The 57,671-nt window shown below is 54.9% G+C and carries 45 protein-coding genes, 1 tRNA gene and 2 riboswitches; of the genes, 20 read left to right on the top strand and 26 right to left on the bottom strand.

What is annotated here, in order from left to right; all coding sequences use genetic code 11:
• Positions 1-606: 606 nt before the first annotated feature.
• The 15 genes from ftsZ to Q1Q75_RS04650 form a co-directional block, all read right to left on the bottom strand.
• Positions 607-1,812 (bottom strand): cell division protein FtsZ, encoded by a 1,206-nt coding sequence (gene ftsZ / locus Q1Q75_RS04720; protein ID WP_300667946.1) that lies wholly within the window; start codon positions 1,810-1,812, stop codon positions 607-609.
• A gap of 171 nt (positions 1,813-1,983) precedes the next feature.
• The gene (ftsA, locus tag Q1Q75_RS04715; protein ID WP_300667944.1) at positions 1,984-3,210 is read right to left on the bottom strand and encodes a cell division protein FtsA; all 1,227 of its coding nucleotides are present in this window, start codon (positions 3,208-3,210) and stop codon (positions 1,984-1,986) included.
• 12 nt (positions 3,211-3,222) lie between these two features.
• Positions 3,223-4,065 carry an FtsQ-type POTRA domain-containing protein gene (locus Q1Q75_RS04710; protein WP_300667942.1) on the bottom strand — a complete coding sequence of 281 codons (843 nt, stop codon included), beginning with the start codon at positions 4,063-4,065 and terminating at the stop codon, positions 3,223-3,225.
• A complete protein-coding gene (gene murB, locus Q1Q75_RS04705) occupies positions 4,046-4,993 on the bottom strand; it encodes a UDP-N-acetylmuramate dehydrogenase (RefSeq protein ID WP_300667940.1) in 948 nt (315 codons plus the stop codon). The genes Q1Q75_RS04710 and murB overlap by 20 nt, the downstream gene beginning before the upstream one ends.
• Positions 4,994-4,995: 2 nt before the next feature.
• Positions 4,996-6,369: a UDP-N-acetylmuramate--L-alanine ligase gene (murC, locus tag Q1Q75_RS04700; RefSeq protein ID WP_300667938.1), complete on the bottom strand. Its 1,374-nt coding sequence runs from the start codon at positions 6,367-6,369 to the stop codon at positions 4,996-4,998.
• Between the two features lie 41 nt (positions 6,370-6,410).
• Positions 6,411-7,505 (bottom strand): undecaprenyldiphospho-muramoylpentapeptide beta-N-acetylglucosaminyltransferase, encoded by a 1,095-nt coding sequence (murG, locus tag Q1Q75_RS04695; protein ID WP_300667936.1) that lies wholly within the window; start codon positions 7,503-7,505, stop codon positions 6,411-6,413.
• Positions 7,498-8,604 (bottom strand): putative lipid II flippase FtsW, encoded by a 1,107-nt coding sequence (gene ftsW, locus Q1Q75_RS04690; protein ID WP_300667934.1) that lies wholly within the window; start codon positions 8,602-8,604, stop codon positions 7,498-7,500. The genes murG and ftsW overlap by 8 nt, the downstream gene beginning before the upstream one ends.
• Positions 8,597-9,952: a UDP-N-acetylmuramoyl-L-alanine--D-glutamate ligase gene (murD, locus tag Q1Q75_RS04685; RefSeq protein ID WP_300667932.1), complete on the bottom strand. Its 1,356-nt coding sequence runs from the start codon at positions 9,950-9,952 to the stop codon at positions 8,597-8,599. The genes ftsW and murD overlap by 8 nt, the downstream gene beginning before the upstream one ends.
• An 8-nt stretch (positions 9,953-9,960) precedes the next feature.
• Positions 9,961-11,040 carry a phospho-N-acetylmuramoyl-pentapeptide-transferase gene (gene mraY / locus Q1Q75_RS04680; RefSeq protein WP_300667931.1) on the bottom strand — a complete coding sequence of 360 codons (1,080 nt, stop codon included), beginning with the start codon at positions 11,038-11,040 and terminating at the stop codon, positions 9,961-9,963.
• Between the two features lie 9 nt (positions 11,041-11,049).
• Positions 11,050-12,444, bottom strand: a complete 1,395-nt coding sequence (gene murF, locus Q1Q75_RS04675) for a UDP-N-acetylmuramoyl-tripeptide--D-alanyl-D-alanine ligase (RefSeq protein ID WP_300667929.1) — start codon at positions 12,442-12,444, stop codon at positions 11,050-11,052.
• A 10-nt stretch (positions 12,445-12,454) separates the two neighbouring features.
• Positions 12,455-13,957 carry a UDP-N-acetylmuramoyl-L-alanyl-D-glutamate--2,6-diaminopimelate ligase gene (locus Q1Q75_RS04670; RefSeq protein ID WP_300667927.1) on the bottom strand — a complete coding sequence of 501 codons (1,503 nt, stop codon included), beginning with the start codon at positions 13,955-13,957 and terminating at the stop codon, positions 12,455-12,457.
• On the bottom strand, positions 13,954-15,717 hold the full coding sequence (locus Q1Q75_RS04665; protein ID WP_300667925.1) for a penicillin-binding protein 2: 1,764 nt from the start codon (positions 15,715-15,717) through the stop codon (positions 13,954-13,956). The genes Q1Q75_RS04670 and Q1Q75_RS04665 overlap by 4 nt, the downstream gene beginning before the upstream one ends.
• A 42-nt stretch (positions 15,718-15,759) precedes the next feature.
• The gene (locus tag Q1Q75_RS04660; protein WP_300667924.1) at positions 15,760-16,059 is read right to left on the bottom strand and encodes a hypothetical protein; all 300 of its coding nucleotides are present in this window, start codon (positions 16,057-16,059) and stop codon (positions 15,760-15,762) included.
• A 72-nt stretch (positions 16,060-16,131) separates the two neighbouring features.
• Positions 16,132-17,070: a 16S rRNA (cytosine(1402)-N(4))-methyltransferase RsmH gene (rsmH, locus tag Q1Q75_RS04655; protein WP_300667922.1), complete on the bottom strand. Its 939-nt coding sequence runs from the start codon at positions 17,068-17,070 to the stop codon at positions 16,132-16,134.
• Positions 17,071-17,076: 6 nt separating this feature from the next.
• A complete protein-coding gene (locus tag Q1Q75_RS04650; protein WP_300667921.1) occupies positions 17,077-17,529 on the bottom strand; it encodes a division/cell wall cluster transcriptional repressor MraZ in 453 nt (150 codons plus the stop codon).
• A 391-nt stretch (positions 17,530-17,920) separates the two neighbouring features.
• Here Q1Q75_RS04650 and Q1Q75_RS04645 point away from each other — a divergent pair, with 391 nt between their 5' ends.
• From Q1Q75_RS04645 to Q1Q75_RS04620, 6 genes are all read left to right on the top strand, one after another.
• The gene (locus tag Q1Q75_RS04645; protein ID WP_300667919.1) at positions 17,921-18,844 is read left to right on the top strand and encodes a diacylglycerol kinase family protein; all 924 of its coding nucleotides are present in this window, start codon (positions 17,921-17,923) and stop codon (positions 18,842-18,844) included.
• 153 nt (positions 18,845-18,997) lie between these two features.
• Positions 18,998-20,008: an ABC transporter permease subunit gene (locus tag Q1Q75_RS04640; protein ID WP_300667918.1), complete on the top strand. Its 1,011-nt coding sequence runs from the start codon at positions 18,998-19,000 to the stop codon at positions 20,006-20,008.
• Positions 20,008-21,048: an ABC transporter permease gene (locus Q1Q75_RS04635; protein ID WP_300667916.1), complete on the top strand. Its 1,041-nt coding sequence runs from the start codon at positions 20,008-20,010 to the stop codon at positions 21,046-21,048. Before Q1Q75_RS04640 ends, Q1Q75_RS04635 begins: the two co-directional genes overlap by 1 nt.
• Before the next feature lie 1,000 nt (positions 21,049-22,048).
• Complete coding sequence (locus Q1Q75_RS04630) at positions 22,049-23,848, top strand: extracellular solute-binding protein (RefSeq protein WP_300667914.1); 1,800 nt, start codon at positions 22,049-22,051, stop codon at positions 23,846-23,848.
• 2 nt (positions 23,849-23,850) lie between these two features.
• Positions 23,851-24,873, top strand: coding sequence for an ABC transporter ATP-binding protein (locus Q1Q75_RS04625; RefSeq protein WP_300667912.1), 1,023 nt, complete (start codon positions 23,851-23,853; stop codon positions 24,871-24,873).
• Complete coding sequence (locus tag Q1Q75_RS04620) at positions 24,867-25,856, top strand: oligopeptide/dipeptide ABC transporter ATP-binding protein (RefSeq protein WP_300667910.1); 990 nt, start codon at positions 24,867-24,869, stop codon at positions 25,854-25,856. Before Q1Q75_RS04625 ends, Q1Q75_RS04620 begins: the two co-directional genes overlap by 7 nt.
• 248 nt (positions 25,857-26,104) lie before the next feature.
• On the opposite strand, the gene Q1Q75_RS04615 is transcribed toward Q1Q75_RS04620, so the two are convergent.
• Positions 26,105-27,976: a radical SAM protein gene (locus Q1Q75_RS04615; RefSeq protein ID WP_300667908.1), complete on the bottom strand. Its 1,872-nt coding sequence runs from the start codon at positions 27,974-27,976 to the stop codon at positions 26,105-26,107.
• Positions 27,977-28,135: 159 nt separating this feature from the next.
• Between Q1Q75_RS04615 and Q1Q75_RS04610 the strand changes: the two genes are divergently transcribed.
• The 5 genes from Q1Q75_RS04610 to Q1Q75_RS04590 all read left to right on the top strand — a co-directional run bounded on the left by Q1Q75_RS04610 (position 28,136) and on the right by Q1Q75_RS04590 (position 31,501).
• Positions 28,136-28,462, top strand: a complete 327-nt coding sequence (locus tag Q1Q75_RS04610; protein ID WP_300667906.1) for an MGMT family protein — start codon at positions 28,136-28,138, stop codon at positions 28,460-28,462.
• A gap of 93 nt (positions 28,463-28,555) precedes the next feature.
• The gene (locus tag Q1Q75_RS04605) at positions 28,556-28,762 is read left to right on the top strand and encodes a 4Fe-4S binding protein (protein WP_300667904.1); all 207 of its coding nucleotides are present in this window, start codon (positions 28,556-28,558) and stop codon (positions 28,760-28,762) included.
• Between the two features lie 240 nt (positions 28,763-29,002).
• Positions 29,003-30,151, top strand: coding sequence for a 2-oxoacid:acceptor oxidoreductase subunit alpha (locus Q1Q75_RS04600; protein WP_300667902.1), 1,149 nt, complete (start codon positions 29,003-29,005; stop codon positions 30,149-30,151).
• Positions 30,152-30,949, top strand: coding sequence for a 2-oxoacid:ferredoxin oxidoreductase subunit beta (locus Q1Q75_RS04595; RefSeq protein WP_300667900.1), 798 nt, complete (start codon positions 30,152-30,154; stop codon positions 30,947-30,949).
• Between the two features lie 3 nt (positions 30,950-30,952).
• Complete coding sequence (locus Q1Q75_RS04590; RefSeq protein WP_300667899.1) at positions 30,953-31,501, top strand: 2-oxoacid:acceptor oxidoreductase family protein; 549 nt, start codon at positions 30,953-30,955, stop codon at positions 31,499-31,501.
• A 373-nt stretch (positions 31,502-31,874) separates the two neighbouring features.
• Here the strand turns inward: Q1Q75_RS04590 and Q1Q75_RS04585 are convergent, their stop codons facing one another.
• Complete coding sequence (locus Q1Q75_RS04585) at positions 31,875-32,987, bottom strand: FAD-dependent oxidoreductase (protein WP_300667898.1); 1,113 nt, start codon at positions 32,985-32,987, stop codon at positions 31,875-31,877.
• A 763-nt stretch (positions 32,988-33,750) separates the two neighbouring features.
• Between Q1Q75_RS04585 and Q1Q75_RS04580 the strand changes: the two genes are divergently transcribed.
• Together Q1Q75_RS04580 and Q1Q75_RS04575 are read left to right on the top strand one after the other, a co-directional pair.
• Positions 33,751-34,029 (top strand): type II toxin-antitoxin system Phd/YefM family antitoxin, encoded by a 279-nt coding sequence (locus Q1Q75_RS04580; RefSeq protein ID WP_300667897.1) that lies wholly within the window; start codon positions 33,751-33,753, stop codon positions 34,027-34,029.
• Between the two features lie 274 nt (positions 34,030-34,303).
• Complete coding sequence (locus Q1Q75_RS04575) at positions 34,304-34,798, top strand: NlpC/P60 family protein (protein WP_300667895.1); 495 nt, start codon at positions 34,304-34,306, stop codon at positions 34,796-34,798.
• Between the two features lie 1,149 nt (positions 34,799-35,947).
• Here Q1Q75_RS04575 and Q1Q75_RS04570 read toward each other — a convergent pair.
• Both Q1Q75_RS04570 and Q1Q75_RS04565 read right to left on the bottom strand, forming a co-directional pair.
• Positions 35,948-36,715 carry a hypothetical protein gene (locus Q1Q75_RS04570; RefSeq protein WP_300667893.1) on the bottom strand — a complete coding sequence of 256 codons (768 nt, stop codon included), beginning with the start codon at positions 36,713-36,715 and terminating at the stop codon, positions 35,948-35,950.
• A 410-nt stretch (positions 36,716-37,125) separates the two neighbouring features.
• Positions 37,126-37,722, bottom strand: a complete 597-nt coding sequence (locus Q1Q75_RS04565; protein ID WP_300667892.1) for a hypothetical protein — start codon at positions 37,720-37,722, stop codon at positions 37,126-37,128.
• Between the two features lie 1,011 nt (positions 37,723-38,733).
• On the opposite strand from Q1Q75_RS04565, the gene Q1Q75_RS04560 reads away from it, so the two are divergent.
• Complete coding sequence (locus tag Q1Q75_RS04560) at positions 38,734-39,873, top strand: acyl-CoA dehydrogenase (protein WP_300667890.1); 1,140 nt, start codon at positions 38,734-38,736, stop codon at positions 39,871-39,873.
• Positions 39,874-40,058: 185 nt separating this feature from the next.
• On the opposite strand, the gene Q1Q75_RS04555 is transcribed toward Q1Q75_RS04560, so the two are convergent.
• The 7 genes from Q1Q75_RS04555 to Q1Q75_RS04525 form a co-directional block, all read right to left on the bottom strand.
• Positions 40,059-40,184, bottom strand: a complete 126-nt coding sequence (locus Q1Q75_RS04555) for a hypothetical protein (RefSeq protein WP_300667889.1) — start codon at positions 40,182-40,184, stop codon at positions 40,059-40,061.
• Between the two features lie 12 nt (positions 40,185-40,196).
• The gene (locus tag Q1Q75_RS04550; protein WP_300667888.1) at positions 40,197-43,337 is read right to left on the bottom strand and encodes an efflux RND transporter permease subunit; all 3,141 of its coding nucleotides are present in this window, start codon (positions 43,335-43,337) and stop codon (positions 40,197-40,199) included.
• Positions 43,334-44,497 carry an efflux RND transporter periplasmic adaptor subunit gene (locus Q1Q75_RS04545; RefSeq protein WP_300667887.1) on the bottom strand — a complete coding sequence of 388 codons (1,164 nt, stop codon included), beginning with the start codon at positions 44,495-44,497 and terminating at the stop codon, positions 43,334-43,336. The genes Q1Q75_RS04550 and Q1Q75_RS04545 overlap by 4 nt, the downstream gene beginning before the upstream one ends.
• A 227-nt stretch (positions 44,498-44,724) precedes the next feature.
• Positions 44,725-45,153 (bottom strand): MarR family transcriptional regulator, encoded by a 429-nt coding sequence (locus Q1Q75_RS04540; protein WP_300667886.1) that lies wholly within the window; start codon positions 45,151-45,153, stop codon positions 44,725-44,727.
• A gap of 138 nt (positions 45,154-45,291) precedes the next feature.
• Positions 45,292-45,366: transfer RNA gene (locus Q1Q75_RS04535), tRNA-Gly, on the bottom strand.
• 145 nt (positions 45,367-45,511) lie between these two features.
• Positions 45,512-46,471, bottom strand: coding sequence for a universal stress protein (locus tag Q1Q75_RS04530; RefSeq protein WP_300667884.1), 960 nt, complete (start codon positions 46,469-46,471; stop codon positions 45,512-45,514).
• A 303-nt stretch (positions 46,472-46,774) separates the two neighbouring features.
• Positions 46,775-48,085 (bottom strand): hypothetical protein, encoded by a 1,311-nt coding sequence (locus Q1Q75_RS04525; RefSeq protein ID WP_300667883.1) that lies wholly within the window; start codon positions 48,083-48,085, stop codon positions 46,775-46,777.
• Between the two features lie 127 nt (positions 48,086-48,212).
• On the opposite strand from Q1Q75_RS04525, the gene larE reads away from it, so the two are divergent.
• The 6 genes from larE (at position 48,213) to Q1Q75_RS04495 (ending at position 57,535) form a co-directional block, all read left to right on the top strand.
• Positions 48,213-49,028 carry an ATP-dependent sacrificial sulfur transferase LarE gene (gene larE / locus Q1Q75_RS04520; RefSeq protein ID WP_300667881.1) on the top strand — a complete coding sequence of 272 codons (816 nt, stop codon included), beginning with the start codon at positions 48,213-48,215 and terminating at the stop codon, positions 49,026-49,028.
• A gap of 579 nt (positions 49,029-49,607) precedes the next feature.
• Positions 49,608-50,381 (top strand): LytTR family DNA-binding domain-containing protein, encoded by a 774-nt coding sequence (locus Q1Q75_RS04515; protein WP_300667880.1) that lies wholly within the window; start codon positions 49,608-49,610, stop codon positions 50,379-50,381.
• 539 nt (positions 50,382-50,920) lie between these two features.
• The gene (locus tag Q1Q75_RS04510) at positions 50,921-52,639 is read left to right on the top strand and encodes a LytS/YhcK type 5TM receptor domain-containing protein (RefSeq protein WP_300667878.1); all 1,719 of its coding nucleotides are present in this window, start codon (positions 50,921-50,923) and stop codon (positions 52,637-52,639) included.
• 196 nt (positions 52,640-52,835) lie between these two features.
• On the top strand, positions 52,836-54,266 hold the full coding sequence (locus Q1Q75_RS04505) for a carbon starvation protein A (protein ID WP_300667877.1): 1,431 nt from the start codon (positions 52,836-52,838) through the stop codon (positions 54,264-54,266).
• Positions 54,267-54,399: 133 nt separating this feature from the next.
• Positions 54,400-54,607, top strand: a riboswitch (cobalamin riboswitch).
• Positions 54,608-54,795: 188 nt separating this feature from the next.
• Positions 54,796-55,086, top strand: a riboswitch (cobalamin riboswitch).
• A gap of 232 nt (positions 55,087-55,318) precedes the next feature.
• Complete coding sequence (locus Q1Q75_RS04500; RefSeq protein ID WP_300667876.1) at positions 55,319-56,293, top strand: sirohydrochlorin cobaltochelatase; 975 nt, start codon at positions 55,319-55,321, stop codon at positions 56,291-56,293.
• A 162-nt stretch (positions 56,294-56,455) separates the two neighbouring features.
• Positions 56,456-57,535 (top strand): iron ABC transporter permease, encoded by a 1,080-nt coding sequence (locus Q1Q75_RS04495; RefSeq protein ID WP_300667875.1) that lies wholly within the window; start codon positions 56,456-56,458, stop codon positions 57,533-57,535.
• Positions 57,536-57,671: the final 136 nt, after the last annotated feature.

Here is a 57,671-nt window from a genome sequence, read left to right as displayed (position 1 = left end):
AAAACCAGGGAGAATAGCATTGAATGGCTGGCAGGGGTAAAAATCAAAGTTTTGTACTGGTAACGAACAAAGACCTGCAGAACACGGGCTTCTTATCCGGGTGACCGAGGCCATGGGGCGTTACGGGTGCGGCAGGTGAATAGGGGCTCTGGTGGCGTGCCGCTTTGGCTGAGGCCGTCGGGACAACACGGCGGGTTTTGGGCATTTTTCATGAAACCAGGATGCGGTGACTCAGATAACGGGCAGGCAGTCAGTGTGCACGGTAACAGATGAGATCCAGGATGGGTTTCGGGAATGTACCCCATGCACAAGTGTAAGAAAAATAGCATGGAAATGGGTGTGAAACAACGCCTTTAAAACCTGGGAACCTTCCTGCAGTCTGAGGAGGGTGGGACTCTCCTCTGGCGTTGGGACTGCAGAAAGGGACCATACCGCTAGGCGGCAGGGTGGAAAAAGGAAGTCGACGGCCCCCAAATCTCGGCCAGGTTGCCTGCGTCATCAGCAGAAGGCGGATGGGCAACAGGAGTCCTGTCGTGGGGGGGCGAATTTCCCAGTGGTCCGTCACGGGGTGGGGTGAACCCCGAGGGTGTCATCGGATGGCAAGGGTCAGTCGGCTTTTTTTCTAAGGAACGTCGGGATGTCCAGATCCTCTTCGGCGTTGATGGTGAGGCCGGCGGCAGTTGCCACGGAGGTTCCTCGGGTGCTGCCCACGGGAATATTGTGACGGACGTAGGCCGGTTCATCCAGAGCGTGTGTGTTAAGTTCCAGCTCATTGAAAGTGAGGTCGCGGACCTTGCCCCGTTTCTCGATGGAGTCGAGGGTGCGTTTGGGCAGATTCACGGACGCGGGCTCTGCGGTCTCTCCGATACCGGTGGCGATGACGGTGATCCGCATCTCGTTTCCGATCTCTTCATCGATGGCCTGCCCCCAGATGATCTCGGCTTCTTCGCCCACCTGATCGTGGATGAAATCCGAGGCTTCGGTCATTTCATCCAGGGTGAGGTCCGGTCCACTGGTGATGTTCATGAGCACGCCTTTGGCGCCGCGGATGGAGACATCTTCCAGGAGCGGGTGGGCGATGGCCTTTTGAGCGGCTTCTCTCGCGCGGTTTTCACCGGAGGCGATGCCGATGCCCATCAGGGCGAGGCCAGCACGGCGCATGGTGGTGCGAACATCGGCAAAGTCGAGGTTGACGAGGCCAGGCATCATGATGAGGTCCGTGATGCCCTTCACCGAGTGGTGGAGGATCTCATCGGCTTTTCGGAACATATCGATCATGGTCGCTTTTTTCTCAGCGATGCTGCGCAGGCGGTCGTTGGGAATGGTGATGACCGTATCGGTGTATTTTCGAAGTTCCTCAAGACCGAGATCGGCCTGGCGCGCCCTTTTTTTGCCTTCAAAGGAGAAGGGGCGTGTTACCACCGCAACGGTGAGAATCTCCAGCTCCTTGCAGATCTGGGCCACAACAGGGGCGGCTCCGGTGCCGGTGCCACCGCCCAACCCGGCGGTGATAAAGACCATGTGGCTGTCCTGGATCGCGGTACGGATGGCGTCCACATTCTCAAGGGCGGCCTGTTTGCCCAGTTCGGGGTTGGCACCAGCACCGAGGCCTTCGGTGAGCTTGCCGCCGATCTGAAGTTTCACTTCGGCCCGGGAGTTCTCCAGAGCCTGTGCATCGGTGTTGGCCACAATAAATTTTACGCCATGAAGATTCGCTTCGATCATGTTATTGACCGCGTTGCTTCCGGCTCCCCCGACTCCAATGACTTTGATTTTTGCTGACTTGTCACTGTCTACAAAAGAAAAACTCATATCCCACCTCCACTCAAATTCATAATCGGTTTTTGATCCCTTGGCTGTGTCCTGTCGGAATGGATGCCTCACCAACGCCCGATGAGCCCCTGTTCGACAGGTCGGTTAATCCCCTCGTCTTGTCAGACGGATGTATGGATGACCGCCCGTTTACTGGGCGGAGACGCCTCCCTACACCACGTCAGAAAACCATTTTTTCATGCGGGCGGTGACCCTGTGAAAGATGTTTTCGTCCCGGATTCGGAACTTTTTCTCCACCTGATTTTTTGCTCCGTAGAGTACCAGCCCCACGCCGGTGGCGTACATGGGGTTGCTGACAATGTCCACAAGTCCGCCGATTTGGCGTGGTTTGCCACGGCGGGTGGGCAAGTCAAAAATTGCTTCGGCCACATCGTTCATGCCGTCCAAGAGGGACGACCCACCGGTGAGGACGATTCCGGAGGCGATCTGGTTTTCAAGGCCTGCTCTAAAAATCTCCCGCTTGACCAGGGCACAGATTTCTTCGACCCGAGGTTCCAGGATTTCTCCGAGTACCTGGCGGGGCATGCTGCGCGGATCGCGCCCCCCCATGCCGGGCACCTCGATGGTCTCCGTGGGGTCAACGGCGCTGGAGAGGCAGGTGCCGTATTTGACCTTGATCTTTTCGGCGTCGTTTTTGCTCGCCCGCAGTCCGATAGAGATATCGTTGGTGAGCTGCAGCCCGCCGATGGCCAGAACGAAGGTGTGCTGGATGTTGCCGCCGGAGAAAATGGCCAGATCCGTGGTGCCTCCCCCGATGTCGATCAGGGCTGTGCCTAAATCCCGCTCTTCGTCGGTAAGGACGGCGGCACCGGAGGCCAGGGATTCCAGAACCACGTCGTTGACGTCAAGCCCAGCTTTGTTGGCACATTTGATGATGTTGTGGGCCGATGATGCGGCACCTACGACGATGTGCACTTTGGCTTCCAGCCGGACGCCGGTCATGCCGATGGGGTTGTGGACTCCCTTTTGGTCGTCGACAATATACTCCTGGGGGAGCACATGGATGACCTCACGGTCCATGGGGATGGAGACCGCCTTGGCGGCTTCGATGACACGGTCCACATCGTCCTGGGTCACCTCACGCCCTTTGATGGCGATGACCCCGTGGCTGTTGAGGCTGGTGATGTGGCCCCCGGCGATACCGGCATAGACGGAGGAAATTTCACAACCGGCCATGAGTTCCGCTTCTTCCACCGCTTTTTTGATGGAGTCGACGGTTGCCTCGATGTCGATGACCACCCCTTTGTTGAGTCCGATGGAAGGGTGGGTGCCTGTGCCGATGATGTTGACCTCGCCTCCGGATCGTTCTCCGACGACAGCACAGATCTTTGTTGTGCCTATATCAAGGCCGACAATAATATCTTCATGTGCCTGCATGGGCATCCTCCTTTAACTTTTCGCCGGTTTGATGACAACGCTGTTTATGTCACTTACGTCAATCGACGCGACAGCGATAAGGTTTATTTTTTTTTCAAGCAGGGCAAAGAGTTCGTTTACCCGTTTTATTTTATTGTCGTAGTCGCCGAATCCCAAATCGATGCGGCGGGTTGCCCCTTCCGTGAGCAGGCGAACGCCGGTTTTGGGGTCAGTCACGGCCCCGGTTACAGAAAACCGCCCCTTTTTTTTGGCCAGAGAGCTCAGCAGGGGAATGAGTTCCAAAACGGCCTTATGTACCGGGCTGTTGGCGCGCCCCGGAGTGTGCAAGCCAGAAAGAGGCAGGCTGCCACGGGTTAGCCCCAGGATAACGGGAAGGGTTTTGAACGCATCTTTGCTCTTGTCAAAGATTTCTCCCCGGGTGTTGATCAGGTACGAATGGCCAATTTCTGCCAGGGCGACGGGTGTATGTTCCGTCACCCGGATAATGATGCGGTTGGGAAATTCCCGGGTGATAGCCGCCGTGTCGATCCATGGGTGGGCGGAAAGGCGCGTTCGGGCCACATCCAGATTGATGCCGAAAATGTTGTCTCCATTCTGGATACTGGCGGTATCCAGGATCTCGCTGTGGCTTACGGCACGATTCCCCGAGACGATGACGAACCGTGTCTGAAAAAGAGGGGTCTGGGTCAGCCACGCATAAGTCAGCACGCACAGGGCGCTGCAAACGCCTGCCATGGCGAGAAGACTCGTCCCGAAGAGAAGCGAACCCCGTCTTCGGCGCCGCCTCTCCAGGCTCACCGCTTCGGATTCGACGAAGCGGTTCTTTTTGGCTGGTTTACGTTTCCCTGCCGACAAGGGTCACCTCTTCTTCCAGTTGAATGCCGTGGGTCTGTTGGACCCGTTCTTTGATGCGTGCCGCCAGCATGAGAACCTCAGCCGTGGTGGCCTTGCCCGTGTTTACCAGGTAGTTGGCGTGAAGCTCGGAGACCTGGGCTCCCCCTTCGGCTTCGCCTTTCAGCCCGAGGGAGTCGATTAACTGTCCTGCCGGGGGGCCTGCGGGCGGATTTTTGAAATAGCACCCGGCGCTGGCAAGTCCCACCGGTTGGCTTGATTTGCGTCGGCACAGGAGCGATTCCCGCTGCGTCATCAGGGTTTCTCGGTCCCCTGCCTTCAGGCGGAGCCGCGCCGAGAAGATGATGGGGAATCCCTCATCTTTTCGGGTTTTCCCATCGATGGCCAGGTGACGGTACGCGATGTCAATCTCGTCCCGTGAGACGGTTCGGACTGTGCCGACAGGGTCAATGACCATCAGGCTCTCGATGATGTCTCCAAAGGCTCCGATATCAGTTCCTGCGTTCATGGCCAGTGCCCCGCCCACGGTCCCCGGGATGCCGGTGGCAAAATTAAGTCCCAAGAGGCCTTTGACGGCCGCAAATCGGCAGAGGTGCTGGGTTTTGACTCCAGCCGGGACCGTTAGGAAAACACTGTTTTTTTGCCTGTCTTCTTCGATGGCCGAGTCCATTGTGCCCAGAGAGAGGACCGTTCCCTGGATCCCGCCGTCTCTGACAAGGAGGTTGGTGCCGTCTCCTACCACGGTCAGGGGCACGCCCTGCTGGGTCAGGAAAGCCACGGCAATGCGCAGATCGTCCAGGCTCTCGGGCTCCAGATAGAGATCACAGGGCCCGCCCAGCCTGAAGGAGGTGTGGCGGGCCATGGGTTCCTCTTTCCGGAGTACGCCGTGATACAGCGCGGAGAGAGCGGCGATGGGCTCGGATACGTCCATGCTTACGCCTGTCCTCTTTCAAGAAATAGTTCGCCTACTTTAACGACGTCTCCGGCTCCCAGGGTCAACAGCATGTCCCCCTCTTTGAGGGTGGTCTCCAGATGGCTCACCACCGCGTCAAAGGTGTCGAAGCAGGTCACGTTTTCGTGACCGCGTTCTTCGATCATATTCCCCAGGCTCTGGCTGGTGATGCCTTCCGTGGGTTTTTCCCCCGCAGCATAGATGGGGAGAATCAGCAGGGCGTCGGTGTTATAAAAGGCTCGGGTGAAATCATCGAATAGATCTCGGGTCCGGGTGTGACGATGGGGCTGAAAGACAGCCACAATGCGTTTTTCCGGCCAACTTTCCCGTACGGCCAGCAGGGTGGTTTTAATCTCTGTGGGGTGGTGACCGTAATCGTCGACCACCATCACACCCTCCCGCTCGCCTTTTCTCTCCAGGCGCCTTTTGACCCCTTCAATGGTTTCCAGGGCACACTTGATCAAGGGAAAATCGATGCCAATCTCCCGGGCTGCGGCAATGCCGGCCAGGCAGTTGGAGACATTGTGGACCCCGGGAAGGTTCAGGGTGATCTCCCCCAGCAGCTCGTCGTGGTGGTAGACGGAGAAAAAACTCCGGCTCCCTTCAAAGGAGATGCCTCGGGCCTGGTAATCGGCACGGGTGTTCAGCCCGTAAGTGGTGTAGCGGCCTGTGAGCTCGGGAAGAATCTCCTGGACCGATTCATTGTCCATACAGAGGATGGAGAGCCCGTAAAAAGGGACCCTCTCCGTGAACTGGACAAAGGCTTTTTTTATGGTGGCGAGGTTGCCGTAGTGGTCCAGGTGCTCCCGGTCGATGTTGGTGATGATGGCGATGGAGGGCGAAAATTTTAAGAAGGATCCATCACTCTCGTCAGCCTCGGCCACGATAAAATCACCGAGGCCGTGCATGGCATTGGTGCCTTTGCTTTTTAAAACGCCACCGATAACCACCGTCGGGTCAAGACCGCCTTTTTCAAGGATGGCTGCCGTGATGGAGGTGGTGGAGGTCTTGCCGTGGGCACCGGCTACCGCGATGCTGTACTTCAGGCGCATGAGTTCGGCCAGCATCTCTGCGCGGGGAATGATGGGGATTCCTTTTTTTCTGGCGGCACCTACTTCGGGGTTTTGGCGATCTATCGCAGAGGAGGTGACCACCACATCGGCGTTCACAATATGCTCCGGAGCGTGTCCGATAGAAACGCAGCATCCCAGCTCTTCCAGGCGGCTTGTGTTGGCGGATGCTTTAAGATCCGATCCGGTGACGGTGTAGCCCAGGCGGACAAGAATTTCTGCGATGCCGCTCATGCCGATGCCGCCGATGCCGACGAAGTGAATATGGTATTCCTTTTGATACATGGACTGTCCTGTATGGTTGCCCCTGCTTTAAAACAGAGGGATTAAGTCGTTTTTTGTGTCAGCTTCAGGATACCGTCAGCCACCAGCGTGGAGGCGTCGGGGTGTCCCAGTCTTTTGGCGTTGTTGCCCATGGTCGAAAGGGCCTCGGGGTTATTCAGCAGCGACTCCAGAAGGTGGGCCAGGCTCTCCCCGGAGAGGTTGCTTTCAAGCAGGATCTCTGCCGCACCATTCTCTTCGAGATATCGGGCGTTGATCTCCTGGTGATTGTCCGTCGCGTGGGGGAAGGGGACCAGCACGGCCCCTTTTCCCATGGCCGTCAGCTCCGCCAGGGTGGTGGCACCGGATCGGCAGAGCACCAGATCGGCCCGGGCATAGGCACCGGACATGTTGTCGATAAAGGGAAGAATCTCCCCGTCGACGTCCGCCTCGGCATAGCAGGCTCTGACCCTCTCCACATCCGCTTCACCGCATTGGTGGATGATGTAAAACCCGAGTTCTTTCAGTTGAGGCAGGGCCTCAGTGACGGCCCGGTTCAGGGCCACCGCACCCTGGGAACCTCCCACGACAAGAAGGGTGGGGGAACCAAGGTCTGTTTCCCGGGGTTCAATGCCCAGAATCTCTTCCCGCACCGGGTTGCCGGAGAGGGTGCATTTCTCTTCGGGGAACCACGCCACGCTTCCGGGGAAGGTGAGGAAGATTTTTCCGGCAAAGCGGGCAGAGAGCCGGTTGGCGATGCCGGGAACGGAATTTTGTTCGTGAAGCACCACCGGGCGGCGCAGGAGCCAGGCGGCCAGAATCACAGGTCCGGAGGAGAAGCCGCCGACGCCTACCACCGCATCGGCTCGAAAGCGAATCAGTTTGATCATGCAAGAGGCAATGGCCAGGGGAAGCCTGCCCGCCGCCGCCAGTTTTTTCCTGAAGCCCAGCCCTTTGATGCCGGAAGCTCCGGCCACGGCATGATGGAACCCTTCCTTGGTGACGCATCGTTTTTCAAAGGGCCTCTCTGTGCCGATGAAGAGAACCTGGGTCTCGGGCTGTTTCTTACAGAACGCTTTGGCAATGGCAATGCCGGGGAAAAGATGCCCGCCTGTCCCACCGCCTGCCACCACGAGGCGAAACTCTTTTTTTCTAAACATGCTGTCCCCCTCGGGCCACGTTCAGGACGATACCGATGCCTGCCATGGTGCAGAGCAGTGAACTGCCCCCATAACTCATGAGGGGAAGGGTGAGCCCCGTGGGAGGGAGAATCCCCATGGTCACCGCAAGGTTGACGATAATCTGAATTCCGATGACGGCGCAGATTCCGATGGCCAGAAGGCAACCAAACATGTCGGTGCAGCGGATGGCGGCGATGAACCCCCGGGTGAGAAGCAGCACATAAAGGCCCAGGGCGGAGAGAACTCCGATAAGTCCCAGCTCTTCCCCCAAAATGGGAAAGATAAAATCGGTGTGGCACTCGGGCAGGTGTTTTAATTTGAGTTCGCTGTTGGAAAGCCCTTTGCCGGTGATGCCACCGGAACCGTAGGCCATGAGCGATCGAGTCACCTGATACCCTTCGTTTCTCTCGACGGCCCAGGGGTCCCTGAATGCCTTGATACGGTCCATGCGGTAGCCGTGGCCCAGGACGAAATAGATCATCAGCGGGATGACCACGATCATCAGGGGCGCTAGGAGGTGAATGATCTTGGCCCCTCCCAGAAACATCATGATCCAGGTGACGGCACAGAGAATGACCACGGTGCCGAAGTCCGGCTGGAGGTTGACCAGAAAGGCAATCAGCCCGATCAGAAACAAGTGGGGCAGCACCCCGATTTCAAAGGACCGAATCTTTTCGGCCTTTTTGCTTAACGAGGCGGCCATCAGCATCACCAGAACCACTTTGAGGAACTCGGTGGGCTGTATGGAGAAGCTGCCGATATGAATCCATCGGGAGGCTCCTTTGATTTTGTGGCCCACTCCGGGAATCAGGGTGAGGACGATAACGCCCAGGGTGATCACCATCAGCGGAAGGGCAAGCTTTTTCCAGAAACGATAGGGAAACCGGCTGGTTGCTACCATGAGAACGGTCCCCACAGCCACAAATAGAATCTGTCGCTTCAAATAAACGAGGCCATTGCTGCTCTGGGATGTGGCGCTGAAAATCATCAGCAGTCCCAGCCCCACCAGGGTGAAGGTGGTGTAGAAGAGCCAGCGATCGTACTCGCCTTGATGTCGGGTTGCCTTCGCGTTAACCATGGTGTGCTTTCAGTCGGTAGACCGATTCGCGGAACTTCTCGCCCCGCTCGTTGTAATTGGTGAACATATCAAAACTGGAACAGGCCGGAGAGAGGACCACAGAATCCCCGGCTTTGGCCTTGGAAAAGGCTTTGTTCACGGCATCGTCCAGGTCCTCCGCTTCAAGTGTTTTGATGGAGGGGGCCAGGGCGGAGACGATTTTTTTTTTTGCCTCGCCAATGGCGATGATGGCGCGGGCCTTTTTTTTCAGAGCCTTGGAAAGTGAGGCGAACCGGCCTCCTTTGTAACGCCCTCCCATGATGAGCACGATGGGGGTATCAAAACCGGTGACGGCTTTTTCTACGGCATCGATGTTGGTGGCCTTGGAGTCATTGTAAAAGGTGATGCCGGAAACGGTGTCCACGTACTCAATGCGGTGGGGCAGGCCCTTAAAGTGATCCACGGCGTCTTGAATGCCTTCGGCGGTGGCCCCGGCGGAAAGGGCGGCCAGGGCGGCGGTCGCGATGTTCTGACGGTTGTGAGCCCCCACCAGAAGGGATTTTGTCAGGTCGATGCGTACTTCCGGAAGTCCGGAGGTGCGGATGGTGACCTGGGTGCGCGTGACGGCCGCTGCGTTGGGGCCACTGCCTCCGATGGTGAGTTTGCGGTTTCTCAGGACACGTCCGATATCCGCCACATGGGGATCGGATGTATTTAAGATGGCCACATCATCCTGTCCCTGGTTTTCAAAGATCCGTCCTTTGGATCGTTTGTAGGCATCGAAATCGGGGTAACGGTCCAGGTGGTCGTCGGTGATGTTCAAAAGCACGGCCACGTGGGGCCTGAAGTGCTCGATCGTGTCGAGCTGAAAGCTGCTTACTTCCACCACCACCACATCCGCAGGGTCCTCCGCCCGAAGGCATTCGGTCAGAGGGGTGCCGATATTGCCGCCGGTAAAGACCTTCATGCCGGACGCGGCGAGCATTTCTCCCAGCAGGGCCGTGGTGGTCGTTTTACCGTTGGTGCCGGTGACCGCCAGGATGGGTGCCTCAATGAACCGTGAGGCCAGCTCAATCTCCCCGACCACGGAAACGCCCAATTCGCGGGCACGCTTAACAGGGGCCAGGGTATGAGGGACTCCGGGGCTTAACACCACGAGGTCTGCGTTTTCAAAGAGGTGCTGGGTGTGCCCGGAGAGATCGAGTTCGATCCCTTCCTGTTCCATGGCGGCGGGGAGCTCTCCCAGCGCCTCTCGGGCTTTGGCATCGCTGATCACGACGTGGGCACCACGTTCGGAAAGGAAACGGGCGATGGATGCCCCGGATCGGGCCAGTCCCACCACAATAATTTTTTTGCCGGAAAGCTTCATGGCGTCTCCTATCGAATCTTAAGTGTGCTGATAGCCAGAAGGGCCAGCATGGCAGAGATAATCCAGAACCTGACGATCACTTTGGGTTCCTGCCATCCTTTGAGTTCAAAATGGTGGTGCAGGGGGGCCATGCGGAAGATCCGCTGCCCGCCCGTCAACTTGAAATAGGTGACTTGAAGAATGACCGACAGGGCTTCCATGACAAAAAGCCCTCCGACAATCACCAGCAGGATCTCCTGTTTAGTGATAACGGCGACGGTGCCCAGGGTCGCTCCCAGAGGAAGGGATCCGGTGTCTCCCATGAAAATTTGGGCCGGGTAAGAGTTGAACCAGAGAAACCCGACGCCTGCACCCGCCACCGCCCCGCAGATGACGGCCATCTCTCCCCCGTTTTTAACGAAGGGAATTTGCAGGTACTCGGCAAGGCCTGCGTGGCCGGAGACATAGGCAAAGACCATGTAGGTGAGGCTGGCGATGATCATGGGGCCGGTGGCCAGACCATCGAGTCCATCGGTCAGGTTAACGGCATTGGAGCATCCCACAATGACAAAGGCGGCAAAGAAGATGTAGCCGAAGCCGAGGTCCGGGTGCACGTTTTTCAGGAAAGGAACCGTGACCGTGGTGGAGAATCCCGGGGAACTGTAGACCAGCCAACCGATCAGCAGGGCCAGCGCGGTCTGCATGGCAAACTTTTGGCGGGCTGAGAGACCCTTGCTCCGCTTTTTGATCTGCATCAGGTAGTCATCGGCAAACCCGATGAATCCGAAGCCAGCGGTGGCCAGAAGCACAATCCAGACATAGGGGTTGGAGATGTCAGCCCAGAGGACGGTGGAGACGATGATGGAGAAGAGAATCATCACCCCCCCCATGGTCGGGGTACCGGCTTTTCCCAGGTGGCTTTCAGGGCCGCATTCCCGGATATACTGCCCGATCTGGAGACACCTGAGTTTCTTGATGAGCCAGGGCCCCATAAGAAAGCAGATGAGAAAGGCCGTGATGGTGACATAGATGGTTCGAAAGGTGATGTAACGGAACAGGTTAAAAAACGAAATGTCCGCGTGAAGTCCGTATAGGAGATTATAAATCATATATTCCTGCTACCTGCACAGCAGATCGGTGACGATCTGTTCCATGCCCATGGAGCGGGATCCCTTAACAAGGATCCAGTCTCCGGTGTGTGTGTCGTTTTTGATGCGCTGACTCAGCGCGTCTTTTTCACCTGTATGAATGAGATGGGCTGGAAGCCCGGCTTCCAGCGCCCCTTTTCGGACGTCTTGTGCAAATTCTCCGCTGATGTAGAGAGAGGCCACGCCGGAAGCGGCGGCTTTGCTGCCCAGCTCCCGGTGAAACCGAGGGGAATCTTTACCCAATTCACGCATGTCTCCAAGGACGGCCAGGGCACGACCTTTTTCTTTAAGGCGAGAGAGCGTTGCCAGGGCAGCCTCCATGGAGAGGGGGTTGGCGTTGTATGTGTCATCAATGATGTGCATTCCGGAAGCCGTCTGGTGAATGGTCAGGCGTCCCGCTTCGGTGGTGCTTTTTTGAAGACCTTCGGCGATTTCGGAGAGCGAGAGCCCCGCTTCAAGACCCACGGCGGCGGCCGCCAGGGCATTTTGCACCATAAAGGTCCCTGCCAGGGGGAGGAAGGTTTTTACAGACTCGCCTGCGTGGCAGAGGGTGAAGTGCTGGTGTGAACCATCCCAGGTGATCGCTTCGGCCCGTACATGGGCGTCTTCCGAGAAACCGTACCAGATGGGAGAGAGCCCTCGGGTTGCTGCCAGTGCCCTCAGGTGCGGGTCATCACCATTTAAAATAAGGGTGGCACCTTCGGCCAGTGTGTCCAGAAGCTCAGCCTTGGCCTCGGTGACCTTTTCAATGGTTCCGAGCCCTTCCAGGTGGGCTTCCCCGATGCAGGTGATGACGGCGATGTCGGCTCGGCAGATGTGACCCAGGCGGGTCATTTCTCCCGGTGCGTTCATTCCCAGCTCGACCACGGACCAGTTGTGCTCGGGGGCAAGACGGAACAGGGTGAGGGGCAGGCCTATTTCGTTGTTAAAATTGCCGCAGGTGGCGTGCACCTGATGGCGAACGGAGAGAACCGAGGCCGTGATGGCTCGTGTGGTGGTTTTGCCGTTGGATCCCGTGATGGCAACGAGACGGACCCCCGAGGCATCGCGCCGGAATCGGGCAAGCTGTCCCAGGGCGGTCAGGGTGTCCTTGACCAGAATCAGGGAGACGCCGCGCGCTTCCCAACCGTCTGTTTTAAGTCCTGCCGCTTTGGCCGCAGCGGCCACGATACATCGGGCCCCTTGATCGATGGCAGCGCCAATGTAGCGGTGACCGTCGTGGGAAGGACCTTCAAGGGCAATGAAAAGAGAGTTATTTTCAATGGTTCGGGAGTCGGTGGAGATGGGCGCATGAATAGCGATCGGGTCTCCGAAGGCCAATTTTCCTCCGGTGGCCGCCAGGACATCCCCCGTGCTCCAGGGCATCGGGTATGACCTATTTTGCGCTTTCAACTGCTTTCAGAACCTCCTGTCTGTCGTCAAAATCAATTCGCCGGTTACCGATGATCTGATACGTCTCATGGCCTTTACCCGCCACCAGAACCGTATCTCCGGGAAGGGCGGCAGCCACGGCGAGGGCGATGGCCTCCCGGCGGTCCGTGATGACCACATAGCCCTTCCGGGCAAAATCTTTGGGGAGACGCTCAGGTTCATACCTGAAACTTGTATTCCCGTCTATACCCGGAACAATGTCATCAATAATTTTTTCGGGCGTTTCACTTCTGGGGTTGTCCGAGGTGATCACGGCAAGATCGCTGTACAGCGCGCCGATACCGCCCATCAGGGGGCGTTTTGTTCGGTCTCTGTCCCCTCCACATCCGAAGACGCAGATGAGACGACCCGGCACCAGGGTCTGAAGGGTCGACAGAACGTTTTTAAGGGCATCGGGTGTGTGGGCATAGTCCACAAAGAGGTGAAGCCCTTTGGGGTTCTTCACGCGCTCCAGACGTCCCGGGACATGGAAGTCGGCGACTCCCCGGATGATGGCATCCATGGGAATGCCCAGGGACAGGGCTGCGCCGGTGGCACAGAGAATATTTTCCAGGTTGTGACGTCCTGTGGCCTTGGAGGCAAAGGGGAAGGCCCCGTCCGGGGTGATGAATTCTCCATGGATGCCGTCGATGGCCACACGAATGTTGCGGGAGGTGAGGGGGCTCTCCCCGTTGCCTATCGTAAAGATTTTGCCGGAAAGGCTCTTGGCCAGTTTCAAGCCGTGCTCATTTCCCACATTGATAACCGCCGCGCCGCCTGTTTTTCTGTGGCGCTCAAAAAGTATTTTTTTGGAGTCCCAGTAGACCTCCATGGTGCCATGGTAATCCAGGTGATCCTGGGTGAGGTTGGTGAAGATCGCCGCATCAAACGCGCACCCCTCAACACGATCCAGGGTCAGGGCATGGGAGGAGACCTCCATCACCGCGTGGGTGACCCCGGCCTCCACCATGCGGGAGAGGGTGTCCTGAATGTCCCGGGATTCGGGGGTGGTCATGGTGCTGGTCTCTTCATGGCCTGCAAACCGGGTGCTGACGGTACCCATGACGCCTGCCGAGTACCCAGCCGACGCGAAGATATTCTCCAATATATAAGCCACGGTGGTCTTGCCGTTGGTACCGGTGATCCCGACCAGGGAAAGTTTTTCCGCCGGATGATCGTAGAATGCAGCCGAGATACGGGCCAGGGCCTTGCGTGAGTCGGTGACCTGGATGTAGGGCACGGAGAGGTCGGGCTGGGGGAGCTCGCCGAGGACGGCGACCGCACCGCATTGGATGGTTTCCGGGATAAAACGGTGGCCGTCCACCGCTTCGCCGGGGAGCGCCGCGAAGAGGGCTCCGGATGTTACTTTTCGGGAATCGTAATGGATGGCCGTGATCACCGGGTCCCCTGCGGGCAGCGGGGCCACGATCAGGTCACTCAGGGTTTTTGTGAGGCAGGATAATCTCACTTCTTCTCCTCGCTCTTCAAGGCCAGAAGCAGTTTCTCCGGGATGGATTCGTTTTCCGGAGCCACGTGCAGGTAGTCAAGGGTTTTGTATGCAATTTCACGGAATGCGGGACCGGCGACAGTGGCGCCGTAGTACCCTCCGCTTCTTGGGTCGTCGAGGACGACCACGATACTCAGTTCCGGGTTATTCATGGGGACAAAGCCTGCAAAGGAGGCGATGTACCGGTCTTTAAAATAGCGTTTGTTCGGGCCGATTTTCTGGGCAGTGCCTGTTTTTCCGCAGACGGTGTAGTCGGACAGGGCCGCCCGGACCCCTGTTCCGCCCTCTTCGGTGACCGATGCCATGATTTTTTTGACGAATCTGGCGGTCTCCGGGCTGATCACGCGTTTTTCTCCGGGAGATGAAAAGGTTTTTTCCCGTTCCCCATTGGGCGAGACCACTTCCTTGACGATCCACGGTTTGACAAGCATCCCGTCGTTGGCCAGGGCAGAGTAGGCGGTGGCGAGCTGAAGGGCTGTGACCGATACGCCCTGACCGAAGGCAATCGCTCCGGTCTCCACCATGTTCCAGTTGGATGGGCTGGTGAGGATTCCCTTTGACTCTCCGTTCAGGTTGATGCCGCTGCGCTGACCGAAGCCGAAGTCTTTCAGGGCGTTGTGCAGGGCCTTTTTCCCGATGATCTCGGAGATCTTGACCACGGCGATGTTGCTGGAGAATTTGATCACCTGCTCCAGGGTTAGCCACTCGTATTCATGGGTGTCGTGGAAGGTGAATCCGCCGATGTCGTACGCGCCGTTTTCACAGTAAAAAATACTGGATTGCTTCACCTTGCCCGAGTCCAGGGCAGACGCCACCACAAAGACCTTCATGGTGGAACCGGGCTCAAAGCCGGCGGCCACGGCACGGTTGCTGCGGGTCTCGCCACTGAAGGCGCCGAAGTTGTTGGGGTTGAACCCCGGGTAATTGGCCATGGCCAGAATTTCACCGGTTTTCGGCCGCATCACCACGGCCATTCCGGATGAGGCCTTGTGGGTAACCGCCGCCTCTTTGAGCGCCGATTCGGCAATGTCCTGGATGTTGGCGTCGATGGTCAGGACCAGGTTGCTTCCGCTGATCTCATCCAGAGGCGCGGATGACACGTCCACCGGATTGCCGTTGCCGTCCCACTTCACCGTTCGGTTGGCGGTGGTGGGGCTCAAGATATCGTTGTACCGGTACTCGAGGCCATTGCGTCCGCCGATGTCGTCAATCTTGGATGCACCGATAAGCTGTCCCGCCAGCTCCATGCTGGGGTAGACCCGTTTATGGAAGGGGTGAACCTCCACGCCGGGAATCTTAAGAGCGGCAACGGCTGCTCCCATTTCGGGAGGCACAGGGCGCTTGATCCAGTTGTACTTCGGGTGCTGCAGGGCTCTCTCCACCTTTCTTGCATCGATTTTCAGCAAGGAGGCGATCTGCCGTGCCGCTTTAGGGACATTCTTAATCGTGGCCGCTTTTCTGGGGTAGACCCCGATGGCCTTGGCCGCAATGCTGACGGCCAGGGGCCTTCCGTGGCGGTCGCTTATGGTTCCCCGTTTGCCCGTGACCGTGTCCGACCGGCCGAACCTGACTTCGGCCTTGCGGGAGAGCCCTCCCTGCTTGAACACTTGAAGGGAGACCGCTTGTAGTGCGATGACCAGAAACCCCATGGCAAACACAAGGGCAATCAAGGATCCCCTGGCTTTGACTCGTTTCATGGTGTTGTCGGTATGTGACGGCATGGTTCCCCTTGGTTCCGGTTGATCAACGCTGTATGGGTTGTGTTACTGTTTGGATTTTACCCGGAGAATCTGGTCCGGGCTTGGGCGACTGAGGTTCAGCTCCTTTCGAGCTCTGTCTGCAAGTTGCCGAGGCGACTTTAAGTGCGCCATCTCGACTTTGAGCCGCTTTTGGCTTTTAACCAGCCTCAGGTTCAGGAGTGTCTCTGACGCGATGGCGCGGGTGGTCAGGTGGCACCGGCTTCGAACCCAGGTATAAGTGAACCCCTCAGTCAGAAGCCCGATCAGGAAGATCAAAATAGCGGCTTGCAGAGCTGGGCGCTGCCTTTTGTTTTGTCGGCTCATGGCGCGGTTCCGTCAGGGGGTGAGGCCGGAAGTCGGCAAGGGTTGAGGTGGCTTTAAGCAAGCCGTCTCGAATCATAATTTTTCACAAGCTCTCAAACGTGTGCTGCGTGCCATGGGGTTTGCTGCCACCTCATCTTCGGCCGGTCGAATGGTTTTTCGGGTGAGCAGCTTCACCTTGGGTTCGTTTTTGCAGACGCAGATGGGAATGCTTTTCGGGCAGGTGCACCCACTGGCGAGGAGCCGCATCTTCTGCTTGACGATGCGATCTTCCAGGGAGTGGAAGGAGAGAACGCACAGCCTGCCACCCGGGTTGAGGAGCCCGCAGAAATCGTCCATGAACCGCTCCAGCCGATCCAACTCGCGGTTGACGGCAATGCGGAGTGCCTGGAAGCTGCGGGTGGCCGGATGAATTTTCTGTTTTGCCACCGCCTTGGCAGGCATGGCAAAGCGGATGATGTCCGCCAGCTCCAGCGTGGTGGTGATGGGAGCTGTTTCCCGCCGCTTGACAATGGCCTTGGCGATGCCCCGAGAGAAGCGCTCTTCTCCGTATTTATAAATGGTATCGGCCAGCTCTTTTTCGGGGAGCGTGTTGACCAGGTCTTCTGCGGTGGTGTCGCCTCGGGCGTCCATACGCATGTCCAGGGGCTCATTTTTCATGAAGCTGAAGCCGCGCCCGCTGCCTTCAAGCTGGTGCTGGGAGAGGCCGATGTCCACAAAGATGCCGTCCACGCCGCTGATGTTGAGCTCCGCGAGGATGGCCGGAAGGTTGGCAAAGTTGTCGTGAACCAGGGTGACGTCGTCCCCGTGGGCGCTGAAGCGCTCCCTGGCGTTTAAAATGGCGTCCATGTCCTGATCCACGCCGATGAATCGTCCCCCCGGCATGATGCGGTCGATGATCAGCGCAGAGTGGCCGCCTCCGCCCAAGGTACCGTCGACGTAAGTGCCGCCGGGTTTGGGGTCAAGGTAGGCCATGACCTCACGAGGCATGGCGGATATATGTTTAAAATCCATGTGGATCTACAGTCCTAATTCCATGAGCTCAGTTCGAGCTTCATCGGTTTGGAGCAGTTCTTCAATGGCTTCCTGCTCTTCTTTAAGTTTGCCTGATTGCCAGATTTCAAATCGCTCCACAAGGCCGATGAGGGTGACCTCGCTTTCGGGCTTGATGTCGGCGTAATCCCGAAGATCTTTGGGGATCTGGATGCGTCCCTGTTTGTCCAGGGGGCAAGCCTGGGCGCTGCCGATGATGAAGCGGCGGATCTTGTTCATGTGTTTTCCCATGGCTTTGCGGAGCTTTGTCTCAAAGATGTCCCACTCTTCCATGGTGTAGGCGTACAGGGCTCCGTCAAGTTTTGTCATCATCACACACTCCTCCCGTCCCGCTTTGATGACGGATCGGAATCGCGAGGGGATGATCAGTCTCCCCTTGGGATCCATTGTGTGATTTGACGTGCCTCTGAATGCGCTCATGCCAAGCCTTTATGTGATTGATACACATTACATCCACTTTACTTTTGTTAGACTACAATTTTTGATCGAATAGTCAAGAGAAAAAACAAAATTAATCCCAAATTATTTAATGATTATATGCTATTAAGGTCGTTGATGAAAAAATGATAATCGGAGGTGCAAAGTGGGTGCATTTCCAGGGGTTCAAAAAAAGAACCGGGCATTTTTCTGAAAGTTCTGATAAGAATCAGGTGACTTGCGAGTGTCATTTGATTGTTACTGAAAACTCATTCCCACCGGCCTATGCGGTTTGGATCCTGATGAGCTGTCCCTTTATTTCAAGGGGCTGCGTGCTGAAAGTACCGAGGGGACGTTTTTTTTGGATACCTTTTAGAATAGGAAAAAGAGACCCGTGATATCCGTCATTCATAATCCCCATGCGAAACAGAATCGAAAGAAACCGGAGCGCGCTCAGGCGCTGGCCGCGATCCTGGACGGTGTCGGAACCCTTCATGAAACCCAATCGATTGATGCGGTTTATGATGTGGCGCGCCACTGCCTGAAGACGGGGTGCAAAGTGGTTGGAGTCAATGGCGGGGACGGATCCCTGCAGATGGCCATGACCTTTTTTGCTGAAATATATAAGGAGAGCCCCTTGCCCTCCTTTGTGGTGATGCGTGGCGGGACCATGAACACCGTGGCAGGCGGTCTGGGCATTAAAGGGACGCCGGAGACGATTTTGACCCGCGTTGTGAAGGGGCTGAAAGAACAGGGGCCGTTGACCCGTATGAAAAATCAGGTCCTTTGTGCCAATGGGCACCTGGGGTTCATGTCCGGAGCCGCTGTGGTGGTGAAGTTTCTTGACGCCTATTATGACGCCCCGACACAAGGCCCGGTCCAGGCCGTGAAGCTGGGGACCCGCATCGCCGGAAGCGCCCTCGCAGGCACGGATTACGCCAGAAAGATGTTCCAACCCGAGCGCTTTCTCGTTGAAGTGGACGGACAGCAGTTGCCTGAGACCGAGTTCAGCATCCTTCTCGGGTGCACGGTGGAGGACATCAGCATGGGGTGCCGTGCGACCCCGAGGGCTTACGAACGCAAAGGGGCCTTTCATTTCCTGGCCTGCTCACTGGCCCCGATGCAAATTGTGGGGCAAATTCCCAGGCTCTGGACCGGACGTGAGATCATCCATCCTGCCATGCATTACTCCGCACCGGCAGAGCGCGTGACCGTTCGCTGTGAAAACGGCCCCGTCCGCTGGATGCTGGACGGGGAATGTCGCACCGACGATCAGCTTGACATTAGCGTCTGGGATGACGTTGAGCTCCTCTGGTAGCTGGGGTGAGGGGTGTCGGGGCTTCGTGAGTGCGGCGTTTCCACCCCTCAAAGGCTGGGATGACGTCAGCCATGCCACCCCCCCCTGGAAACCTGGGGTCCAGGGGATCATCCCCTGGCCGCCGGAGGCAAAAATCTCTTTTATAAGGACTCTATGAAGGCGTACTTTATCAGGCGATTGTTATTGGTGATCCCCACCTTTATCGGGATTACGGTGATGGTGTTTGCCGTGACGCGGTTTGTGCCGGGCGGGCCGGTGGAGCGGATGATCGCTGAGGCGCGGAGTCAGCAGACGGGGATGGTGGCTGCGGATCAGGGACAGCCACTGTCGGAAGATCAGATCGATGAACTTCGGCGATATTACGGGTTTGACAAGCCCCTGCTCCAGAGCTATGTCTCCTGGCTCGCCAAGGTGGTAAAGGGGGATCTTGGGACCTCCACCCGGTATTACGACCCGGTGCTTCAGATGATCCTGGATCGGCTTCCCATCTCTCTTTATTTTGGGCTTATCTCCCTGGTTCTTGTCTATGGGGTCTGCATCCCCCTGGGGATGGCCAAGGCGGTACGGCACAACAGCCGATTCGACAATGTCTCGTCCCTTCTGGTTTTTACGGGGTACGCCATACCCGGTTGGGTGATCGGGGTGCTTTTGCTGCTTCTTTTTTCGGCACGTTGGGAGGTGTTTCCCTTAGGGGGCTTTGTGGGGGATTTTTATGACGAGATGGACGCCTGGGGCAAGGTGAAAGACGTGGTGTGGCACACGGTCTTGCCGGTGATCTCCTATGTGGCGGGCTCGTTTGCCGTCATGACCATGTTAATGAAGAACACCCTGATGGACACTCTGTCCGCCGATTATATGCGCACGGCCGTGGCCAAGGGGCTTCCGTTTCGAAAAGCGGTGTTTCGTCATGCCCTTCGAAACAGCCTGATTCCTCTGGCCACCAGTTTCGGTAACAATATTTCTCTGATTTTAACCGGCTCTTTTCTTATTGAAAAAGTGTTTAATATCGACGGGATGGGGCTTCTTGGCTACGAATCTGTGGTGGAGCGTGATTACCCCGTTGTCTTGGGCGTGCTGGTGATCTCTTCCCTTCTTTTTCTTGTCGGCAATATCCTCTCGGATATCTGCGTGGCGTTGACCGATCCCAGGGTGACCTTCGAATAATGACGCTTAATCCTCTTACCATACGCAAGCTGAAACGATTCCGTTCTATCCGGCGCGGGTACTGGTCTTTTGTCATCCTGCTTCTTCTTCTGCTGCTGGCGGTGGGGGCAGAGCTCTGCGTCAACAGCCGGGCGCTGGTGGTCAATGACGGGGGCACCTGGTATTTCCCCACCTATGGTGCCATGATCCCCGGGGCCACCTTCGGGCTGGATTACGCGTATGAGACCAACTATCGCGCCTTGAAAAAGACCCTTGAAACGGAGAAGAGGGGCTGGGTGCTTTTGCCGCCGATTCCCTGGAACCCGCTCGAAACCGATTTAAAGGACGACGACTACCCGCCCTTTGCTCCCTCCCTGCATGAGCGGCATCTTTTGGGGACAGACACCGTGGGAAGGGATGTCCTGGCCCGTTTGATTTACGGCTTCCGCACGGCCATCTTTTTTGCGCTGGGGCTGCTGCTGGTGACCTATGCCGTGGGGATCAGTCTTGGGTGCCTGATGGGGTATCTGGGGGGGAGGTTTGACCTTTTTTTTCAGAGGCTCATCGAAATCTGGTCCAATGTGCCCTTCCTTTATATTGTGATCATTATCTCCTCGATCATGACCCCGGGGTTCTGGACTCTCATTATTCTGATGGCCTTGTTCAGCTGGATGGGTATGACCTGGGTGATGCGTACCATGACCTACCGGGAGCGCGAACGCGAGTATGTGCTCGCTGCCCGGGCTCTGGGGGCTTCCCGGTGGCGCATTATTGTCCGGCATATTTTGCCCAACACCCTGGCCGTGGTGGTGACCTACGCCCCGTTTTCCATTTCCGGCGGCATTGTCTCCCTGACTTCCCTGGATTACCTGGGTTTTGGATTGCCCGCGCCCACGCCGAGCTGGGGGGAGCTGCTGAATCAGGGGTGGGCCAATATGGACGCCTGGTGGATCGCTGGTTCGGTCATCGGTGCCATGATGCTGGTGCTCACCACCGTTACCTTTATGGGGGAGGCGGTGCGGGAGGCTTTTGATGCGAAGATGTATACGTATTATGAGTAGGGAGAAGGGAAAAAAGAAGGCTAACCCGGATATTTCACGAGTTGGGTGCGCTCATATGCAAGGCATCAGAGCCGAAGATGTAGTGGTTTACCTCAAGGCTCTGATAACGCAGCAGATGAGTGCACCCGGCTCGCCCGAAGGGTGAGAAAATCAAACAGAATACCGTGGATTACATTTTGCATTTTTGAAACAACTGAAAATATTACTGCAAAGAACGGTAATTACGAATTATTCCTAAGTCCTGATTGTTTTCTCATGAAATATCCGGGCTAAAGGCTAAGGGCGAAAAACAGGCGATAGGCGATAGGTTACAAATATTGTAACTATTCAGCTTGCCTTTGCCTGGTCGTTCGAGGCAAATGACAGAAAAATTCAAATGCCAATACGTCACGTCTTTTCATCACCGCGTAGGGTGCGGCTCCCGCACCTTCTACCGTAGAGAGGACCATCGGCCTCGCAAGTTAACGATCACCACGAGTTTTATTTCAACATGCGGTGTTTCCGGTTTACGATATGCCTGACGGTGCGCACGGCGCACCCTAAGCATCCATCCGGTACGTCATTATAAAAATGAGGACGATACGGATTTTCATAGATGGATTCCCGCCTGCGCGGGGAAGACGAAAAGCGCAGGGTGTTGTCAGACCGGGGTCATAAAGAAAAAATGGATAGCTGAATAGTTACAAAAAGTTTAATAAATAGGTCTTAAAAAATTCTTCTTGAATGAATTTCGTTTTACAATGCGGGTGTGATTTGACCCGAGGAATCCGCCTACGCAAAAGCCTCCGGCGTGACAAGTCCGCCTACGCCCATGTTCATGCGTCACCATTCGACTGACATCAATGGGCTACGGCGCGACAAGCGATCCGTCTTCGCCTGCGGTTACGCCGTGACATAGGGGTAAAGCGCATCCGCAAACCCGCTTTCAAGGTGGTTTTTGCTACAGTGGCTTCGCACCTTGCCGCCGGAGGCCGTTTTTTAATTATTTTAGGAGACATTCATGCGACGTCAGATAGTGGTTCGGACGCTTTGTATTGCTTTTTTAGTCTGGGGGATGTGTCTTGCCCCTTTGGGGGCCGAGACCTTGCCCGATGGGCTTGTGTGGCTCACCAACCATGAAGACCCGGTCTTTTCTTCACCTGAGGCGGTCAAGGGCGGGGTGTTTGTGAGTCCCATCGGCAGCTTCCCGTTGACCTTCCGGACCGTAGGGCCGGACTCTAATGGCTCTTTTCGGGGAAATATTGGCGGCAATCAGATGAGCTTGGTCGATCTGCATCCCAATACCGAGCGGATTATCCCGGCCCTTGCCACGCACTGGGCTTTCGGGGCGGACAGGAAGACCATGTATTTCAAGCTCAACCCCAAAGCGCGCTGGTCCGATGGCGAGCCGGTGACGGCAGATGATTTTGCTTATACCCTTGAGTTTATGCGTTCAAAAGAGATTGTGGCGCCCTGGTACAAGCACTACTACACCGAAGAGATCGAGAAGGTCATCGTTTATGACGACCACACCTTGGCCGTGGTGAGCACCCGGGCCGAGCCGGATTTGAATCTCAAGCTTTCTATCGCGCCGACCCCGCGTCATTTCTATGGCAGATTGGGCAAAGATTTTGTTGCCCGTTACAACTGGAAGATTGTTCCCAACACCGGGGCGTATCAGATCAGCTCCTTTAAGAAGGGCAAGGAGGTTGTCTTTGCCCGCAAGAAGGATTGGTGGGCAAAGGACCTCTATTACAACCGGAACTGCTTTAACGTGAACAAGGTGATTTTTCGGGTGGTCCGGGACTTCAACACCCAGTGGGGGTATTTTTTGAAAGGGCGTCTCGACACCTTTCGCATCACCTATCCCAAGTACTGGTACCGGAAGAGCGACACCGAGGTGGTGAAAAAGGGGTACGTGGAGCGGATCTGGTTTTACAATGACACCCGGCGAACGCCCCAGGGACTTTATTTAAACGAGGATCGAGAGATCTTTAAAGATCGCAACCTGCGCCTGGCCTTTGCCCATGCCATGAACGTAGACAAGGTGATTCAAAAGGTCTTGCGTGGGGACTATTTCAGGCTGAATCATGCCTATCAGGGGTATGGACAGTACTCGGATGAGACCCTGCGTGCCCGTCCTTACGATATTGGTGAAGTGAAGCGCCTGATGACCGCCTCGGGCTGGACGCGCGGGACGGATGGGATCTGGGAGAAGGCGGGGCAGCGCTTCTCTGTGGAGGTCGCCTACTCCTTCGATGAGATCACCGAGCGGCTGGTGGTTTTAAAAGAGGAGGCGAAAAAGGCCGGGGTGGAGATCAGGCTTCAGAAGCTGGACAACTCCTCGGCGTTCAAAAAATTTCTGGAGAAGAAGCACGACGTGGCCATGATGGCCTGGTCCACAAGCTTTCGGCCCCGGTACTGGCAGAGCTATCACTCGGACAACGCCCACAAACCTCAGACCAACAATATCACCAACACGGACAATAAAGCACTGGACGAGGTGATCGATCGTTACCACAACTCTCTGGACGAGGGGGAACGCAAGGTGCTCTCCCGGAAAATTCAGGGGATGCTGCATGAGCAGGCGAGCTTTGTCCCCACCATGATGGTTCCCTATTTCCGCCAGGCTTACTGGCGTTGGTGGCGGCTGCCCACCCCGCCGGGCACCAAACATGCCAATGATCTCTTCGACCCCTTTGGCAGCGGCACGTTCTGGTATGACAAGGCGCGTCATGAGGAGACAAAGAAGGCGATGAAGAAGAAGAAAGCCTTTCCGCCGGTAACCACCATCGAAGAGACCTTTAAGCCGAAAGGATAAGCATGGCCGCAGACGTTCGGCAGATAGAAGATCCCATCCTCTCGGTCCAGGGGCTCACGGTGGCCTTTGACACCGAGGCGGGACCCGTTCGCGCCGTGGAGAAGGTGGGCTTTACGCTGATCAAGGGCCGGACCCTGGGCATCGTGGGGGAGTCGGGGTGTGGCAAGAGCGTGACCGCGCTCTCCATTATGCGCCTGTTGCCTCAACCCATGTCCCGCATCGAAGGGGGGCAGGTGGTGCTGGACGGCATCGATCTGGTGGCGCTTCCGGCGGAATCCATGCAGACCATCCGGGGGGCTTCGGTCGCCATGATCTTTCAGGAGCCCATGTCGGCCCTGAACCCGGTCCATACCCTTTACAAACAGATCTCGGAGCCCTTGCGTATTCACCGGCCCGAGCTCTCCAAAGGGGAGCTGAAGCGCGAGGTGATTCGCCTTCTCACCGATGTGGGGATCCCCGATGCCGAAGGACGGCTTTCGGCCTATCCTCACCAACTCTCGGGCGGGATGCGGCAGCGGGTAATGATCGCCATGGCGCTGGCCCTTTCTCCTGCGATTCTCATCGCGGACGAGCCCACCACCGCCCTGGATGTGACGGTTCAGGCCCAGATCCTCGATTTAATCCGGCGTATTCAGACGAATTCGGGCATGTCGGTGATTTTTATCACCCACGACCTGGGCGTGATTGCCGAACAATGCGATGACGTGGTGGTGATGTACGCGGGGAAAGTGGTGGAACGGGCCGGGGCATCGACCCTCTTTGCCGATCCCAAACACCCCTACACTCAGGGGCTCCTCGCCTCCATGCCTCGACTGGATGCCCCGCGAAAGACCCGCCTTGCCACCATTTCAGGGCAGGTCCCCGGTCTCATGGACCTGCCGCCCGGCTGCCGGTTCCAGAACCGTTGCCCCCATGTCATGGAGCGGTGCCGCAGCGAGGTCCCCGAAGAGGTGACCGTGGGGGAGGCCCATCAAGTGGCCTGTCATCTTTATGATATGATTGGAGGGAGTGGCAAGGGATGCTGACGGTGAAGGATCTGGTAAAATACTTTCCGGTGACGGGAGGCGTCTTCAAGCGCAAAGTCGCGGATGTCCACGCCGTGGACGGGGTCTCTTTTTCGGTGGCCCGGGGCGAGACTCTGGGGCTGGTGGGAGAGTCCGGTTGCGGGAAGACCACCTTGGGACGCACCCTGGCGGCCCTTTACGAGGCGACTTCCGGGAGCGTGCGGTTTGACGGCACGGATCTGACCTTCTTAAACGAAAAAGAGTTGAAACCCTTCAGACGCCGGATTCAGATGGTTTTTCAGGATCCCTTCGAGTCCCTCAACAGCCGTCACAGCGTGGGCTCAATCATCGAAGAGCCCCTGGTGATCCACAGAATCGGAGACGGCCCGTCCAGGCGCAAGCGGGTGGCAGAGCTCCTGGACATGGTGGGCCTGCCCCGATCGGCTGAGAGTCGTTTTCCCCATGAGTTCTCCGGTGGCCAGCGCCAGCGCATCGGCATCGCCAGGGCCATCGCCCTTTCCCCGGAATGCCTGATCTGCGACGAACCGGTCTCGGCCCTGGACGTCTCCATCCAATCCCAGATCATCAACCTTCTCCTCGACCTCCAGGAGGAGATGGGGCTCACCACCCTTTTTATCGCCCATGACCTGGCGGTGGTCCGTCTGATCTCGGATCACGTGGCCGTCATGTACCTCGGAAAGATCGTTGAACAGACCGACGCCGACACCATCTACAAAAATCCTCTCCACCCCTACACCCAGGCCCTTATCTCGGCCATTCCGATTCCCGTACCCGGCGCCGTCAGCAACCGCATTATTCTCGAAGGCGACGTTCCGTCTCCCATCCACCCCCCTTCCGGCTGCCGTTTCCACACCCGCTGCTCCCACGTGATGGATATCTGCCGAACCACCGAACCCGAGTTTTTAGATCAAGGCGATGGCCATCTTGTGGCCTGTCATTTGTATGAAAACCCTAAAAGCGTGCCTCCGGCGGCCAGGGGATGATCCCCTGGACCCCAGGTTGCGAATGCCCTCTCCCTTCGTTCCTCAGGGGGAGGACATTCGCGAAGGTTCCTGGAAAATTGAGTAAAACCTGTTTATCAAACTTTCTTGTCGCGCCGTAGCCCATGGGCGAAGGCGGATCAAAAGTTTGGCCCCCGGCAGGGCCGCCGGAGGCGTCTTTAACCTGGCTGCCTCCGGCGGCGAGGTGAGCCACCTCGAAAGCGGGTTGTGATCGTACCGTGGGTGAGGCGTCAACCGGTTTTATGGCAAACGTTATCCTGGGGCAGAGGGTGTGTGGGTCTGTTTTCGTCCATGCCTGTCTGTGCCTGTCCGTGTTCCCCCTTCACCATAAATCCCTCCACATACCGTCGAAACATAGCCTTAATCTCAGGGTCCTTTTCCATCTCCCAGAGTCGTTCCATGGACCCTTTGGCCCCGCAGGTGGAGGAGAGCACCTTGATGGCATGATCCCGGTACTGGCTGACGATGAGGGGGACGGCAAAGGCGACGAAGGCGTCGATAAGCCGCTCTTTTATACTGTGTTTTCCATTGATGGTCGGAGCCAGAAACCCTTTAATGCCCATGGTGGTGGCGCTTTTCAAGGCGTTTACCGTCCAGCCGACCCGGTTGATGGCTTCATAGGCCATGTGCAGGACGATAAGGGGGCTTTCGCGTACGTTGGCCGGGGGGATGCGGTTTCCTTCGGTCAGGTCGCAGGCCACCAGGGCGATAAGGTAGTCCATGGTGCCCTCTCGGCCGAAGAGCCAGCCCCCTGTTTTGTGGGTCTGGATAAAATCCCGGGAGCCGGGAAGATCCGAGAGAGGGGTGGCCTGAATCCCGATGTGATGGCGGGTGCAGAATTTGCCGTAGTCCTGGCCTGTGTTGTCAGAGAGGCTGTGGAAACGGTCGTTGGGGAGTCCCAGGATAAAAGAGCCGTGGATCACCATTCCGTGACCTTGGATTTTTTTTATTTGTGCCGCATAGTAGTCTGCGACGCTTTTTCCACTGGCCTGGATGCCGTTGACCACCTTTTTGCCCACGTGTTTCAGGTCGTTCAGATTCAGAGTTTCAAACCCGATAAAGAGGTGCGAGCAGCCGGAGAGGCGGAGTTTTTTGAGGAGGGTCTCATCATCGGCAATTTCCACGGAGGCCTGGACGATATAGTTGATTTTCAGCCGCTTTTCGATAATCAAGTCGAGCAGCGCATTCAGTCTTTTTCCCCCCAGCAGGATGTTGTCGGGCAGGAAAAAGAAGAGACGGTTTTTCAGGGTGACGCCCCCTTTCTGCAGGTGTTCGATTTCGGCGACCACGTCTTCGGGGGAGCGCATGGTGAAACGCCTCAGCGCCTTGGGGAGGCTGGAAATTGAGCAAAAACTGCAGGAGTGAGGGCAGCCAAGAAAAGGGGCGATGGGCTGGATGCGGATGGCCCGGACGAGGAGCTTGCCCAGAAGGGGGATGCGTTTTAAAAAGGAGAGCTGCAAGGGGGGCATCTCGATCACGTTGGGGGCGCCCCATACATTGTCTTCAATGGTTTTTACGCCGGTGTAGACTTGTTTTAACTCATTGTTTCCCAGGTCTCTCAGGATCCGCCCGATCACCTGGCCGTCCCCGCTGCCCCGGACTTCACTGACCCGTTCTGGTGAGGGGATGTAATCTCTGATGAATCGATCGGTGTCTTTCGGGCTGGTGGAGACGTGGATGCCACCGATGATGACGGGGATGTTTCCATGGTTCAGGGCCAGGGTGGTGCAGACGGTGGTGGGGAAGTTGGAGCTCATGGAGGAGATGAAGACCGCTTCGGGTGGTCCCTTTTTTCGAATCGTCTCCGCCACGGTGCGACGCACACCGTCGGCCAGGAATATTTCCGCATCAGGCCGGTGCGCCGCGATCTGGTTGGCCACGTAGGTGATGGCATAGCTCTCGATGGCAAAGGTCTCCACCATGCCTCTCTTGTCTAAGGCCGGGTCGAATTGGAGGAAGTCGAGCCAGGTGGTGTCAGAGAGATCGCGGCTGTCCCTGCGGGTGAGAAAGCTGAGAAGATCCAGAGGGGTGTCGCAGGTTCCCAGGGCATCCATGACGTTGACCGTCATGGGGTTGTAGACGATAAAGTAGGGGGCGGGCATGAAGAACCTCTGCGTGAGACGTGCGTTGAGTTTTCTGAACGGTGTTATTAAGGTGGGCAAAAAAAAGAGCCGGTTCGGGCTCTGTGATCATTTTTTTTTTTTATCAGTCATCATGGCAAAATGCAACAATTTGATCGTGTTATCCTGTGAGGTTCGTGTATGTCCCGTTCTCTTTTTACCTGTCGTGTGATCGAACTGATTCGCGCCATTCCCTTGGGGCGCGTGTGTACCTACGGTCTTCTGGCGGCCGCCGCTGGCAACCCGGGAGGCGCGCGTCAGGTCTCCCGGATTCTTCACAGCTGTTCGGAAAAGGAGGGGCTGCCCTGGCATCGCGTGGTGAATCGCAACGGGCGAATTTCCCTGACCGGTTCGGCCCATGATCTGCAGAAAGGGTTGTTGATGGCTGAAGGAATTCTGTTTACGAAAGGGGGCTCCCTGAATTTGGATCGGTTCCTGTGGGTTCCTTCTGACGGCTCTTTTTCTTGACAATACCTGACAAAACCTCTACCCCTAAACCATGGACAACACACTTTTTTAACGCACTTCATTGCGACTACACGCATGAAGGAGGGCGCGCCCATGGGACGGCCAAAACTGGATAGAATTGTCATTAACCGGGATTGGTGCAAGGGATGCGGGGTCTGCATTCATTTTTGCCCCAGAGAGGTCCTTGAAATAGATGCCTTCGACAAAGTCGTGGTCGTTCATCCTGAAAAGTGCACCTGCTGCAGGCTGTGTGAACTCCGTTGCCCGGAGCTTGCCAGCGAAGTGATCATCGAAAAGTAGTCACTCTTCAGCTTACGCCTCCGGCGGCCCTGCCGGGGGCTAAACTTTTGAAAAGTTTAACAAACAGGTCTTAAATACATATTTCAGATTTACGTCGATCCAAGTGCGGATGTGATTTGACCCGAGGAACGAGGGGCAAAGCGCATCCGCAAGCAGCTTTCAAGGTGGCACACCTTGCCGCCGGAGGCCCTTGTTCTTTATTTAGTTGTTCCTTACTCCGCTTCAGGAGAGGCCATCGCCATGGAAGAGAATCTTGTTTTTGTTCAGGGAAATGAAGCCTGCGTTGAAGGGGCTCTCTATGCCGGGATGAGTTTCTTTGCCGGTTATCCCATCACCCCCTCCACAGAAATTGCCGAACTTTTGGCCCGGCGTCTTCCCGGACGTGGCGGGCGGTTCATCCAGATGGAGGATGAGATCTCCTCTCTGTGCGCCATTATCGGCGGATCCCTCACCGGAAACAAGGTGATGACCGCCACCAGCGGACCCGGTTTCTCGTTGATGCAGGAGGCGTTGGGATTTGCGGTGATGGCCGAGATTCCGTGCGTGATCGTTAATGTACAGCGCGGCGGTCCCTCCACGGGAAATCCCACCCATGTGGGGCAGGGAGACGTCAACCAGGCACGCTGGGGGACCCATGGGGATCACGCCATCATCACCCTCACCGCCTCCACCCATCAGGACGTCCTTGAGATGACCGTCCACGCCTTTAACATGGCCGAAACCTATCGCACTCCGGTGATTCTTCTTTTTGACGAGGTCATCGGCCACATGCGGGAAAAGCTGGTGATTCCAGAGGCCGGGGTGTTGCCTGTGGTGGATCGGCTGCGCACCTCGGTGAAGCGGGGCGTGGACTATCATCCCTATCTCCCCCGAGAAGACGGGCGGCTCCCCATGAGCGATTTCGGCGGGGATCACCGCTACAACGTGACCGGCCTCTATCATGATATGTGGGGGTTTCCCTCCAGCAATCCCAAGGTGGTGGAGAGCCTTTTGAATCATCTGGTGGACAAGATTGAAACCAATGTCCATGAGATCACCCGCTACAAAGAGTTGTACCTGGAAGACGCCGAGGTGATTCTCATCTCCTTTGGTTCGGCTGCACGCTCGACCCTTCATACGGTGGAGAACCGCCGGCGGCGTGGGGATCGCCTGGGCTATCTGGAGTTGCAGTCCATCTGGCCGTTTCCGGTCGACTTAATCAGGGAAAAATGCAGGAAGGCCCGGCGCATTGTGGTGGTGGAGATGAATAAGGGGCAGGTAACCGGGCTGGTGAAGGCCGCCGTCGAGAACCCGGAACGCGTTTTTCTGGCCAACCGCATCGACGGGGAGCTGATCTCTCCGACCAATATCAAGAATATTCTTCGGATTATTCAGGGCAGGGGGGTGTAGATGGGGACCCGCGACTTTATCAGGGAACGGTTTTTTCCGCACATGTGGTGCCCGGGCTGTGGTCACGGAACCATTCTTAACTGCCTGATTCGAGCCATTGAGGAGCTGGGTCTCGACAAGAGCAACATTGTGGTGGTCTCCGGCATCGGCTGTTCGGCGCGAATCTCCGGCTACGTGGATTTTCATTCCCTGCACACTCTGCACGGCAGGGCCCTGGCCTTTGCCACCGGCGTCAAGTTCAGTCAGCCGGAGCTGACCATCATCACCCCCATGGGGGATGGGGACGCCTTGGCCATCGGGGGGAATCATTTTATCCATGCCGCCCGGCGCAACATCGACATCACCGCCATTGTCATGAACAACCGGATCTATGGCATGACCGGCGGGCAGTACTCCCCCATGTCCTGCACCGGAGATTACGCCACCACCGCACCTTTTGGTAACATCGACAATCCCTTTGACGCCGTTAAGCTGGCCACGGCGGCGGGGGCTTCCTTTGTGGCACGCACCACCACCTACCACGCCAAAGAAGGAATCTCGATTTTAAAAAAAGCGATCCGACACCGTGGGTTTTCCGTGGTGGAGTTCCTCAGTCAGTGCCCCACTCAGTACGGACGCAGAAACCAGCTGGTCAATGCCCCGGTGATGCTGGAGTACCTGAAGACCCACACCGTCCCCATCGGCTCAGCAAGGGCCGCCGAGGACCCGGAGATCCTGGAACGGGGCATTTTTGTCGAAGAGCTTCGGGCCGAGTACTGTGACGCCTATGAGCAGGTGATTCAAAAAGAGGGAGGGTGAGGCATGGAGAAGTTTCGTATGGTCTTCTCAGGAGCCGGAGGCCAGGGGGTGATCACCGCCGCTGTGATCCTGGCTGAAGCGGCCGTCATCCATGAAGGGCTCATCGCCGTCCAGTCTCAGTCCTATGGACCCGAAGCCCGGGGCGGAGCCACCCGAAGTGACATCATCATCTCTGAACATCCCATCCTCTTTCCGAAGGTGACCCAACCCAATGTGCTGGTCTGTCTCACCCAGGAAGCCTACGATAAATTTTCGCCCATCATTCGTCCCGGAGGCCTGCTTCTGACCGACGACCGCTACGTGAAGCTCGGCAAGAAGGTCGACGCCAAACAGGTGGAACTGCCCATGTACCAGACCGTCCAGGATGCGATCGGCAACCCCGTGGTTTTTAATATCTGCATGCTCGGTGTCCTCATCGGACTCCTTGGCCTCGTCAAAGCCGAATCGGTGCTGGCGGTTATCTCAACGCGGGTTCAGGAAAAATATGTGGAGATGAATCGAAAAGCCCTGGAGCTGGGCGTTTCGATGGCGGAGCCTTTGGGGTTGGGTTAAAAAAGCCTCCGGCGGCAAGGTGTGCCACCTTGAAAGCAGATTGCGGATGCGTTTTGCCCCCATGTCACGGCGTAGCCGCAGGCGTAAAGGCGCTGGCCGGTTTCAACATACCTTTTATAGTCGAATAACGCAGGAACAGGTTGACTGAATATGTTCGTAAACGGGATATCGAGATCATCCGACACCCCAAGCTGAATAGTTAGGGCTCACGCAAAAAATAAATGCACAATTTTCATAAAAATGCCGCTGTGATTTGACCCGAGGAACGAGGGTTGAAGCGCTGCGGAAACCTGCTTTCAAGGTGGCTCACCTTGCCGCCGGAGGCATTGCTTTTTGTATGTTTGATTTTTGCGCCGGCCCTTACACCTGTTTTTTACATCAGCCTTTGGTATTTCGTCATGAAGCGGCGGTCGATGAAATCTTTAATGCGGAAGGCGATTTTACCGTGGAAGCGGATGCCGTTTTTGTGGAGGTAGCCTGTGCCCTCGCCGAGGTTGAAGACGAGGAGGTAGTTGCCTCCGGGGTGGAAGGGGGTCAGCGGGGTGTCTTCGAGTTGGGCCAGGAGATTATGCAAAAGGATGGGGTTTTGACGAACGGCGTAAACGCCGACTTTGTTTAAGGGGTGCTCCTGAAAATGGATGCAGTCGCCGCCGCCAAAGATCTCCGGATGGGCGGTGCACTGGAGGAACGGGTTGACGAGGAGCCCTCCGTCGGGGCCGGTGGGAAGATGGGAGTCGGCAAAGAGAGGGGAGGGGCGCACGCCGGTTGCGGAGATCACGAAATCCGCGGGACACTGACGGCCCGAGGCGAGCCCTATCGATGGGCCATCCACCCGGACCACGGCGTCTCCTTCCACCCGCTGAATCCCCTTGGCTTCAAGGATGTTTGTGACGCCGGTTTTTATTTTCTCATCGAAGTGATCGAAGAAACCGCTGCGTGAGTAGAGGGTGATGACCGGCCTCTGTCCGCGCGCGTTTTGGACCAGTTGAAGGATGTTTCCCGCCACCTCTGCCGACGATGGGCCACCGCCTGCGATGGCAATCTGAAGGACCTTTTCATGGCATCGGTTTAAAAGAGCCTGCTTCAGCGTTAGCAGGGATTCAATGGGCTTGACGGAATAGACGGTTGACCCCGGGGCCACGATGAGATCACTCTTGACATAACTTCCCACATTGTTGGACAAGACGTCATAATCGAGCAACTCTCCAGAACTGAGCCGAACTGTTTTTTCCCCCGCGTCAATGGCCACAGCCAGGCCCCTGACAAACCGTGCCCCTCTCTTCGTGACCATGGCCTCCGTATCAAATCGAATCGATTCCGGGGTGTAGGTGCCCCCCAGCATCCCTGGGCCCATGCCCGAGTAGTAGTGATGGGGGGAGGGGGCCACCACGGTGACCTCGTGCCCACGTTTTTGGATCGTTTCCAAAGCCGCCAGGGTTTCCAGGTGAGCGTGTCCGCCCCCTAAGAGCAGAAGTTTTTTCTTCATGGGGTCTCCAATCATCACGTAAGGGACATGGAAAAAAGGACAAAAAAAGATGCCTCCGGCGGCAAGGTGAGCCACCTTGAAAGCGGGTTTGCGAATGCGCATCGGGAGGCGTCATTCCGGGCTGAAATGCGTCCGCATTCGCATGGCCGGAGATCCTGCGTGTGCTCCAGAATTGCGATGAAAGCTGAGGGGCAATGCTAAAATATCAATATCTGCATGAAATGAAAAGGAGAACCCCGTGAAGATATGGATGTTCTGCATACTCATATTCAGCCTCATGGGCTGCGCAAACATCCCCACCCCTTAAACAAAAAAATAATTTGGCCACAGATAAACACAGATGTCCGCAGATGCGGCTGCGCCGCTGAAAGCGAGTAGAGACGAGCCGTCCTATTGGAAATGGGCATTGTGATGGATTCTCGTTGTTAATATATTATCTGGTGAAGATGGCTCTGTAATGTTGCTTGTGACATGATGAAAGTATCAAATATCATGCCCTATCCCGAATATTTCATGAGAAAACAATCAGGACTAAGGAATAATCAGTAATTACAGTTTTTTGCGGCAATATTTATAGTCGTTTCAAAAATGCAAAATGTAATCCACGGTATTCTGTCTGATTTTCTCACCCTTCGGGCGAGCCGGGTGCACTCATCTGCCGCGTTATCAGAGCTTGGAGGTAAACCACTACATCTTCAGCTCTGATGCCTTGCATATGAGCACACCCAACTCGTGTAATATTCGGGCTATGCTTGGAGTGCATATGTCCATTAAAATAACCGAAGATATAAAATCCATCACCGAGCTGAAGCGGAATACAGGGGAGCTGCTTAAACAGATCCATAAGACCAGACGTCCCGTTGTCCTGACGGTCAATGGAAAGGCCGAAGCGGTTCTCATGGATCCCGAATCTTGTGAGCGGATGGCTGAATCCTTTGGCGTGATGGAGAAGGTGATGAAGGCTGAGCAGCAGGTAGCAGCAGGTGAAACCCGAAAGGCCGCGGAGTTTTTCGAAAATTTTAAGCGTGAGCATCATCTATAATAGACGTCGTCATTGTTATGCGTATTCTTCATGGTGCGCGGCTGCTTCTTCACCTTGAATGAGGAGGCAATCGGAGTAGGGGAAGCCGGCCTTGGTCCTCGTTTGGCAGCGACCTTAAAAAACCGAGAAAACCGAGAAAAACGGGCCGAAACGGAGCGCCGCACTCCGGTGCGGCTTTTTAGTTTGTCTTTTTCCCTGCCGCACCGGAGTGTGGCATGTTAGAAATATGTCCGGCGAAGGAGTCGAATAGCATGATATCTAAAGGAGACCCCTTGTGAAGACATGGATCCTTTGCATCCTCATATTCAGCCTCCTGGGATGTGCCACCGTGCCCAGGGAGAAGCATCGAAGAACCATCAAGATAAAGCACCCATCTGTCGTGAACCTTACCGACACCGCCCGCGTGAAAGCAAGGCTGAACGCCCAGTATGCAGAATGGAAAGGCACGCGCTACAAAATGGGCGGCACCAGCAAACGCGGCGTCGACTGCTCCGGCTTTGTCCACCTCACCTACCGGGACACCCTTGGCATCACCATCCCCCGAACCACCAAACTCCTCGCGAAAACAGGGAAACCCGTCAAACGAAAGGACCTTCGCATCGGGGATCTCGTCCTCTTTAAAACCGGCCTCACGGTCCGCCATGTGGGCATCTACATGGGCAACAATATTTTTCTTCATGCCTCCACCAACGAAGGCGTTACGTTGACGAACCTGAATCAGCCCTATTGGAAAAAAAGATATTGGAAGGCGCGGCGGGTTTGGGATTGACGTCGATCGTGCAGCAACTGCACATCCCGGATAGCTATTCAGCTCAAAAAAAAGCCTCCGGCGGCAAGGTGTGCCACCTTGAAAGCTGGTTTCGAATGCATTTTGCCCCCATGTCACAGCGTAGCCGCAGGCGAAGACGGATCGCTTGTCGCGCCGTCAGGATGGGCAAAGCGCGAAGCGTGCCCATCAATGGGCAAGAGCCACCCCTGAACAAAATCAATTTAGCCGCAGATGAACACAGATAGACGCAGATGCGGCTGCGCCGCTGAAAGCATGTAGAATAGCGGCTTCCTGATGTTCATTCCAAAAAGTCTCAATAAGTACGGGTGTATGGGGTTTCTGTGACATGACGATGTCATTTTGTCCAATGTCAAGACGCGACCCCTTCTCCCTGATCCCGGCCAGAAGACCGTTTACCATGTGATCAGTCGAACGGCTTTTGATGGTCTTCCTTTTAAAGACGCGGAGAAAGATGAGTTGGTTCGTGTGAACCGCAGATTTTCCATGGTGTATGCCGTGGAGGGCCTTGGCTTCTCCGTCTTAGGAAATCATTTCTTATGTGGAGTTTCAAATTATGTGAAGTGGATGTAGCTTCACCTCCTGTACACTCTCCATTTAAGGTCTTTTCGACCTTCCCCCCTATTCTTAACCAGGCATAATTCTGTGCAATGACCACTCCAAAAATACCGTGAATTTCTCTATCACGCGGGATCGGTGAAAAAACGGGGTAAGGCGGCAATCCCGACGCGGGTGTTTCAGCGCGGGTGCAACCGATCACGCCGGGGAGAGATGCTGCGTCGTCAAAATTTATACAATTTTCAGTATTGTGGGTTTCCCGACTGCCAGATGGGCACGCTTCGCCCTTTGATATTAAATGGGTGTCCATCCTAGGACGCCGCCGTCATCTCACCGGTGTGGGTGACATTGAAGCCTGAAATGGACAGGGAACCCATGGCTGTGAATAAGAGGTAATCACATCCGCTTTTAAGATGAAATTTAATCAAGATTATTTTGTAAAACCTGTTTGTAAAACCCGTCTTAATAAAATCAGGCAAAAGTTTAGCCCCCGGCAGGACCGCCGGAGGCACTATCTGACTATTTACGCATAAATTGTACATATATTTGAACAATTCCGTTGGTTGTGGCAGCTCAACTCCAACTACCCGGCGTATCCAAAAGTAATTTGGCATAACGTTCCATCGGAATGTTCATTTTCTCTTGCAACCCTTTACCTTTAGTAAGTAGTTCTTCTCTTTTTATAGAGGGGATGTCGTTTTTAAATGCGAGTACGATCGTGTTTTCATTTTCTACGTCGAAACTGAGTCGTCGGTTTTCAAATTGGAGCGCGAGTAATTCATCTAACTCTTCTCGTAATTTAAGTTCCGTATGACAGATATTGAGCACAAGGACACCTTGTTTGTTGAGTGCATTTTTACAATCATGCAAGTATGACGATTGTACTTGTTTCGGTTCCATGCCTTCCGAGTTGTATAGATCTGAAAAGATAATATCGCTTTTTATGTCGGTGTTTTTGATGTAGTTCACAGCGTCGTTTATATGAATGAAGAGGCGATCCGTGTCGCGTAAGTGAAAATGTTTTTTTGCGGTCTTCGCCACTGCTTCACGGTATTCAATGGCATGTACGGTCAACTCGGAGAAACTACTGAGCAGGTTCTTTGCCATTGAGCCTGCGCCCAGCCCCATGATGGTGGCTGTTTTTACTATGGGGATAAACAATAAACCCGCCATCATGGCCTGGGTGTAGGCGAGATCTAATCCATTAATGTCTTTTAGTTTCATGCAACTTTGATAGATTTTCCCATCAAAGCTGAGAATCCGCTTATTCCTTGTTTGGTAAACATAAATTGGGCCGTGCTCATCTACTGTTGATGAGATACAGGTTCCTCTGATATCCATGGTCTTTTTAATACCTCTTAAATGCGTGTATATAACGGGTAGGTCATTATATACGGAAAATAGGGTCAGGTCTTTTTTATTACTTTTTTCTGGTTTAATAAAAATATGTATAGTGGGGATGGACCGCGACAATTTACTTATGATTCAAGGGTAGGGACGGACCCGGGGACGGGCAAGATGCGCTATACCTTTCATGCACCCGATGAGACGATCCTGTATGGTATTGGGGCCGGGCCATGGAAAGGGGTCACGTCTTGACATTTGACACAATTTCTTCACAAAGACCTTTTCTCAAATAAAAAACCCCGGCAAAGGCCGGGGCTTTTATGTCTGCATCGTATCAGTCCACTTGGTAGTGTGGAACCATTGCGGCGTTGGCATGTTTAAAATCAAGAATTACAATTTGTTGTCTAAAGGGTTGCAACTGCTATCGTTCTCAACTCTTTGATTGGCTCAGGCTTTTTCATATCCAAAATTTCAGTTTTGATTTTAATCGTAATTAATTTAATGATGTCAGTTGTTTTTGTTAGGCTCGTTCTGTAAAGGATTCGATCAAGATCAGCTTTTACATGACGCCCTTTCAGTGAAATTCTTTTTTCAGGCTTGCCCTCAATGAGTTCGTTATCTTTAAAACTGGACAATTCTGCTAAGGCTGCATCGTCATATGCTATTTTGTGGATATAGTATTTGAACATCTGAGTTCTAAAGTCTGTTTCGCAACCAATTTGTGTGCAGGCTAAGTTCAAGATATCGATCATATGCGCAGGGACTCTGCACTCAATGGGCTTTCTTTTCGTCTCAAGGGCTTTTCTGACAGCCGGCGTGGACTGGTGCGGTAATGAGCAGATCGAATCGCATGTGTCACATACGCTGACCAAGACATTCTTGACCTCACCATCACCATCGTCAAAAGGGACATCCCTTAAGGTATAGGTGGTGGGGACAACGGCTTTGCAAGAGTTGCAGATGGCCTGACTTTTATCACCGACTTTTAAAATTTTCATCATAACAGCACCTTAATGGTGAACACTGATAAAAAACGCCGTAGGGTCTATGTAGTACCATTTGATATACCAAGGGCATCTTAGCTTTGCGCCAACATTGGGGCCGGACCAAGTCAACATACTGTAAATAATTGCAAAGAACGCTGATTGCTCTCGTTGTATACGGCTATATTGATCTTTTTATGATAAAAACAGTAAGAATAGGGGCTTGTTGATATTCGACACAGCCTCCTTTTGTTCTATCCATATTTTTAATCCCCATCACCGCCCTCTGCATTCCCTTCTGCAAAACCTGAAACATCTCCCTCAACTCCCTCCTCGACGCCCCACGGATCCGTTTTAACCCGGATATTTCACGAGTCGAGTGCCTCCATATTCAAGGCGTCAGAGTTGCCGATGTAGCGGTTTACCTCAAAGCTCTGATAACGCAGAAGATGGGTGCACTCGGCTCGCCCGAAGGGTGAGAAAGGCGAGCCGAAAACGGTGAATTACATTTTGTATTTTTGAAATAACCGATTTTTTCCATGTAACCGTCTGTAATAATATTTTATCTCTATAGATTGGTCGTTTTCTCATGAAATATGCGGGCTAACCCCTCTGGGGGAATATTCACCGCACTTGATAGACGCATCTCGCCTGTCCTCTGGTCATACGGGTATTTTTAGATAACTCATTTAAAAATATATTCTAACCTTTTGTATGCAATTTAAGTTATCTTAGCTCGGATAGTTCACGAGTTGGGTGCGCTCATATGCAAGGCATCAGAGCTGAAGACGTAGTGGTTTACCTCAAGGCTCTGATAACGCGGCAGATGAGTGCACCCGGCTCGCCCGAAGGGTGAGAAAATCAAACAGAATACCGTGGATTACATTTTGCATTTTTGAAACGACTGAAAATATTACTGTAAAGAACTGTAATTACGAACCATTCCTTGTCCTGATTGTTTTCTCATGAAATATCCGGGTTAGGTGATATGACGAAAAAACAAATATAAATGTGTAGAGAGGTATCATAATGATTTTTGAATTAAATGAGTATCAACAGGCGTTGCAGGAACAATTTCGTAGATTCGCTCAAGAAGAGGTCAGGCCTTTAGCTGCTGAAATTGATGAGAATGCAAGATTTCCAATTGAAACAATTGAAAAAATAGCCAAGTTGGGTTGGATGAGCCTACCCTTTACCAAAGAGTATGGAGGCTTCGGTGGTGATTATGTTTCCTATGCTATTTTGATTGAGGAATTATCGAAGGTCTGTGCTTCTACAGGTGTCATTGTGCAAACACATCATGGCCTTTGTACCTGGCCAATTCTTACCTATGGAACAGAGGTACAAAAGAAAAAATATCTTCCACCTTTAATGAAGGGTGAAAAAATAGGCGCCTTTGGGCTTACAGAGCCAAATGCAGGAACAGATGCCGCAGGACAGGAAACGGTAGCGGTTGATATGGGTGACCATTGGCTGTTAAATGGACAAAAGAAGTTTATATCTAACTCAGGCGTTGCGGGCATATATGTGATCATGGCAATGACTGACAAATCAAAGGGCACAAAAGGAATTAGCGCATTTATTGTTGAAGATATCTTCCCCGGTTTCAAAGTAGGAAAATCAGAACGAAAAATGGGCATACGAGGTTCGGTTGCAAGAGAATTATTCTTTGATAATTGTATTATTCCAAAGGAAAATCTACTTGGTGAGTTAGGCAAAGGCTTTAAGGTTGCGATGACCTCACTTGATGTGGGTAGAATTGGGATAGCTGCTCAAGCACTTGGTATTGCACAAGGAGCATTGGACGTTGCTCTTGAATATGTAAAGAATAGAAAGCAGTTTGGTAAACCAATTGCTGCATTTCAAGGTATAGCATTTGAACTTGCTCAAATGAAGACTCGAACCGATGCCGCAAGATTTCTGGTTTATAATGCGGCTTATAGAAGAGAAACTGGAAAACCAAGCTCTGTAGAGGCAGCGCAGGCCAAATATTTTGCTTCTGAAACAGCCATGTATGTAACAACAAAAGCCGTTCAGTTGCATGGTGGATATGGCTATTTACAGGATTATCCGGTGGAGAGAATGATGCGTGATGCAAAAATTACTGAAATTTATGAGGGGACCAGTGAGGTAATGAAAATTGTTATTTCAGGCTCCATGATAAGATAGCAAATTACAAATTATTAAGTCACTTGGATTTCGTTGCTCGGATTTTGGGTAACTATTCAGCTGATGCCTTTTGCGGCCCTGCCGAGAGCTAAACGTTTGCCTGATTTCACCCTTCATGCGAATGCACCGAAAGCATGGGTATCACGACGGCCTTCACGCATTCGCCATAAGGTTTCAAGGTGCCCTCACCTTGCCGCCGGAGGCCTTTTTTTGAAGCTATTCATGGCCAGCTGTTCGGCCAGGAGGGCCACCTTCAGCTCTCGGGATGCTTTTCTGGAGAGGTTTTTGGCATGGAGCAGGGCGCTCTCCATTTCAGCCAGACACTATAGAGTGGCGGTCCCCGAGATTTTTTGTGTTTTGGGCCGGAGTGCCCTCAGTTGCGTTCCCAGGGAATCGAGCAACGAGTAAATGACCGGCACGGCGACCAGGGTTACAAGGGTGCCCACCAGCAATCCAGAGGCGGCTGCGATGCCCAGGGGGCTCATGCGCTCAAGGCCCACGGCCGTCTCGAAAATCAGGGGGGAAAAACCCACCATGGTGGAGACCGCTGTGATCAGGATGGGGCGCAATCGCAACCGAACGGACTGCAAAATGGCCTCGTTTTTTTCCAGGCCCTCCTGGCGGGCCTTGATGATGAAATCCAGCATCAAGATGGCGTTGTTGACGATGGTTCCTCCAAGGAGAATGAATCCCATCAGGGCTGGCATGCAAAAGGGTTTGTCGAAAATCAGGAGGCCCCAGATCCCTCCCGCGGCTGCCAGGGGGATGGAGAGGAGGATCGTCACTGGATGGGCGATGGATTTGAACATGGCCATGAGCAGCACAAAGAGCAGGGCCAGCCCGATTTTAAGGGCCTGGCCTAAATTTTTCTGCGTTTCTCCCATGTCCCGGGCGGTGCCTCCGATGTTCAGGGCATAGCCTTTGGGCAGGGACAAGCCGGTCAGGCGTTGTTTTGCCGCCCCGGTGACCTGGGCAATGGTCAGGCCAGAATTACCCGCCGTGATGTCGATGGTGGGGCGTTGGTCTTCCCGGGTGATGAAGGGTTGGGCCCGCAGGTTTGTGACTTTGGCAAGGTTTCCAAGCCTGACTGGACCGGAACGGGTCGGGATGGGGAGTTCTTCCAACCGGCCAAGGTCATCCACCTGGTCGGCCTGAAATCGAACTCGAACTGGGATTTCGGAGAAGCCGTCCAGCCGCATGGATGTGGCGGAAACCCCCTGTACCGCCATGCGTAGGGCGGTGGCCACCTCAAAGGGAGAGGTTCCGTAGAATACGGCCAATTGCGGATCTATGGTGAACGTCTGCTCAATTTTATCCAGGTACCAGGATCGGTGCAGGTCGATCATTCCCGGGGTGTCGGACAGCAGGTCCATGGCCTTGTCGGCCAGGCGGTTCAAGACGATGGGGTCGGGTCCGGAGAGGATGGCGTCAAAGGGTGCCCTGGTTGTGGAGACCGGCGTGGCGCCGTATTCGGAGACCCGGAAGGTCCGCACTCCGGGGACCGCCTGCAGCGCTTTGCGCCATTGTGTCTCGATCTCCCAGATGGTTTCGGCCCGCTGGGTTCGTGGGGTCAACCGGGCCGTGATATGAGCTGACTGAGAGGTGGTTCCGCCTCCGCCAAAACTAAGGGCTCCGGGTTCAGAACCAACCACCGAGGAGAGGGTTACCACCTCCGGGTGTCGGTTTAAAACGGCTTCGACCCGAGACAGGACCTTGTTCACCTGCTCCGGTTTGGCAGAGGAGTCGGTGTCAAACTCGATGGAGACGATGCCGGTATCCATGGGGGGCATCTGTTCTCCGCCCAGCAGGGGCTTGACCACCCGGAGGCTCAAGGCCATGAAGGCGAGAAGTAGGAGGGCGGTTATCCCTCGATGCCTCAGGGCCAGGGTTACAAGTTTTACGTAGCCCCCGGTCAGGTGTTTTACGCCCCGGTCTACGGGTGTCAGCAGGCGGCGGATTCGGTTGGCCCCTTTGTCTGGGGCTGGTAAAAATCTGGCCGCCAGGATCGGGATGACGGTCAGGGAGACGATGAGGGAGGCCACCAGGGTGGAGACGATGGTGATGTTCAAGGGGCGCATGATCTGCCGGGTATAGCCGGTGGTGAAGATCACCGGAATCAGGACGGCCACCGTGGTCAACATGCCGGCCGTGATGGGCAGGGCCACCTGGCCTGCGCCGGTCAGGGCCGAGCGGGTGGTGTCTTTGTATCCGGTCTCTTTGTGATGGCGGTGGATGTTCTCCAGAACCACCACCGAGGCATCCACAACCATGCCCACGGCCACGATCAATCCGGATAGGGTGACCATGTTTAAGGTGTAGGGGCTGATCCAGAGCACCATGAGGGTTGCCAGAAAGGAGAGGGGGATGGCCGCGCTGACCACGGCTGCTGCGCGCAGGTCGGCCAGGAACACAAAGATCAGGACAACGGTCAGGATCACGGCCTGCCACAGGGAGACGCGCATGCCATGGACGTTGAGGTCTATGAGCGGCTGCTGGTCGTCGGTGGTCTCAAAGAGAATATCCGGGTAATGGGCCATGATGCGGGGAAGGGCCTTTTTGACCTCGGCCAGGGCCTCCCCCGTATGCCCCTTTTCCGGTCGCAGTACGTTGATGGCGATGGCTTCTATTCCGTTGCCGTGGTAGCGGCTTCGTGGGTCCGATTCACCGGCTCGGACCTTGGCCACGTCCCCTAACAGGATTTGCCTGCCCGACCCCACGCCAAGGGGCATCTCTTCAAGGGACGGCAACCCGGAAAACTCTCCGGAGACTTTAAGCAAATATTCCTGTCCGGCCCCGTAGACGATGCCGCCCGGGGCGGCGACGTTTTGTCGGGCCAAGCCGGTGATCACATCGGTGACGGTCAGCCCGTGTCCGGCCAGGGCGTCACGGTCCACGCGGACCTCAATCTCCGGCTGATGGCCGCCAAAGACCTGGATATCCCCGACGCCGGGGATCGCCATGAGCTCATCGCGGAGATCGTTCTCCGCCAGCAACCTGATGTCAGACAGGCTTTTGAGGCTGTTCGGACGGGGACTCAGCGCCAGAGTCAGCAAGGGCCGGGTGGCGTCGGTGATTCGGTAAAGCAGCGGCTCCTGGGTATCCGACGGCAGCTGCCCACGAACGCGCGCCACGGCGTTTTGCACGTCGATGACCGCCTCTCCCATGGGTTTACTGAACAAGAACTCCGCCGTGATGGCCGAGACCTCGTCGCGGGAAACGGAGGTGACTCGCTTGAGGCCCGCGAGGCTCCCCAGCTCCTTTTCTATGTTGCGGGTGACCTTGTCGGTGATCTCTTTGGCAGAGGCCCCAGGTGTGACGGTGATGACGGCTACCTGGGGAGGCACGGTTTCCGGGAAGAGGTCGGTGGGGACGACCACATAGGCGATGGATCCCATGATGGTGATTACCAGGACAAAGGCCAGGATAATGTAGGGGTTCTTTAAAGAGAACTGCGGCAGGTTCATGGGAGCACCTCCACCGGTTCGCCGGCGGCCAGGCGGTTCCAGCCCAGGTAGGTGTTTTGGATCACCTCGGCTCCGGCATCCACGCCTTGCACCGCGACGTTCCCGGCGTTTCTGCCTATAACGGTAACGGGCACGGTCGCTGTGACTCCGTTTGTAACGATGAAAACGGCATTCCCTCCGCCTGGTATAGGGATGAGGCTCTCTTCGGGCAGCAGCACTTCGTCTTTAAAATGCTTCAGGACGACATCCACCGGTAAGGTGCCTCCGGCTCGAAGGCCCTCATTGCCCCCAGTTTCGCATTCCAGGGTTTGGGTTCGGTTTTGGTTTAAGGACGGGTGGATGCGCGAGACGGACAGGGGCCGCATTGAACCTGATTTTACGACAACCTTCATGCCCAGGGAGATCCTCGAGAGTTCAGCCTGGGGAACGTCGAAGCTGATCTTGAGTCGGCCGTGATCTTCGATCTTCATCAGGACCATAGTGGGCCCCGCCATGTCTCCGGGGTCGGCCAAACGCTTGGTGACCACCCCGTCAAAAGGGGCACAAATTTGGGTATAGGCCAGCCGGGAGCGGGCCTGTTCCAGCTCTCGTTCCCGGACGTGGATCTGCTCGATGGCCGCCTGCACTGTTTTCTGCAGGGCATCCAACCGCCCCTGGGTTTCGTTGACCAGATCGGCGGAGGTTTCGGCAGTTGCCCTGGCGATGGCGCCTTCCAGGGCCAGGAGTTCGTCCCGTTCGAGCTCGCGTTTCCGGAACCGAAGCGTTTTTTTAAGGGCCACCTCGGTGGCCGAGGTGGCGTCGGCCTGCATCCGGCTTTGTAAGACGGCCGCCTCAAGCCCCCTGACCCGTGCCAGCCATTCCGTCTGGTCCAGGGCGGCGACAACCTGGCCCTTGGACACGAGGTCTCCTTCGTGGACAGCGATACTGACGATCCGTGATGCGATCTGCGCGCCGATGGAAGCCGAGCGCCAGGGTTCGATCCGTGCCAGATAGGTCCGGGTGATCAAAAGATCACCCTTGTGCGCCTCGGAGGTGCGGACCATCGTGGCTCGGGGTGTTATCATGCCCGCTGCTGCGATCTGACCTTTTTTATGTCGGACCAGAAAGATGCCACCGATAACCAGGGCAGCGACGATTAAGATCGTCATCAGTTTTTTCATGTTAAACTCCACAAAAGATGCTGGCGTAAGGTGAGCCACCTTGAAAGTAGGTTTGCGAATACTGTCGAGCTTCGCTTGTCACGCCGTAACTCATTGATGTTGGTTGAATGGTGACGCATAGTCGTCGGCGGACTTGTCACGCCGGAGGCTGCTTTTCCTGAACTGAATCGTTACGGTTTTTCAAAGGGTGGTCCCGGGTAAGGCCATTTATGGCCGTTGTTTTCTATTTAGAGCAAATTCTCACGTACTTTTTTTAACACGGTTTTAACCGCGTTGATTTCGTCATCCGTAATCCCGGCATAAGCCCTGGCCGTGATTTCGCGTGCGTGATTGGACATCTCCGTCCAGGTTTCCAGGGCTTCCAGTGTGGGGGAGACAAGCTTGATTCGTCGGTCCTCGGGGTCTGACGTCCGTTTGGCCCAGCCGTCTCTGGACAAGCGGTCCACCAACCGAACCGTTGAGGCCGAGGTGATGGACAACAACTCCGCCAGATCTTTCTGGGGCATGGTCCCTAAAACAATGAGGTGGGCCAGGGCCATGAACTGCACCCGGCTGACGCCTGTACCGGCCAGCCGCTTCTCCAGGACCGCCGAAAAGGCCTTGAAGGTGAGGTTGCAATGAAAGCCAAGGCTTTCCAGGGGGCTGAAGCTTTGCATGGGGGTGTCCTTTATGGGGTTAAGTAGTAAGCTTATTGTTAGCATGCTAGTTGTTTTGGCGCAAGGCCTTTGTGGAAGGGGTTTTTTAGACACAAAAAAAGGGCTCCGGAAATCCGGAGCCCTTAAATGTTTTCTTTATGGAGCGGGAAACGGGACTTGAACCCGCGACGTTCAGCTTGGGAAGCTGACACTCTACCACTGAGTTATTCCCGCTCATGTGGAACGTATAGTAGAGGCATTTTCCGTGTGCGTCAATCCCTTTGACAAGATTTTTTAACGGATAAAACAGGGGCGACGGAAGTGTCTAAAATCTTGATCGAATAAAAAAGACCGTGAGCCTCCGTCGGCCCGGTGACCCTTAATTTACAATCCAGATGGCCCTGTCCTGGCCAAGTTGGATGAGTTTGTCACCCACACGGCCCAGGAGAAAATCTTCTACAACGGAGTGGCCGCGTCGTCCCACCACCACGGTGTCGAATCCGTTTTTCTTTGCCTCGTCCATCAACCCTTCGGAACGGCTCAGGTAGGATCGAAGGATAATGGATTCCACGCCGGCCCGGGAGAATCCCGCGTCCCTCAGGATGGTTTCTGCCTTTTGAAGGTGGGGGCGCATTCGGGATTGGTGGTGGACCTGGTGCTCTTGCTCCATGACGTGGTAGGAGTCCAGGGTAGCTTGAAAGGGGTCAAAGGATCCGCTCATGAGGTTTAATGAGCGTGATACGTAGCAGATTTTTATTTTTTTTACGTCGTGTGTGATCAGTTGTTTTACTTTCCGCACGCATTTTTTTGCCCCATCGGATCCGTCGAACCCGATGAGAACGCCCGTATTGTTGGGGTTTCCGCCCACGACAACAAGGGGAATCTGGGTGATGGTTGCGATCAGTTTGCGGGCGCAGTTGCCCAGGATCGAGCCGGTATGGATGTTGTGACCGATACGTCCTGCCACCACCAGATCATACCCTTTTTTGGATTCTCTGATGATATCCCGGGCAATCCCTACCCGCCTGGGACGAATTTTGATCTCGACGGACTCTTCGGGGAACCCTTCCTTCACAAGGTCGCTTCGGACTTTTTCCACCATCCTGCGATTGTAACGGATATGGTTCTCTTCCCACCATCCATTGAGCTTGACGGAGTTGGTCTCTTCTGTTCCGTCGGACTGGTTGTCCCAAAACGTTTCAGGCACCGTATTTTCTACGAGGAACAAGGTAAAACTTGTCTTTTCGGGGTTCAAAATTTTTGCCGCGTAAAGGGCCGCGTGGGTGGATTGAATGGATCCGTCGACAGCTATGAGAACACGTTGATGGAGATCGTTCATCTGGGCCTCCTTGGAGTTTGGGGGTGCATGATTGGACCGGTCTCGTCAACTGATCTTTCGGTGGAATGCGCCGGTCATTGTTAACATCGTTATTTTCAAGCTTCTATTGTTTACAGCAAGGCGCGTGCCAAAACCTTATGGTAAGTGAGGGCCCGTAATATCAGGGGTCTAAACGATGTGTGACGGTGGTGGGGTGCGTTGAGATGGCGTGGTATTTTACAGGTTGGCAAAAGGATTGGCAGGGGGTGGGAGGGTGGCCCCTCTCTTTCGTTGGAAAGAGGGGGCCGGGATGGGCGGACTTGATTATTGGATGGCTTTGTAAACGTCTTTGGCTGCTTCGAGTTGCTTGAGGGCCTCGTTCAGCTCTGCGGGACCGGGTGCATATTCCACAGCCGCTTCGTAGGAAGCGATGACGCTCGGGAAGTCCGGAACACCCGTAACGGTCTGGAGCACGGCGGCTTCAGCCATATGGTGATCGAAGAACAGAGGTTTCACATCCTGCAGGGTGTAGCTTGCCTTGACGGTATCCAGGGCAATGGCTGACGGCACCTTGAGAATGAGATCTTTGCCTGTCGGTGAGAAGATACCTTTATATATCAAAGTGGAGTGCTTTTTCACTGTGATATAATAGTTGGATGAGTTCGATGCGCTGGCAGAGATGAGGACAAGGACGAACACGCCAAAGGTGCATGCCGCTATGATGAGTTTCTTGAGGGACGCTTTCTTTTTCGCGGCGATCTGAATATTTTTTGTTTCATCGGCCTGGCGTTTTGCTTCTTCCTCTGTCTTGACGCGAGCCGCTTCTGCGGCCTGGCGGCGGGCAGCAGCTTCGGATTTTTTCTTTGCGTCAAGTTCGGCCTGGCGTTTTGCCTCTTCCTCGGCCTTTATCTTAGCTTCTTCTTCAGCCTTGATACGGGCCTCTTCCTCGGCCTTTGCCTTGGCTTCTTCTTCAGCCTTGATACGGGCCTCTTCCTCGGCCTTTATCTTAGCCTCTTCTTCAGCCTTGATGCGGGCCTCTTCCTCGGCTTTCGCCTTGGCTTCTTCTTCGGCCTTGACGCGGGCCTCTTCCTCGGCTTTCGCCTTGGCCTCTTCTTCAGCCTTGATGCGGGCCTCTTCCTCGGCTTTTGCCTTGGCTTCTTCTTCGGCCTTGATGCGGGCCTCTTCCTCGGCTTTTGCCTTGGCTTCTTCTTCAGCCTTGATACGGGCCTCTTCCTCGGCTTTCGCCTTGGCCTCTTCTTCAGCCTTGATGCGGGCCTCTTCCTCGGCTTTTATCTTAGCTTCTTCTTCAGCCTTGATACGGGCTTCTTCCTCGGCCTTTACCTTAGCGTCTGTATCCGCTTTTTCGGCCTCATTTTTTGTGGAAGATTTTTTGGCGGTTGGGGTTTTCTTTTCGGTGGAGGGTTGGGACTCGACGGCACCCGTGGTTTCGCCTTTCGAGGCATTACCCTTGTTTTTCTTTTTAGTCGCAGCCGCTTTTTTCACGGCTTTTTTTGACTTGGGAGCTTTCTTGGTGGTTTTGTTTTCTGTTGCCTTCTTCTCCTCCTTAGGAGACCCTTCCTTGGCATCAGCCTCATGGGCCGCATCGGTTGAGTTCTTTACGGTTTCCTTTGCCATGTGATCACCTTTGAAAATCTCAATTATTTATAATATAATGCCAACTGGTTATTTTCTACTTGTTAACGGTCATCTATATAAAAGATGTAAACAATTGTAAACCATTTTGGTGGAAGCTAAGTATCTCGTGGAAAGCTATTTAATAAGGTATGAATCCCTTTTAACTCTATTAAAAACATACGATTCTCTTGCCGTGGCTTTTTCCGGAGGGGTGGACAGTACACTGCTTTTGAAGGCAGCTGTGGAGGCCCTGGGCGAGAAGGTGGTGGCTATTACCTCGGTGTCGCCCGTTCATGCACGCCGGGAAATCGATGCAGCAAGAAAGTGTGCGTCAGCTCTGGGAGTACGCCATATCACATATGATCCCGGGATGATGGATGATCAGGAGTTTGTTGAGAATTCGCCCCTGCGTTGTTACTACTGTAAACGGCGTATGCTCATGCGAATGAGCAAAGAGGCTGGGGCGGTCGGGGTGAGCAATGTAGTGCATGGGGTGAATTGCGACGACCTCAGCGATTACCGCCCGGGTGTGAAAGCCGCCGAAGAATTGGGCATCGAGGCGCCGATGGTGGTGGCCGGTCTATTTAAGGCGGATATTCGCGCCCTGGCTGAATATCTGGGGCTTGACGTGGCCCACAAGCCAGCCATGAGTTGCCTGGCGACACGTATCCCCTATGGTGAGCCCATCACGCCAGAAAAACTGGCGATGGTGGAGGCCGCAGAAGCCGCCCTCGATGACCTTGGCTTTTTGCAGTTTCGGGTGAGGCATCATGGACCCGTGGCACGGATCGAATTTTCACAGGATGATTTGATGCGGCTTTTTAACGACTCGCTGATGGCTCAGGTGGTGGCCGGGGTGAGAAAGGCGGGCTACCTTCACGTGGCAGCAGACCTGGAAGGGTACGGTCAGGGCCGCATGAACAGGGTACTGAAAGGATCCTGATCTCAAGCGTCTGCCTCAAGAACGAAATTCAATATAGGGTGCAGGAAAAAAAATAAAAGTACAAAAAGCAATGCCTCCGGCGGCAAGGTGGTGCCACCTTGAAAGCGTGTTTGCGAATGCTCTAACCCGGCTCGCCCGAAGGGTGAGAAAAGCGAACAGATAACCGTGAATTACATTTTGTATTTTTGAAATAACTGAATTTTCCTCAATAAACCATTGAAATAACAGTTTATTGTTTTGGGTTGATCGTTTTCTCATGAAATATCCGGGCTAAGGCTGTCGTCATCTTGGGCTGTCATGCGTCCGCATTCGCGTGACGGGTGAGGGGTGGCAACGGGTGTCGCAAGGGCATGAGCTGCCGGTGCTGCCGTATCAATTCACGCATTGGCATGAACCGGAATGACTCCGGCGGCCTGACTCTATCTACCTATGAGACGTCCATCCATGGCGTGGGTGCGGGGCGTCGGCGACCGGGTTTTTGTATTTACTCTTGGCACGACGGGCGTTTGACGGGGTGCCTTCGCGGTGTGTATAACTCATGCGGGGTGATGAGCCAGGGATTTATAAGGAGAGGGTGGTATGGAGATTCGGTGTTTGGTGGTCGACGATGAACAGCCCGCTGTGGAAGAGTTGGTTTATCTTTTGTCCGAATTGCCGGATGTGACCGTGGTGGGGGAGGCCAACTCAGCCAAAGAGGCTATTGTAAAGATGGGTGAGCTGAAGCCGGATCTTGTCTTTTTGGATATCAACATGCCGGGGCAAACCGGGTTTCATGTCATTGAGGCCTGTGTGGACTTTCACCGATCTCCTCTGTTTATTTTTTGTACGGCGTATGACCAGTATGCGGTGAAGGCGTTTGAAGAGCAGGCCGTGGATTACATCTTGAAGCCTTTTTCTGCAGCACGTGTGGCAAAGGGCGTGGGGCGGGCTCGGGAACGGCTGCAAATGGAGTCTGTGTCCACCACCGATGAGATGACACGGCTTCTTGAGGCCCTGGGCCCTCAAAAACCCCATGTCGTGAGGCTGTCGGTGGAACGCCAGGGACGGTTGCTTCTCTTGGACCCCGATGAGGTGATCGTTTGTAAAGCGGAAGAAAAGCGGGTGCGGGTCTTTACCCATGACGGGGACTATCTCTCACACGGCGCAACCACCCTCGATCGCCTCGAAGAGTTGGTGGCCGGGTTTTCTTTTTACCGCGTCCATCGCGCGACCCTGGTCCACCTGAAACATATCCGTGAGGTCACCAGCTGGTACAATGGTAAGTACCTCCTGGTGATGGATGACGCCGCCGCAAGCGAGGTGGTGGTGAGTCGTAACCGCGTGAAAGGCCTCAAGGAGAATCTGGGCCTTTGACCCCCTTGCATTCCAGCCTGCCTGAATGTCACTGCATCCTTAAAATTCGACCACCTGGAATCCTGTTGTGGCTGCCCGACCTGGTTGGGCGTAAGGTGATGCCACTTTTGATACATGGCTTTTGTAACTATTCAGCTATTCATTTTTTCTTTATGACCCCGGTCTGACAGCACCCTACGCTTTTCGTCTTTCCCACGCAGGCGGGAATTCATGTGTGAAAATCCGTATCGCCCTCATTTTTACAATGACGTACCGGGTGGATGCGTAGGGTGCGCCGTGCGCACCGTCAGGCGTATCGTAAACCGGAAACACCGCATGTTGAAATAAGACTCGTGGTCATCGTTAACTTGCGAGGCCGATGGTCTTCTCTACGGTAGAAGGTGCGGGAGCCGCACCCTACGCGGTGATGAAAAGACGTGACGTATTGGCATTTGAATTTTTCTGTCATTTGCCTCGAACGGCCTGGCGAAGGCAAGCTGAATAGTTTCTGGCTTTTTTCATATACGAATGGAATCAGAATAACCGGAGTGACCAGCAGCATGGACATATCCATCACACATCTTTTGATTATCCTCATTGAGCATTTGGGGCTGACGGTGGCTGCCGCCTTTCTCATTTTGAATATGGGCGCGGCGGGTAAGACCTTTCTCAGTCAACATCCCTGGATGGAAAAGGCGGTCTTGACCGGTTTTTTTGGCCTTTTTGCGATTCTTGGGAACTATGGGTTTGACCCCGTTCATGACGCCTTTGCAAACCTGCGGGCCATGGCGGTGGTGACCGGTGGGTTGTTCGGTGGCCCCTGGGTGGGTCTCGGCGCGGGGTTGATCGCCGGTGGGCATCGTTTTTTAATCGATATCGGCGGGTTTACCTCGGCGCCGTGTGCCACAGCGACCCTCCTTGAGGGGGTGGCCGCAGGGCTTCTGGCGGGCTGGTATGGGGCGCGGGTCATGAACTGGAAGGTGGCCTTTGGTCTGGGGGTGGCGGGGGAGTCCATGCACATGGGGCTGGTGTTGTTGTTTGCCAGGCCCTTTGCCGAGGCCGCGGATCTGGTGCGGTTGATTGCTGTTCCCATGATTTTAGTCAATTCCGTGGGGGCCGCTTTCTTTGTGGAGCTGATCAAGGGTCTTTTCAGGGAGCGCGAACGGCGGGAATCCCGTCAGGTGCAACAGCTTCTGGAGATCGCCAACGTGACGGTCGGGTATCTGCGTTCGGGGCTGGGTGCGGGGTCTGCCTCCAAAACGGCGGAGATTATTTTTCGACAGATGGATGTGGCGGCGGTGGCGATCACCGATACCACCCACGTGCTGGCCCATATGGGTGCGGGGTCTGATCACCACATCGTGGGGGAGCCCATCCGGACCGCCGCCACCCGGATGGTTTTGGATGACGGGCTGCCCCTTTTCCGCCACACGCGGCGGGAGATTGCCTGCCCCCATGCGGGGTGTCCGTTTCAGCATGGGATTATTGTTCCTTTAAAAAAGGATGAGTCGATTGTGGGCACTCTGAAATTTTATGGGACCCGATCAAAACCCCTGGATAAGGTCCATTTTCAAACGGCCCGGGGGCTTGCGGTGCTCTTCTCCACCCAGCTGGAGCTTGAAGATATTCAAATCCAGGCCCGAATGCTTGCCTATGCTGAGATCAGGCGCCTTCAGGCCCAGATTAACCCCCATTTTCTTTTTAACTCCCTGAACACCATCGCCAGCTTTTGCCGGACCCGGCCCGATCGTGCCCGGGAGCTGATTCTCGATCTCTCCAATTACATGAGACGGAACCTCGATCAGAGCAAGGGGTATATCACGGTCCAGGAAGAGCTGGAGCAGGTGGAGGCGTATCTGGCCATCGAACAGGCACGTTTCGGAGAGCGGGTGAAGTACCGGCTGCATGTCGGTGAAGGTTGTGAGCACTGGCCCATTCCCGCCCTGGTGATTCAGCCGGTGGTGGAAAACGCCGTTAAACACGGGATTACACCCAAGGAGTCCGGGGGCACCGTGACGGTCTCTATCCATTGTGACTCGGCACTGATGACGGTGCGGGTGGCAGATGACGGGGTGGGCATGCCGGAAGAGACGATCCATCGCCTGTACAATCCTGAAGAGCTGGCCGCCGTCAGCGAAGGGATTGGAGTGCGAAACACCATCCACAGGCTTCACAGGATTTATGGACCGACCTGTCAGGTGATGATTGAAAGTGTCCAGGGCCAGGGGACGGAGGTCTCCTTTTCCATTCCGCGCAGCCATCCCTCCGCCTGTCTCTGATCTTCCCTTTTCCCTGAGGTATCGGCACCTTTTGGGTGCCGGTGCCGTTTCAGGCCATTCCACGTGCATTTCATCCCCTAAAAACGACACCCCCTTCATTGAGGGTGGCCCCTTGCCGTTATTTTCGGATAAAACTCTCTCAAAAAGAGGAATTGCCCGAAGGGCGATCAATGTGTTTTGTCATGGAGGATAAATTATGCTGATTTTTTTTGCGTGTGTTGCGGCACTGATTCTTGGGTATTTTACCTACGGTACCTTTGTTGAAAAAACGTTTGGAGCGGATGCTTCCCGAAGGACCCCGGCCTATGAAATGGAGGATGGGGTGGATTACATGCCCCTTCCCAAGTGGAAGGTGATGTTTATCCAGGTTTTGGACATTGCCGGTATCGGTCCCATCTTCGGTCCCATCCTAGGGGCCCTTTACGGTCCCGTTGCCCTGGTCTGGATTGTCATTGGCTGTATCTTCGCCGGTGGCGTGCATGACTATTTTTCCGGGATGCTCTCCATTAGAAACCGGGGTGGCAGTATTCCTGAGGTGGTGGGCGATTTTCTCGGCATGCCGGCCCGTCAGGCCATGCGTGTCTTTTCCGTGGTACTTCTCATGCTGGTGGGCGTGATCTTCGTTCTGGCCCCTGCCAAGCTTTTGACCGGCCTGACCGGTGTGAACACCCAGATTTTTATTTTCGCTATTTTCGGCTACTATTTTCTGGCCACCATTCTTCCCATCGATAAAGTGATCGGAAAGATCTATCCGCTTCTGGGCGCACTTCTGCTGATCACCACCGTGGCCACCGTGTTGGCCCTGATGTTCGGTGGATACGAGATTCTCCCCAATCTCGATGTCACCACCAGCGTGCATCCTGCCAACAAGCCCATCTGGCCCCTTTTGTTTATTACCCTCTCTTGCGGTGCCATCAGTGGCTTTCACTCCACTCAGTCGCCTCTCATGGCACGTTGCGTGAAAAATGAGAAGGACGGACGGGCCGTGTTCTACGGGGCCATGATTCTCGAAGGGATTATCGGTCTGATCTGGGCCACCGTGGGTCTCTCTTTCTACAAATCTCCCGAAGCCTTAAGCGCCGTGATTGCAGCTGGTTCACCTTCGGCTGTGGTCTCTGAGGTGTCCAACGCGCTGCTGGGTCCCGTCGGCGGATTCCTTGCCATCCTGGGTGTTATTGTGCTTCCCATCACCAGCGGGGATACCGCCTTCCGAAGCACCCGTCTGATTTTGGCCGAGTCGTTTAATGTGAGCCAGTCCCAGACCGCCAAGCGCCTCATGATCGCTGTGCCACTCTTTGTCCTCGGGTTTATCATCTCCACGCAGAACTTTGGCATGATCTGGAGATACTTTGGTTTTTCCAACCAGGCGCTGGCCACGCTGGTGCTCTGGTCTGCGGCTGTTTTCCTTGCCCGGGAAGCCAAAAACTACTGGATTGCCTGTCTTCCTGCCACCTTTATGACCGCTGTGGTCGTGACCTTTATCCTTCAGGCCAAGATCGGGTTTGGCATGGACATCGGTACCTCCACGGTGATCGGGGTCGGAACCGCGGCGGTCCTCCTCTGTCTGTTTGTTTATAAAGCGGTCGGTATGAAAGCGGTAAAAACAGCCGAAGGCATGGCTGAATAGCTGATTTTTCAATGACTTGTTTGATGTGCTCTCAGCCTGATGGTTATCCCCTTTATTTCGAAGGAGATGATCATCAGGAGGGGAATGCATGGGCGGGTTTAGATTGGCTTGACAACCGTAATAGTGTGACTTAGGATCACATCAAATGCTTGGTGCAACAATGCTTAATAGGGAACTCCGTGGGAATCGGAGACGGGCCCGCCGCTGTAACCGGGGACGCTTATCGCAACAACGCCACTTTCTTGATCCGTGCGGATTGATTAGCTCGAAAAAAGAGGGGAAGGCGCGATAAGACGGCTGATCCGGAAGTCAGAAGACCTGCCATGCAATATATGATACCTCGTGACCCGCCGTTTCTGCAGCTGGATTACGGGATTTTGTCGTATAGACGTGGGGGCACCGCCGTGGAAAAGGGTGCATACCGCCTTGAGGATTGAATTCGGAATCCCCATACCTGCAAACCAAATGCAGGTATGGGGATTTTTTTGTTTTAGGTCGGGGAGCTTTTTTCTTTGTGATAAAGGCTTTCCGGATGAGTACGAGACCGGGTCCCCTTAATGGGGTCTTGCAAGGATGCAGGAAGGGAATCCCGTGAAAATCGGGGATGGTCCCGCCGCTGTAACCGGGAACTCTACGGCAAACGATGCCTTTGTAATCGTCAAATCAGGCAAGCCCTGAGTGATGATTTTTTTAAAAATGCATCAAAAAAACCACTGTCCGTCGCTGCTACACCTTTTCAGGCGAGCGACATAAGGACGGGAAGGTGTGCCGTATGGAATGCCCGGAAGTCAGAAGACCTGCCCGGTATGAGACACCGTGCTTTTTTTGTTGTGGCCTGGCCGCACAAAGGAAGCCTCCCTGCGGAGAACAGGGGTCGGTGTGATGAAAAGGGCGATGCAGACAGGGAGCAGCCCTTTTTCGGTTATGGTCGGACCGGAGGGCGGGTGAAAGGTTCATTCGGCGTTCGGCCCTTTGTAAGTGATCGATTTATGAGGAGCTTTGGGTGCCAAATGGATAAACACAACCCTGCTCACAATGGAGATTTGCACACGATGAGAAAAACGACTTCACTGATTCTGGTTCTTTTAATGACCGCCCTCCTTGGTATGACCCCTGCGATCGCAGCCACCCAAAAAGTGGCGGTTGATGCCGTTGTTGTCGCCAGCTTTGGCACAAGCTATCCCGAAGCCCTGAAAGCCATCCTTACCATCGACAAAGCGATGAAAAAAGAGTTTCCCAAGGCAGAGATTAAGCATGCCTTTACCTCCAATATTATCCGCGGTATCTGGCACAAACGGGCCAACGACACCGCCTGGAAGAAAGCCCACCCCAGCGTACCCGCATGGCTGTATGAGGTGAAAGGGCCACTGGCCACTTTCGGGGCCCTTCAGGAAACAGGAAAAAAACGTGTGGTGGTTCAACCCACCCATGTGTATTCCGGCGAAGAGTTCCTGGATCTTACTGCGTATGTGGACGCCGTGGCGGGTATCGACACCCTTCGCGCCAAGTGGAAGCCTTTCTCTTACATGACCATAGGACGTCCCGCCCTTGGCAAGGCAGGCCTTCATCCTGAATACCATGCAGATATCGAGAAGGCTGCTGAGACCCTTAAAAAAGATGTTAAAAAAGCCAAAAAAATGGGCGCAGTCCTCGTATATATGGGCCATGGCAATGAAATTTTTCCCACCAGCGCCTATATCGAATTTCAGAAGGCCATGAACACGATGTACCCCGAAGTGACCACCCTCGTTGGAACGGTTGAGGGATACCCCAGCCTTGATGATGTGACCGCCACCCTGAAACACATGAATGCCAAAAAGGTTTTTATGAAGCCTTTCATGGTGGTTGCCGGCGACCATGCCCGGAACGACATGGCTGGCGACGAAGACGATGCCTGGAAGACCGTGATCGAGAACATGGGCATCAAGGTAACCTGTGAGCTGAAAGGCCTGGGTGAGAACCGTGCATGGGCGAAGCTTTACGCTCAGCATGCCGTGGATGCCGTGACCGTTCATACGGCCAAGTAAGGTTGGCGGAAACAAATAATTATACAGTTGCTTGCCGGAATACCGCTGGGATTTGACCCGAGGAACGAGGGGTAAAGCCCAGCGGTAATCTGCTTTCAAGGTGGCGCCACCTTGCCGCTGGAGGCTGTTTTTTTACCCGAATTGAATCATAGAAGGCCCTTTATGCACACCGTCACAGAGCAGCTGAAAAAATCGAAAACTTCCCTTGCCTTTGTTAAAGGCTCGGGCGGGGTGCTGTGTCTGTGCGCGCTTCTTTTCGGGGCGGTGCTTCTTTCGGCTCGGATGGGGTTCGTGGAGTTCTCTTTCGGGGAGGTGCTCACCGCCCTCTGGCATGGAGCCACCGGAGCTGAAGGGCAGAACCTGGCGGCTGAGACGGCCCGCGTCATGGTGTGGGAAGTGAGACTTCCGCGCATTTTAACGGCGGCAGCGGCCGGAGCCGGGCTTGCCGTGGCCGGGGCTGTCTACCAGAATATTTTGCTGAATCCCCTGGCCGACCCCTACACCCTGGGCGTCTCTTCAGGTGCGGCCTTCGGGGCGGCCGTGGCCCTTCTCTTCGGTATGGGTAAGGCGGTTCTTTCCGTTCCTCTTTTTGCCTTTGGCGGCGCGATCCTCACCCTGTTTATCGTTATTGCCATGGCCTCGCCTTCGGGGCGCCTGCTTCGATGCGGCATTGATTCGTCCAACCTCATTCTCTCGGGCATTATGGTGTCGGCCATTCTTTCGGCGGGTTTAAGCTTTATGAAGTACCTGGCCGACGAGCAGGTGTCCGTGATCATCTTCTGGCTCATGGGCAGCTTTGCCGCGGCCACCTGGCAGGATGCCATCATTCTTTCGGGCGTCACTGCCGCGGGTTTTCTTCTCTTTCTTTTTTATGCCCGGGATCTGAACCTTCTGGCCCTGGGGGAAAAGAGCGCCCGAAGCCTCGGGGTGGATACCTCGAAGACGGTATTTATTCTTTTGGTGGCCGCCTCTCTTGTGGCGGCTGTTTGCGTTGCGGTCTCCGGAATTATCGGGTTTGTGGGGCTGCTGGTGCCGCATATGGTACGGTTTGTTACGGGGCCGGATTCGCGGAAGCTTTTGCCGGCCACCTTGATAGTCGGTGCCATTCTTTTGCTTTTTGCCGACACCGTGACCCGGGCGGTGCTGCCTTATGAAGTGCCCATCGGGGTGTTGACCGCCCTGATCGGCGGGCCTGTCTTTTGCGTGATTTTTAGAAAGAGTCGCATGGGAGGGGGCGCATAAGATGGCAGACAGCGTTCTCCATATTGAAGGGATCTCTTTCAAACGAGGTAACCGAGAGGTGCTCAAGGGCATTGACGCCCATTTTGAGAATGGCCTTTTTCATGCCATCCTGGGACCCAACGGGGTCGGGAAGAGC

This window comes from Desulfoluna sp. (assembly GCF_030145185.1).
Taxonomy (GTDB): domain Bacteria; phylum Desulfobacterota; class Desulfobacteria; order Desulfobacterales; family Desulfolunaceae; genus Desulfoluna.
This window is presented reverse-complemented; position numbering and strand designations above follow the sequence as displayed.

Coding starts and splice junctions, on each gene's coding strand:
- Q1Q75_RS04585 (WP_300667898.1), bottom strand. CDS start 32,987: ATGAAGAAAAAACTTCTGCTCTTAGGGGGCGGACACGCTCACCTGGAA.
- murC (WP_300667938.1), bottom strand. CDS start 6,369: ATGTATCAAAAGGAATACCATATTCACTTCGTCGGCATCGGCGGCATC.
- Q1Q75_RS04510 (WP_300667878.1), top strand. CDS start 50,921: ATGGACATATCCATCACACATCTTTTGATTATCCTCATTGAGCATTTG.
- Q1Q75_RS04595 (WP_300667900.1), top strand. CDS start 30,152: ATGGGGACCCGCGACTTTATCAGGGAACGGTTTTTTCCGCACATGTGG.
- Q1Q75_RS04615 (WP_300667908.1), bottom strand. CDS start 27,976: ATGCCCGCCCCCTACTTTATCGTCTACAACCCCATGACGGTCAACGTC.
- Q1Q75_RS04525 (WP_300667883.1), bottom strand. CDS start 48,085: ATGGCAAAGGAAACCGTAAAGAACTCAACCGATGCGGCCCATGAGGCT.
- Q1Q75_RS04660 (WP_300667924.1), bottom strand. CDS start 16,059: ATGAGCCGACAAAACAAAAGGCAGCGCCCAGCTCTGCAAGCCGCTATT.
- Q1Q75_RS04515 (WP_300667880.1), top strand. CDS start 49,608: ATGGAGATTCGGTGTTTGGTGGTCGACGATGAACAGCCCGCTGTGGAA.
- murB (WP_300667940.1), bottom strand. CDS start 4,993: ATGGACGTATCCGAGCCCATCGCCGCTCTCTCCGCGCTGTATCACGGC.
- Q1Q75_RS04555 (WP_300667889.1), bottom strand. CDS start 40,184: ATGGAGAGCGCCCTGCTCCATGCCAAAAACCTCTCCAGAAAAGCATCC.
- Q1Q75_RS04600 (WP_300667902.1), top strand. CDS start 29,003: ATGGAAGAGAATCTTGTTTTTGTTCAGGGAAATGAAGCCTGCGTTGAA.
- Q1Q75_RS04590 (WP_300667899.1), top strand. CDS start 30,953: ATGGAGAAGTTTCGTATGGTCTTCTCAGGAGCCGGAGGCCAGGGGGTG.
- Q1Q75_RS04495 (WP_300667875.1), top strand. CDS start 56,456: ATGCACACCGTCACAGAGCAGCTGAAAAAATCGAAAACTTCCCTTGCC.
- Q1Q75_RS04605 (WP_300667904.1), top strand. CDS start 28,556: ATGGGACGGCCAAAACTGGATAGAATTGTCATTAACCGGGATTGGTGC.
- murF (WP_300667929.1), bottom strand. CDS start 12,444: ATGCCCTGGAGCACGGGGGATGTCCTGGCGGCCACCGGAGGAAAATTG.
- Q1Q75_RS04500 (WP_300667876.1), top strand. CDS start 55,319: ATGAGAAAAACGACTTCACTGATTCTGGTTCTTTTAATGACCGCCCTC.
- ftsA (WP_300667944.1), bottom strand. CDS start 3,210: ATGCAGGCACATGAAGATATTATTGTCGGCCTTGATATAGGCACAACA.
- Q1Q75_RS04505 (WP_300667877.1), top strand. CDS start 52,836: ATGCTGATTTTTTTTGCGTGTGTTGCGGCACTGATTCTTGGGTATTTT.
- Q1Q75_RS04560 (WP_300667890.1), top strand. CDS start 38,734: ATGATTTTTGAATTAAATGAGTATCAACAGGCGTTGCAGGAACAATTT.
- Q1Q75_RS04545 (WP_300667887.1), bottom strand. CDS start 44,497: ATGAAAAAACTGATGACGATCTTAATCGTCGCTGCCCTGGTTATCGGT.
- Q1Q75_RS04530 (WP_300667884.1), bottom strand. CDS start 46,471: ATGAACGATCTCCATCAACGTGTTCTCATAGCTGTCGACGGATCCATT.
- Q1Q75_RS04650 (WP_300667921.1), bottom strand. CDS start 17,529: ATGAGCGCATTCAGAGGCACGTCAAATCACACAATGGATCCCAAGGGG.
- Q1Q75_RS04620 (WP_300667910.1), top strand. CDS start 24,867: ATGCTGACGGTGAAGGATCTGGTAAAATACTTTCCGGTGACGGGAGGC.
- murG (WP_300667936.1), bottom strand. CDS start 7,505: ATGTTTAGAAAAAAAGAGTTTCGCCTCGTGGTGGCAGGCGGTGGGACA.
- Q1Q75_RS04540 (WP_300667886.1), bottom strand. CDS start 45,153: ATGCAAAGCTTCAGCCCCCTGGAAAGCCTTGGCTTTCATTGCAACCTC.
- mraY (WP_300667931.1), bottom strand. CDS start 11,040: ATGATTTATAATCTCCTATACGGACTTCACGCGGACATTTCGTTTTTT.
- Q1Q75_RS04625 (WP_300667912.1), top strand. CDS start 23,851: ATGGCCGCAGACGTTCGGCAGATAGAAGATCCCATCCTCTCGGTCCAG.
- Q1Q75_RS04570 (WP_300667893.1), bottom strand. CDS start 36,715: ATGGATATCAGAGGAACCTGTATCTCATCAACAGTAGATGAGCACGGC.
- Q1Q75_RS04640 (WP_300667918.1), top strand. CDS start 18,998: ATGAAGGCGTACTTTATCAGGCGATTGTTATTGGTGATCCCCACCTTT.
- Q1Q75_RS04565 (WP_300667892.1), bottom strand. CDS start 37,722: ATGATGAAAATTTTAAAAGTCGGTGATAAAAGTCAGGCCATCTGCAAC.
- ftsW (WP_300667934.1), bottom strand. CDS start 8,604: ATGGTTAACGCGAAGGCAACCCGACATCAAGGCGAGTACGATCGCTGG.
- Q1Q75_RS04665 (WP_300667925.1), bottom strand. CDS start 15,717: ATGCCGTCACATACCGACAACACCATGAAACGAGTCAAAGCCAGGGGA.
- Q1Q75_RS04635 (WP_300667916.1), top strand. CDS start 20,008: ATGACGCTTAATCCTCTTACCATACGCAAGCTGAAACGATTCCGTTCT.
- Q1Q75_RS04550 (WP_300667888.1), bottom strand. CDS start 43,337: ATGAACCTGCCGCAGTTCTCTTTAAAGAACCCCTACATTATCCTGGCC.
- Q1Q75_RS04610 (WP_300667906.1), top strand. CDS start 28,136: ATGTCCCGTTCTCTTTTTACCTGTCGTGTGATCGAACTGATTCGCGCC.
- Q1Q75_RS04580 (WP_300667897.1), top strand. CDS start 33,751: ATGTCCATTAAAATAACCGAAGATATAAAATCCATCACCGAGCTGAAG.
- Q1Q75_RS04630 (WP_300667914.1), top strand. CDS start 22,049: ATGCGACGTCAGATAGTGGTTCGGACGCTTTGTATTGCTTTTTTAGTC.
- rsmH (WP_300667922.1), bottom strand. CDS start 17,070: ATGGATTTTAAACATATATCCGCCATGCCTCGTGAGGTCATGGCCTAC.
- murD (WP_300667932.1), bottom strand. CDS start 9,952: ATGAAGCTTTCCGGCAAAAAAATTATTGTGGTGGGACTGGCCCGATCC.
- ftsZ (WP_300667946.1), bottom strand. CDS start 1,812: ATGAGTTTTTCTTTTGTAGACAGTGACAAGTCAGCAAAAATCAAAGTC.